The sequence below is a fragment of the Desulfopila aestuarii DSM 18488 genome (genome assembly GCF_900143695.1).
Taxonomy (GTDB): Bacteria; Desulfobacterota; Desulfobulbia; order Desulfobulbales; family Desulfocapsaceae; genus Desulfopila; species Desulfopila aestuarii.
Genome location: NZ_FRFE01000017.1, coordinates 1 through 57671 on the forward strand (window position 1 = coordinate 1; position 57671 = coordinate 57671).

The following is a 57671-nucleotide window of genomic DNA, read 5'->3' on the forward strand; positions in this document are numbered from 1 at the left end:
TCCCCGGGTATTACGCACCCACCTTCACGCTTATGCCTGTCGGATCTACGCTGCACTGTTCCGTGCAAATTTTGGGCTTTGCAGATAGTTGCCTGCTCACCCCAATGCAACGCCTCGTATCCGCTTCCTGTTCGTCAGGCCAGCGTTTTGCCTTCGGCTTCCTTCAGATTTCCAGTCACCCGGAACACCCTTGCCGTTTGGCTAACCCTTCCCCTTGCCGGGCGAGTAGAGGACTTGCACCTCCTAGTAGGTGCGCCCTGCCGGGCGCACAACCGAAAAAGGCCCCTTGCCGTTAAGCAAGGAGCCTTTTCTCGTTTAAAGTATTACATATTCAGTTATATTATTGCATTATATTCACTCGAACCAATGAGACAGGATGCCATCGACTTGTCTCTTCACACTGGGATTGCAGAATACGACAACCTGTTGCATTGCTGCCGTCAGCTCAACAAGATCGTCGGTCAACCCCATAGGTAGGAAGTCGGGTATAAGGTCGATCGGGCAGATGAAGTAACCGAGAGAACCGATGATGATGGCTTTTGCCCAAGTTGGGACGTTATCACCCTGAAGGATGACGAAGAGTGTTACAGCTTGCCTGATGAGTTCTAGTCCGGCAGCTTTTGACGTATTTTTGACCTTCTCTATGAATTTGACAGGTGAGTAAAATCTGCCGAAGGTCTCGCTTTCCATAATCTTCCTCCTTTCTTCAGTTGATGATGAGCCAACAAAAGCCTCTCAGGCTCTAAAGTCTGAGAGGCTTGCTGGGGTTAGCAATCAATTACCGAAGAAATAATATTAAATTGAAAAGCGGCTAGTTACGGGTTCATGTTTCATAGCTTTTTTGATGAGAATTCTGGTGGATTTGGTGGGCATGGTAGCCCCGAACTTTTATAGGGTGATTAAATCTGCTGCCCATCAGCAACAGCCCACCAGTTCAACCTAACCCACTCTAAATTTGATTCAAGGTACATGCATTACCGTTAACGTGAGATGTTCACAACGGCATGAATAAATGTGTATTTTTCACAAGATAAAGAATAGCCTTCGCAACACTGAAAGTATTGACCTTTAAGCAAAGAATTTGCTAGGTGTGACAGATCAAAATATAATCGGATAGCCAGATATCAAAATGCAAATCGAAGATAAATATATATTAGCATTTTCAAGAAGTGATTTGAGTCAATGGTTAGTGCATTTCTGTAAAGAAGTTATTGTAAACAATAAAAAACTTGACCACTTTGGTTCTCTTTTAAATATACTTGAAGCAGATGAAATATACGCATCTTGTTCAGAGCCGATAAGGAGGTACAATACATTCGGAGCATGTTGTTTTTACGACATACCTCTATCAAATTACCATGAGGTTATTAAAACAAATCCAAGTGATCGAAGAGGATATGGGATAATAGTAGACAAAATCATATTATGGCATTTGGGTGGAAGGCCGGTCATTTACACAGATAATACAACTTCAATCAATTGGCCAGAGAGTGAGCGATATCGCTTAGTCTATACAGATCTTAAAAAGGTACCACCTGTTGATTGGACACATGAAAGAGAATGGCGAATACAAGGAAATTTAAAACTCATGTATTTTGAATGTAATCGTTCGTGGTGGTGGCCGTGTGTAGAAAATGAGATTGACTCAAAGACAATTTTCAAAAAATTCCCTAATATTGATGAAGTATACGTTATAGAATTGGGAAAAATTGTCACAAAAAATTGATCCGATATTTTTTCTTTAGAGGATGCAATGGAAAAAACTGTAATTCAACGAATAAACGATAACATAGATGCGCATAGCAAAGGGGACCCTGAAGCAGTTTCTCTTTTTTTAGAAGACTGTGGGTTAGTTACTGTCCCAGAAGAACTCACCGAATTGGTTTGGATAGAATATCTTAGCTTGAACAACAACAATATCAGTGATATTCACAAGCTCGAAAAACTATCAAATCTTAATTTTCTAGAATTGAATAATAATCACATAAGTGATTTGCGCGGATTTGACATTCTTGAAAGAGTAGAATATCTACATTTAATGAATAATCAGATTAAAAATCTGAACGAGCTTGGCAATTTACCTAATCTCCAATTTTTAGCATTATCTAATAATCAAATAGTTGATATTCCCGAACTCAATAATATCCCCAAGATTGACTGGATTTTTTTAAACAATAACCATATAAAGAGTATCGGCGGAGTGGCGAATCTTACTAGCCTTTCCTGGCTCGATTTTAGCGACAATCAAATTAGCGATATTCGTCAATTCGAAAAACTACAAAACCTTAAAGAACTTTCTCTTAACAACAATCAAATATATGACCTGTCAGGTATAGAAAAACTTACTAATCTTGAACGTCTTGAATTAAGAAAAAACAACCTGAGAGACATACGAAAAATTAATAGATTAACCAAGCTTGAGTTGCTAGACATTAGCCACAATGAAATCAGTGATATTAACGGAATTGAAAAACTAAAGCAGCTCGAATCACTTGGTCTCAATAATAATAATATTCGCAATATTCATGGCATTGAAAAACTATCTCGACTTCGAGCAATAGACTTGAGTGATAATAAAATATCAAACTCTAACACACTCGCACTTCTAATCGAATTACAATATGTCAACTTGAACAACAATTTAATTTCCGATATACCTAGAATTGCATATCGACCAAATATTCAAAATTTACATTTAAGCAACAATTTGATTGATGAACCTCTCAGAATTAACAGTCTGTATAAATTAGATAATGAGAACAACCTCCAAGAATTGGATCTAAGTAACAACAAAATTTGCAATATCTCCTTTTTGCAAGATTTTAAAAATCTTCAATCTCTCAATTTGAGCGGGAATATAATTAGAGACCTACGTGGAATTGAAAATCTAATTAACCTAAAAAAACTAAACTTAAGCAATAATAGAATCAATTATATAGGCCAAATTAAAGACATGCTCAATTTGACAGATCTCAATTTGAGTAATAACCAGATACGTTATTTGCGCGGGATCGAAAATCTTTTCAATCTAAGGAATCTTAATTTAAGCAACAATCACATCAATCAACTATACCGGCTTGAAAATTTGAAAAATATCATCAAACTTGATTTATTTAACAATCCGATTGCCAATAATAGTCACTGAAAAAAGTCACTTTCATTCATAATCAAAGTTTTGAGTTGCACTCAAATCACGACTAACCTGAAATGGAGTGAAAAAAAGCGAAAGAATAACTTTAAAATAGAATTGGTTTAATTTAAATGTCTGGATTTATTTATATGTATCCTACTGAGATTGCCACCTCAAAGTTCATCAATATTGCAATCGATCATTAACTTATATTGGATATAAATATAGTTAACGATATAGCGTCACGTGGTACTGCTGAGACATTTGTTGAACTTTTTGTGTTTTTAATATTTTAAAATATTCAAGAATTTCGTACTTTCAAGTTTCCCCAAGTAGTGATAATACTTTCGCCGATTACTGAGAGGAGAGAATAAATGGAATGCCCCAAATGTGGTGAAATCCAAAGCAATGAGGTTGAGTGTGAAAGTTGTGGTATATACTTTGATAAGTACAAGAAATATTTAGTGACAACCTATCCTTCCCAAAAGTTGAAAAAATCAAAACAGCTCTACAGTGCAAGTAAAACAGATGAGGCTAAGAAGGTGTTGAAAGATGTGTTAGAACAGTCGGGTATTGATGAGAATGTCAAACTAGAGGCTGTAGAGTTTTCCTTACTGATAAAATATGACAATGCAATTGATTTGCTAAACAAGGGCCTTGATGAGGAGTCTAATGATGAATTCAATGAGTTGTTAAGAATCGCAAGAGAGGAAAATGTCAGATGCAATCAGATTGAAATTGAAAAATACATAGAATATATCAAATTCAAATCGAATGGAAAATTCAAAGAGGCTGTTAGCTATTACACTGAAGGCGATTTGGTAAAATCCAAATCACTATTCGAGGAAATACTTAAGGACAATCAATGTATAGATGAAAAATCAAAAGATAAGATAGGCGAATATTTAACATTAATAAGCAATAGGAATAGTAGCAAAAATAATGATTCTGGGAAATTGGCAACAGCTATTAACAATATACAACTAGAAAGAACTGCAAGAATTGGAAGGTACTGCAGTATAGAATTGCCGATAAATAATGAAATTAGACAAGATGAGACAAGCCATGAAGGCGGAATTGCATCACCTGTAGAAAAGATTGTATCATCAGAAGAGTTGAAAAATGGTGAAGAATTTCCTGACAACCCATCCGTTGTCACTTTGTTAAGATTTCTATCAATTTTATCTATTATTTCAGGTGTTGTAATTTCCATTTTTATTGATTATGCCTTTTTCTATGGTTTTTATGTGGGTTCAGGCTTAATTTCTTCTGTTATGTTTTGGGCAATAAGCTCGATAGTTGAAAATACTTACCAGACTAAAGTTTGCATGATCAAAATGCTCCGAAATCAAAGAGAGATTTTGCAAGAGAAGGATTATTAATTACTTTGCCAGCTTGTTGAGATGCATTTGTAAGCAGCCACCAAGAATTTTAATAATGGTTGCCAAATGAACCATTAGAACAGAGGCATCCATGGGAACCTCCCGATGGACCAATGAATCCGCATGCGACTTAATTGAAAAACAACACCTAAATTGTTCATGCAGAAGGATATGAAGAAAATTCACCTACAACTCCTCAAATACCAGTTTTGACGAGATGTTTTTCAGGTCAGATTCAGTTCATTTTTTTGCTGCAGATTTACGGTAGGACTATGAGAGGTACTTGCTCATATGGCTGCAAGCGCTCTCGCTTATTCTGCCATACTCTCAAGCTGGTTTCGTCCTATTCATTTATGGGTGGTTCGGGCATGTCTAAAATCGCAAATTTTGCAAAAAACGAAATATTTACCTGATTATCTGCATCAGATAAATGGAAATTGAATTTATACAATATAGCTCATTAAGCTTATTCGACTGAAGTGTATCTTGAAAAATTACTAAGTTGATTGACGCCGATTATTCTAAATATCGAAAATATATAAAAGCGTTATTTCTGCACGAACAATATGTGGCAATGAAATATATACGCAAACCGATGATCAAGCGATTTCGTTTATTCTACGCTGTTCTCTGTCATATTTTATTAGTATAGAAATCACATGTACCTGGGATTGCTTTTTTTGCAAAAATCAGCAAAATAATTTGCAAAAAATGGCATGATTTTATTCCATGCAAGATAAACAGTGATGATAACCAAGACGAAATAGTACTACTTATTTTGGACCGAAAAAAAAATAGCAAAAAAACAATCTCTATAGGTCAGTACTGTAATTAATTATATACACTTTAACTGTTATATAATATACACACACTACAAAACTCAACATGTATATAAACATACATATCCATCTCTATTATATAAAGATAACACTTCCTTCCTCCATTATTACCCAAACTTTTTCCTCTATACCCTACAGGCAAAGTAGAGAATTTTTGGAGAATTCGTTTTTCACTTCTTATCGATTTTGCATGTGTATTTCCGTTTATCTGGTGAGTACTTTTCTGTGATACAACCATAATGGTACTGCATTACCTGCCTCAACTCCTCTTCATCTGATTCGCGGACGACAAAGCTGTCGTGAACAGGAAGGCAGGGCTTACCTTGGTCCGCAAAATGTTCAACCACTCCATAAGCAATCTGGCTGTCCATCCGCATAAGCCGTAATCCTTGCTTTGAAAGAAAGTATTTTGATATAGGAGCATGAACTTTAATAAATTCATCCAATAGTTTTGCGATGGTATAGCCGGTTGCTGCAAAATTTTCTTTCAGCTTTTTTCCCCCAGCCAGACAGTCAACCGCAGCACTTGTTACACCACTTCTATTTTTGGCGTTGAACAAGGAAAGGAGCATTTTTTTCATTACTTTTCGGGTAACTTCTCCTGAAACAACAGCCTCATATGGGTCGTCATCATATTGAATTCCTTCAAGACTGTATAGCAATCTGGGATGTAAAGCTGAATAATCAAGCTCTACTGTTTTTTCGCCACTGATAGTCAGCATTTTCCTAGTCTCTCTGGGAATGTTCAGATAGCCGAACCTTCTTGTATACATCCTACCGTTATATTTGAATAATTCTTCATTGAAAACAACGTGAACATCCGTTGTGATAGGTGTTTCTTTTCCATTATCGTTGACGACAACTCGATACATACTGTTCACGCAATTGAACTTTCGAAGTTTCTCTTTCAGGAGCTTTGTCTCCTTATTATCACGGTATTTTATGGTTTTTCTAATCTTCTTTGTCCCTTTGGCCCATGGCTGCTTTCCGGTATTCTTATTTGTGCTCGATACAAATCTTTTCCCTTTTAATACAATAAGGCCACCATCCGATTTTTTATCCGGATCGGCCCTAACAATTATCTTTGATAGCAGTTCTGCCTGAAACATCTCTGTTGGACATATACAGGTCAGCCATCCACTGCCTTTTCCGCAAAAGTTCTTACCTGCCAGCAACTCAATCCTCCCAGCGTCGTGCAAACATTTCACAACATCGACAATGAAATAAGACCATGTTTTGTGGCCAATAAAAGATTCCTTGTTCAGCGACAGCTTCAGAGGTCTGTGCGTTGAAGCAAGTGTAAGATGTGCAGCCAGGATCTGAAATTGCTTCTTCTTGTTGTCAATTTTAGAAGGTTTTTTAAGAAGGCTGTATTCTGGCAGGAAATATCGCTCAAAAAAGTCATCTATGATAGGTACTGTCTCATCGGATGGGCGAATATACTCCGTAAACATGAAGCTGCTGTACCGACAGTTGTAGACGGGTATTTTGGTGTAGCGTTTTGCAGCGTTGCTCAGTACCCGCTGTATGAATTCTTTTCTCTTCTCTGGTTTCATTGTTGCTGATATATTAAAGGGACAGCCATGGCCGCCAGATGATGACACCCAGCGGCCATGGCAGGTTAAAGTAAATTACACTTGAGGACAGACAAACCTCAGCCCACCATGCTCATCTTTGATCAGCTTCAGTTTGACGTCATTTCCTTCACCTGGCTCCAAATCTCTGCCTTTTTCAAAAACAGCCTTCAGGTGGACATCGTCGACTGCTGCGCCTTTCACACGTTTTAACGAAATAATATTATTCACGTTGTCTCGTATGCTAGAATGGCCTCGGTCTGTTCCGCTCTTATTTGCGTGATGTACCAGGATTATAGCCACTCCTATATTTCGCAGTTGCAACAGCCATCTATTTATTGGTGCCCATGCTGTCTTAGTATTTTCATTCATTCCGTCAGTCAGGCTGGTCAGGTTGTCAAGGACAAGTACTCGGTACTCAGGGTGTCGGAGAAAATGGTTGGTTATCTCCTCCCTATACCTGACCTTTGTCAGATTGATCGGTTCGCCTGTTTTTTCCTGCACCTCGACACTGCTGAGAATTAGTAACCTGTTCTGGCAGTGCTCTCCTCCAAGTCCCTTGGAAATCATTGACAACCTCTTTTTCAGGTCCGACATTGGAAGCTCGCCGTCCACGAGAAGGACGCCGCAGCCGTTGATAATCTCCCATGGGCCTATAGTGAGCCCTTCCGGCTTCTCCCTAGTCAAGGCTGAACAAAATCCATGTACCACCATGCTTTTCCCAACACCGGGGGGCGAATAAATCATCGAAATGGACTGAGCATAGAGGAATGGAGGTACAAAGTACTTTGAGGTGACAAACTCCATCCCAGCAAGTTCGCTGGAGGTGACTGCATAACTTCCCACCAAGGTACTGTCATAAGTCTTTTTGCATGGTGTTTTGATTTCAACGCGTTCGTCATCACCTTTGGCAATCAATCCTTTATCGCTCAATTTCTGACGAATATCCCTGTTTTTACAGCCAGCCTCACATGTCGCACGCAAGTCACCTTGCGCTGTCAGTTTAAGCCGTAGTGACAATTTCGTGTCGTTATGACATGGACATCTAGTCAAATATCCATTGGGTTGTTTGACCGCCTTGCCCATAGCCAGGTTCTGGGCAATCTCTTCAATAGTGATCCGCTTATCCATGTATTTCCTCCACTTGTGTTTTCTGGATGAAATCTTCAGGACAAAGGATATCCCTGAGATGGCTTTCGAGGTCTTCAAGGCAGAAATTTTCACCATTCGGACAAGGGAGGCTGTCATTTTGGACATATTCCGATATATCAAACCGTTCGGCATATTCTATTTCACCACCATCTTCCATCCACGAGTCGGGTTTGATATCTGAAAGACTTGTTTCCAGGTACCTGGTTGCCAGAACACTGTCGGGTAAACCTTCCTCTCCCGCAAGGATGTCTTCTGGAGCAAGCTCAAGATCACGAATTACCTTAATGCTATTTCTCAGAGGTAGACGAGGCATTACAATGTCTACTGTAGTCGTATCATCTACCCGCAAAGGTTTGGTGGCGGCTGGCACCGCATTGCTTTTCTGGTCAGAACCTAGAGTATGCATTGCTTTTTCTGGCCCTCTCCTTACTTTTCGGATAGTATCGTTCAGAACAGTGATCATGAATTTCCCATGTCGCGTGAAATCGTTTTCCGATGTAGGGCCTGCAATCTCGACCTGCCTGGCGATAAAGTCTTCGTACTCTTTGCGTTTCCGTTCAAGGGATTTTACCATCCGCTCGTCCTCAGCTTTCAGAATCGTTGCTATGTCTGCAACTCGTATCCTCTTGAAAAAGTCGTCAAGTATTACGCTGTCTGGAGCAACCTCACCATTTTCAATAGCCAATTTCAAAGCCAGTACGTCCTTGTGTTTGATGTCAAAACAGCCGACGCCACTTTCTGCCAATTGTTTCAGGAAGGTCTTGGTGAACGCTTTAGTGCCGAGAAGGTAAATCACGCTTTTCTGCAGCGTCATCAACTCAGGATGGTCTAATGTCACCCTGTAGTACACCATCATATTGTTCGCTGTTCGGTGAGAAAATGGCAGATTATCTGTGACCCATCTTGAGAATTCACCGTGTTTCAACTGGTCTCTTGCAGACTGCAGGAGTTCTCCGGTTTTTCGCATGTTATCGCATGATGCCTGATCCAGTAATCTGATCTCATACATGAGGTGTTCGAGGTAGGCAGGCAACTGCTCCAGCGATATGGTATCCTTCCCCCACATAACCTTCCTCACGAACTCAAGCTCTTGCCTTTTCGACTCTGTATTTTGCAAACCACTATTAATCTTTGAGTATGTCATCTAACTACCTCCTGTGCTTTCATTTTGTTTACTTCGCCAGAACAATCCAATGGGTCAATCCCTACGATGACTCGAGCAATTCTCGATTCGAATAGCCTGCGGGGGCAGTGCTGTTGAAAAACCTCTTCGACAGAATCTTTATCGCGAACACTGACAATCATCTTCCGCGTTTTCCCTATCGGGGTAATTCGCCTGTAATGCCGTAGCAAATCCGACTTGGTAGGCGTCCCCTTAGGTTTGGGTCTGAATCTGCTACCAGCGCCATCTTTCCTTCTGTACTCTATGTAGCTAATATGATACATTTTCTTCATTATAGTCTATTGTCCCTCCGCTGTGTAAATACTACTAACTTTCGATAATTCCATTATCTTCATCTCTATTGTGTACTCATCTTTTTTCGATTGATTCAGGTGCATTAGGATCATGCTCTCTACTTGGTACCGATCTTGGCAGGTGACCAGTATCGTCTCATGCACCCACCTGTACCTAGCCTTCCACCTCTCGTTTGCAGATCTCCTCTGTCTTCTGTATTTATACGCCACTCTGTAAATCGTTTTTTTTAATCGATACATATACATATCCTCTATTGTTGGTTTTCCGGTCATAAAATGGATTACCTCCTCGTTCTGTTATTTTGGCCATGGCAGTGCAACTACTCATAGCAATGTCAAAGAGCAAAACTTCCCCATGTGACCGACGGTGGTCACTATCAATGTGTGAAGTAGCACCCAAAGTGGATGCTTTTGGGAAATACCGCAGAGGACTCTCCCCGAGAGGAGAATGAGTTAGAGGAATTTCTTATTTGCTACTCGTATTATAAAATGTTTAGGGGTGGATCTAAAAAAATAGTGAAAAAAAAATTCCCACTATTGCAAAATCAGGATTTGATTTACTCGGCGATATTTTTTTTTGGGGGGGCAGGTGATGCGAGGGCTTTCTGGGGTAGTGCCTCCTATTGGAGGCACATGGGAGTGATCGAAATAAGCTGGATGCCTGTCAATTGCTCCACAAACAGCGGATTTCCTGCTGGACGTCCTCCGGCAATATCGCGGCGTAGATTTCGGTTGTCCGTGAGCTTTCATGCCCAAGTTGCCGCTGTACCACCCTTATATCCTTACATTGACGGTACAGCTGCGTCCCATACGAGTGTCTCAAACTGTGGATGCTCTTTCTCTTCTCGTACAAACCCAATAGTTTCAGATATTTTTTCACCATCAGCTGGAAGGCTTGGCTCTTCATCGGTCCGCGCTGCCCCTGAAATAGGTGGCTATCATGCTGAACGGACTCCCCTCTGCTTGCTTTCCATTTCAAGAAGCGCTTGATGTGTTGTTTTGTAGTAAGGGGAATTTCGACATTACGGCTTTTTCTACCCTTGCCGCATCGGATGAAGATACTGCTCTGTCCATTCTTGACTTGCAGGTCACCACACCTCAGGTCTGCAATCTCGGCAACTCTGATCCCGCTTGTCGATAAAATGTCGACCGCCATCCACTCCCTCACACCGGTCACGTTGCCTCTCAACAGGGCAACTTCACCTTGTTCACGTACAATGCGTCTTAATGCCTGTATTTCTTCCCTGCGAAAATATTTGACCGGTTCGCCATATTGGACAATTTTCGTGTTTGCATCTTTATTCAGATTTTCAACATTGGTGGCTGAATTGAACGGGATAATTTTGGCTGTGTTTTGCATTACTGATCTCCTATCGTTATTTTCTTTGGAGTTTGATGGCTTGTTTTGCCGTTACTGAAAGCCTGTTTCTAATGGTTGTAGATTAATGACGAAAACCGAACTCCAAAGAAAAGAAGTTAATATGTTTGGAGTTTGGTTTTCTCAAAAAAAATGTACCAGCCATATCATCAATCAGCATCTCCAGCAAATCGGCTTTTGAAGTTGCCGAAAAGCCGAAACACGTAATGTTGATTTCGAAAGGGAGTAGAATTGGTGTCATTTGAATTTTCAGATCACGTTTCTGATCGATGGCGAATGGTGAAGACTTTTTGATAATCTTCTCCCTTTGGAAATGTTCAGGTACCATCATCCAATGTTGGAGCATTGATATTTTCTTGCTGCGACTGAAATGATTGTCTGGGAATGACGATTAAGTTGAGATGAAATATGCGGAATGAACCATCTCTTATTCTCAACTACTTTATTTTATAAGGATTCTAGAGGACTATCAACCAATCATCTTTGGTTGATAAAAAATGGTGATGCTTATACAAAAGCGGCTAAGAGGTGTTGGGAGAAGGGAAATAACAAAAGCTCAAAACCTGTATTTTGAGGGTTTGCCATAGCACTGAGTTATTCCAGCAAAAAATACTCCCAACCGGATCTACAAGCTTCAAAATGCAATGAAACCCAGCAACTCAAACATTGATAAGAGCACAGCCTTCTCCCTGTTGTATCCTTGCTCAATATATTCAGTAATGGTTGCAAGAGAACTTTTCATATCAATCTTTCCAATAAGACCCTGAAGCCATTATTTAACGTCAAAACATTGCATGTTCCACTTTACTTCCATTTTATCCCATAAAAGGTTTCCCATACTCATAACCAGTCTTTATTCATTGTAAGTTCAATTAGCCGGCCTTCTCCCAACTGGAATATTTTGCGTAAACGAAAAATCTACGATTTTGACGGATACGACTCAGCACGCTTACACAACTACTGAAATCGTGGAACTATCCATAAAACATTAAACAACGAGGTAGTATGTAGACATATTAAACGGAAAACTCAGGAGCTATTACATCATGAATAAGTTGAGCAAAACTCAGAAAAAAGAACTGAAACGATTATGGAAGGACGCCGACGAAAATAACGATGTTGAAGCACAGTTCTTTTTAGGGTGGAAATATCAGATAGGCGATACAGTCATCAAATCTCCAGAAAGAGCTTTCTACTGGTGCAGGAGGGCCGCTAACCAAAATCACGACAAATCATTGTGCCAGCTAGGATGGAAGTATTACAAAGGAGATCACGTAAAACAAAATACCACGAAAGCTATAACCTTTTGGAGCAGAGCCGCTTTGCTCGGCGATGATAAGGCGCTTTTTAACCTTGGTTTACTTTATTTGCACGGAGATGGTGTTCCTCAAGACTATCAGAAGGCCATAAAGTTTTACCGCCGTTCGGCTGCTCGAGGAAACCTAGGCGCAATGGGCGATTTGGGCGTAATGCTGATAAATGGCGAAGCATGTGAAGCGGATAAGAAAGAAGGCTTATCGTTGATTACTGAGGCCGCTGTTAAAGGTCACGCCGCCAGCCAGTTTAATCTAGCCGTGATTTGTTACTTCGGCGAAAGTCTTGTTGAACAGGATTATGATGCTGCAAGGTACTGGCTCACGCAGGCGGTTGAAAATGGAGACGAAGAGGCACAAGAGTACCTAGATTCGTGGTTTTCTGAGTAAATGTGTTTTTTATAATTTCTTTTACGTGCTTAAAATTTTGAGCATTTGTACTTTTGAAATTGGTACGCAGTACTTCAGATATTGCTAGTACATTGAAAACCAATAATTACAGTAAGACTATTGGCAAACTTAAGAAATCAATGTCAGCAAAATTATAGGCGTCATCTGTTGCGTTGAGATTTTCTATAGCAGAAATCGCGGCCGCTAAAAAATTTCGAATACCAGCTTACTAATAAGAAAACCGGGGGTAGTGAAAAAAGACCTGACAACGTTCCATTTCAGGATATAAACTTTTTTTGGTTGTAGAATACACACTTGTTGTGTGTGCATGAAAAAGGGAGATAATAATAATCAGAAAAAGGAATTCAGCTTCACAAGTACAAGTTATTACATAATTTTTACAACCTTAAAAAAAGGTCAATGAACTATTATTGAAAACAACAAGAGAAAATTCCCCGCCAATTCTTGTCATTTTATTGGATTTGGATCCCATTTATGACCGCATTTTAAACAAACATTGCGATGATGCCCTGCTTGCAAACCACCTACTAACAGCCCAAGCGGTCCCAATGCAACTGCACCAATAGTTCCTGCTACAGCATTATATCCTTCCTTTCCTGCTGAAATTTGTGTTGATCCGCATTTCGGGCATTTAATAAGAATTTTTCCTAGTTCATTTGAAGTCGGTACATTGGGTGAAGAGTTTCTACGATTGGGTTCTAAATCCTTATGGCAGTATCTACAATAAATAGCTTTGGCTTTTATTGTTTCTGCGCAATAAGGGCATTCTTTGGTGTCACTGTTATTCGAATATTCTAGTGGCGCTCCCTGTGTTTTAGGTGCTGACTGTAAGATAAAATCAGGTTTAGAGTTTTTACTAGCAATAATCATCATGGAATTAATAATTTTTTGAACCTTTTTCTCTGCTTCATTACCCCAATTTGTCGTTATCAATTGACCTTTTTTGTTTTGTTCTGCTTCGCCATAAACAACAAATTCCTTTTCGCTTATTTCTTCAATGTAAATAGCACCAGACACCCCGCTCCAGGAATTCATTGTTATTCCAGTTTGGAAAAAGACGCATCCAATATTAATGTTGTTAATTTCCCTGACGCCACCAACTTCTGCCGACCATTTGTGCTCATGATTAATTACATTTTGGGCAAATTCAAGTAAATCATAAATTGAAGAGCAATAAAATGAATTGTTAAAGGTATTGCAGTATACTAATGATCGATTCGTAGTCACTTTAACATCCAAGCCATTCAATTTTTCATTTACTGATTCAGTATTAATTAAACAAACCGCCCCATTCTCTTTTGAAGCGTTATTAAAAATATTATCATTCTGGTTACTTTTGTTAATTATTGTAGCGGATTCCACCTTTTCAATATAATTATTTATCTCGTTCTTATCTGCTGGAAAATATTCTAAAAACATTTTTATATCATGATATGCTTTGTCGTAATTTGTGTTATTTATGGCTTCATTAATAATATTAATAATATCTTTTTTAATTAAATTTAAATATCGTTGAACATCATTCAAATATTGGGTGTCAGTTAGTGCGCAAAGCAGTTCAAAGGATCTTTCATAATCTTTATTTTCGTAATGATTGATTGCTTCTATCAAGACTTTATAATTGTTATCATTCTCTATTCTTTGTTCGTAACTATTGGAATCTACATTTATTATATTATCTGAACTTGTAAGACTGTCATGGTGGTTAGATAATGATTTATCTTTATTATTATTGTTGAATTTTATATTTAGTAATTTAATTTCAATCTCATCAATATTTTTTGCAAATTTAGTTACATAGTAACTTAAATAACTAGAATCTACAAGTTGCAATGATTTTTTTGCAGTCTCGTAGTCTTCTTTGATAAATGAACTAATACCTTCAACGAAGGATTCCAAATTATTTCGTGAAATCTTATATAATTCCTTTCGATCAATGATTTTTTTACTAAATAATCCTGATCTACAATATTTTTCAATATGCAAATAGTTATTTATTAACTTTGAAACACTCTCAATATCACTTTCTATATTTAAGATTTTGTCTTCTATGCCACTAGGTACTGATTTTATCTCTTCAAGACGTTTTCTGGCTTCATCCAAATCATAGTTTTTTATTTTTGAGTAAATCGCGGTTATCTTATTTTCTCTTATCTCTAAAAATTTAGAAATAATAATTCCGCATTTTTTGCAAGAATCAGAGTTATTGTCATTTGTGCCACACTTAGGGCATTTGGTATTTTTCATCTCAAAATTACCTTGTTAGATAATGTTATGGATTTTTAAATATTTCAAATGGTTTTATTTACTTAGTTTGGACTTGTATGAAAATTAAAAAATGAAATTATTGTAAAAAAACAGTACCCCCTGCACTAAGTATCTTAGAATACAACTCAACAGTATTAAAACACTAAAACCAAATCCCAACACTCTGTTTTTTTAGCTTTTATTAATATTTGTTGTTTTTCAGGCTCTCCAGCTAATCACGTTTACGCAGTTGAAATCGTACTAGTCCTCATGGCAAGAGCACGGCAGTCTTAAACCCACTTTGTGAGAGCGTCATTGTGCGCCTTCTATCGTTCTTTATCTGTATGATGAACTACTACCTTGTCAACCAAGGTACGAACGTACTTCCACATCCACAATTTGGGTGCGATTCAACCTTATCCCACTCAAAAATTCCTCTAACAACGCAATGTCCACAATCCACTGCCCTTTGTGTCCCGGTAATTTATGTCCAAGATTGTGTTGCGCAACCCAGCGTGCAGCAGTCGAGTGGGAAACTGTACGTCCAGTTTGAAACAAAATTTGTTTCAGAGCTTCAGCTACTGTAATGAAATCTTCAGGGGTACGTTGATTTTGGGTATCAACAAGATGGGTAACCCCTTCTTCAAAAATGTGATTTATTCTTTTATTCTGGCTAGTTATTGTACCAAAAAAGCTAAAAGCAATGTGTTTAACTAGATTTGTTTGGCATTACAGCCGGAGGACACTGCTTAAATCCCGTTTGTTTTTTCATTATATTCAACAAGTTAAGTCGTATTTTTCGTCCATTTATTGGTCACAAATTCAACGCAAAGCAAATCTTGTTTATCAGGTCTGGTGCTGTCGCCCGAAACAAGGGCGAGAATAGCGGAGAGTGAGCGAGAACGCTTTCAACCTGAAAAGCGTATACCTTTCATGGCTTTGAAAGAGGATAGCAGCAAATTTTGTTCTCGCTGTTTTACTAACTGGCTGGCTGTGGTTTGGATACACCAAAATAGCCTAGGTTTTAAGCCAAGCAAAAACAATATCCACTTGGTATATTGACTTACGAAGACTGCAGATAGTACTTTTCGATACAATCTTGGTAAGCATTTTACTCGTCTTAGGCATGAATAAAAGCAAGGTGATGAGGAAATCGTTATGTACAATATCCTTCAGAGCTTCATATATATTTTCGCGCTCTGCGGTATTTTAGCTTTACCAACGGCAAACACCGCAATAGCAAATGACCTGACTGCAAATGAGATCCTGTCCCGTATGAAAAAGGTATATGCGAATGCGCAGACATACCAGGATAAAGGATTGGTCAAAATTGTTATTCGTTTTCCAGAAAGAGTTCACACCGTCAAAAAACCCTTTGCAACAGCATTTAATCGGCCAAGCCGTTTTCGATTTGAGTTTAAAAATATAGAACCATTTGTAAAGACATCTACATTCATTGCTTATCAAAACGGTCAGGACATTAGAGCGCATTGGGATCTGGATGAAGGGGTTAGTCAAATCAAAACCATCGGTGATGCCCTCGCTACGGCGGCGGGCATCTCAGGGGGATCTGCTCGCACAGTTCCTACATTGTTACTGCAAGAAGAATCACGTTTCCGAAACGCAATTCTCCTCTATTCGCCAAGGCGAACTGCTGATGAAGTGATTGACGGAATCGACTGCTATCAGATTGAGGATCCCAATGATTACCGTGATTTGACGTTGTGGATTGACAAAAAAGAATTTCTGCTCAGAAAAATATACCAATATCAAGATCTTCAAAATTCAAAAAACGAGGCCACAACAACATATAATCCAATTTTGAATGGTGTGGTCACAGAGAAGATGCTTGAATTCGACCCGTTTAGATAGGATTAATGCAAACTCAACCATTGGTCATAAAATTTCATCTTATTATAAATTCCTTATCAAGGATTGGGACTGAAACCAATACAATATTTTGATTATAAATGAAAAAGAAACGTACAATAATTATCACAGTAAGTTCATTGTTTATTCTTGCACTTATTCTTTTATTAACAGGTGGTATCGAGCTTTACATCGGGCCTAGATATAAATATGACCGTCAATTTAAAACTGTTGAAAAGGGCAAAGGTTTTATTCCCAGTAATTTCTACCTTGTAAACAATTCTTCAAATACTCCCTTAATACCAATATTATTGCATATCGTTCATTCAAAACTTCCAAAGAGTTTGAATATCAGCAAATACGACATAACCTATTTGAAAAGTCATAAAGGATTTTCGAAGTTCAAAATCAATGAATTGTCGATACATTATGACAATGGTAGGGTTGTCAAATTGATTAGGAAGGAGCAGCCAGAATCACAAAGAGTATTCCAAATATCCGAAAATTGGCAAGATGCTATAATTATCCCAAATGCTGTAAATGAAAAATCAAGCTTTAAGTACCACATAGAGGGCGTGTCCTTTTCAGAAGAAGGTTCTCTATATCCATTTATTTATGAAATGAAATTCAAATATTCATACGGTTTTCGGATTAGTACAAGATTTATGAGATGGGCGAGTGTCTAAAATTACTATATCCTGTTACACTCTAAGTTGTATATTCCTGCAAGAAATCCTCAAACAACACCCCATCCACAATCCACTGTCCTTTAGTGCCAGGCAATTTATATCCCAGATTGTTTTCAGCAACCCAGCGTGCAGCAGTCGAATGAGAAACAGTACGTCCAGTTTGTAACAAAATTTGTTTACAGGCTTGGTCTACAGTTATGAAATCTTCAGGGCAGCGTTGATTTTGAGTATCAATCAGATTTGTAACCCCTTCTTTGAAAAGGTAATTTATTCTTTTATTTTGGTTATTTATTGTTCCTGTGAAGCTAAAGGCAATATGTTTAACTAGATTTGTTTGGCATTGCAGAGAAGCAGTCCTTCACGGATGCCGCTTTCAGCCAAACACTTCTCAACTTCCGGTGTAATATTGATAAAACCTCTTCTTTTGGGGACATGGAATGTTAGCTCTTTACAATACGATTTCACGGCAATTCTCCAAGATATAGGAAATAAGATAATGCTATGCTGTTTTTGTTGATTCAATATTTGTCGACAACCACCTAAAGCTCATAGTCCGAAGCAAGGATGGAAGGTGAGCGCATTGATACCTTCAAGTATTATCATACGAATTTACCAACCTACTCCTCCAGTTGATATGAATAACTTCAAACTTCTCATTGCCTAACACTTTGTGAACAATTTTTCGACCAAGAACATGTTTTTTTCGACCAGAAGTACAGCTCCATGTCATGGATATGAACGTCACAGGATTTCATTTTTTGGAGACTGATAAACTCTTCAATTTCAATTATTCCGGAGTATTCGATGTGATGTAACAGCTTCTTCAACCGACATTTGGGTTGATCTGTCTGGCAGTTAGTGTATAGTATCCTAAAATATTGTCACCCTACACAATGGAGTGTCTTTTCTGCAATTGCCTTTCATTCCACACGTAACCTTCAAGCTCGTTTTACCGGCACCAGCAGGCGGAAAAAGGCACTTTTCAAATTGAGAATCTGTCTTAATTTTAAGACTGTTTTTGCCCGAAGGCATGAGCACCGATATACAACGTGTTCAGGCATGTGCGTTTTGTTCATGACTTTCGGCACGTTAAGCTTTTAGCGAATCTGTAAAATTGAGGTTAATGCATGTCACTTATTGAAGGATTACTCTGGCTCACATTGAATGTTTACCATGAAGGCCGCTCTGAACCACAGGTCGGACAAGTGGCTATCGTCAATGTCACCTTGAATCGAGCCAAAGAGCAGAATCTGCCGATTAAGGATGTAGTAACCCAGCCGTATCAGTTCAGCTGGACAAAGAATAAAAACTCGTACGTTCCTCAAGACACCAGGGCGTTTCTCCAATGTCTCCAGTCTGTTTATATTGCCCTTCAGAATACCGACATTACCCAAGGTGCTACCCATTACCATCTGGACACGGTAAATCCCGATTGGGCCTCCCATTTCACCTATATCGACCAGTTCGGATCGCACAAGTTCTATAAATGAGTAAGGCTTTATTCCTACCGGCTACGAATGCAAACAAAATGGCCGGCTCGAGATGAACTCGGGTCGGCCATTTTGTTTGCAGCTTATGGTAGAAATCGATACTTCGTTTTCTAAACGGCGGCGGCCTTTTTCAGAGCTTCGCACATGAGCTGAAGCCGATCATTTGCCATCTTCACCGGCACGGGAAAGACCAGAGTGCGAGCAATCAGATCGGCTGATTGAGGCAGCGCCTCGGGATCGTAAACTATTCTTCGCTTTCCACCCGGCTCAGCAAACGGCCAGCCTGATTTTACAGGAGTGGAACCGTTCAAAAGGTGTTCCCATCGGGGATAGAAATGCCAGGTGTTCTCTGCAAAATTAATCGCCCCGCAACCGGCCTCGCGCAATACTTCATTCACTTTTGCAGCTTGATCTCTGTCGCTGAGGATGAAACAGCAAAAAGTGGCGGTATCCCCTTCGGGATCAATAACCTTTCTTGCACGCGTTCCGGGAATCGTCAACGCAGCTTCCAGAAGCGCATCCCTGGTCTTCTTCTGAGCATCGATCATTGAATCGAGTTTAGCCAACTGGGCAAGACCGATAGCGCCTTGCAACTCCATCATTCTGAAGTTAAAGCCGATAAATCGTCGGCCCTCGCCCCCCCTGGCTCCGGGGTTCACCTTGTGATCGTGGCCATGATCCTGATACTCCGACATGGTTCGCCAAAGCTCTTGATCATTGGTGATGATCATGCCGCCTTCACCTGTGGTCATGGTTTTGACCGCATCAAACGAGAAGGTGCCGCAGGTTCCAAAAGAACCTAATCTTTTGCCACGAATATGTCCACCAGCTGCCTGGGCGGTATCTTCTAGAACTGGGATATTCCGTTCAGCGGCAATTGCAACAATGGCCACGATATCGGCTTGCGAACCAAGCATATGGACCGGGATGATGCATGCTGTTTTTGCCGTGATTTTTTTCAGCAGATCTGCCGGATCCATGTTCAGGGTTTCATCCACCTCGGTAAAAACCGGAATAGCCCCAACCTCAAGAATTGCCTCCCAGGTGGCGACAAAGGTAAATCCTTGAGTGATAACCTCATCGCCCGGGCCGACGCCTAAAGCGGTGAGTGCCACCTTTAAGGCTGCAGTACCGGAAGTTACCGCCTGGGCAAAACCTGTACCGCAATATTTTGCGTACTGTTCTTCGAACTCCCGTACCTTGTATACACCTTTCCGCTGCTCGGCAAACTCATAGCGAAACAGTACACCAGTATCGAGAACATCCTGTATTTCCTTTTTTTCTTCTGCGCCAAACACCTCAAAACCAGGCATCACTCACTCCTTATGATATGTATCCTGCAGGTTTTCTGATGAAGCTGAATTCATCAGATGCTTTCCTGCAATGGAGAGTTATCTATCAAACGTACTTTATTACTTACCTTCACGGCAAGGATCAGCATACTGTTTTCATTACAATTCTCAACATGCTGAAGCGTTGTCTTGTGTACCACGCTTGCATAATCAACCCGACATTCGGGGTGTTGCTCGATATGGGACTTCACCATATTTTCGACTTCAGCCGATGTGAGCAGGTCACCCATTTTTCCAAACATCTGCTTGGCTTTACATATGGACTCGTAAAGACAAACGGCAATCTTGCGTTCCTGCTCATTGAGATATTTATTTCTTGAGCTCATAGCCAGGCCATCAGACTCACGAACGATAGGATGACCGATAATCTCAACGTCGAAATTGAGATCCTCAACCATCTGTCTGATGATTGCCAGTTGCTGGAAATCTTTTTGGCCGAACACTGCGACATGGGGTTTAGCTGCAAGAAAGAGCTTGGTGACGACTGTGGCAACCCCATCAAAGTGACCGGGTCGACTTGCCGCGCATAACCCTTTAGAAAGTTTTTCGACCATTACTCTGGTCTGAAAATTTTCACCGTACATTTGGGTAGTATCCGGGCAAAAGAGAACATCGACGCTTTCCTGCTCAGCAAGGGATCGATCCCGTTCGAAATTCCGCGGATACGCGTCAAGGTCCTCATTGGGACCAAACTGCATGGGATTGACAAAGAGTGAGGTTATCACCTTGTCGCAACATGAAGCGGCTTTGCGCATTAGAGCGAGATGCCCTTCATGGAAAAAACCCATGGTCGGCACCAGACCTATTTTCAAACCTTGCCTACGCCAGTCATCTACCTGGCGCTGCAGCACTTTTTGGTCTTCAACTATCTTCACTGTCGAGCCTTTAAACGGGCAATTTTCGCATCAACAAGCGCTTTCTGCCCGGCATTTTCCGGAGCAACTCCCAATACAGCAACATATTGACCGTATATCCCAAGCGCCTTATCCAACTCGCCTTTGGCCTCAAGAATTCTTGCCATGCCGGTGTATCCGGTCAATTCATATCCAGGCACATCTTTAAGTTCATCAAAATACGCGTATGCAGCATCACCGTTACCCTGTGCTTCTTCGGCCTGAGCCATTCCATAGAGGGTCAAGGGGAAAAGGGGATTGCTCTTTTTCAATTCTTTGTGAATCGCTCCATATGCAATGCTCGCGTCAGCAAATTTTCGCTCAGCCATGGCCATATGGGCCAGTTCAACTTTTGCCCACCTCCCTGACGGGGTAGAAATATATTTCTCGGCCACATTGTTCAATGCATCGGCCTGAGCACTGCCCGTTTCTTGCAAAGCCAGCGCTAAAGCTGAGGCGCCATCCTCAATTTGTCGTTCTCTATACGACTTGTAAAGTGACCCAGCTACAACAACCAGAGTGACAACAACCAGACCAACCTGGATAGGCCGCTTATAGTTACGCAAAAAAGCGATAACCTTTGGGGGGAGATTGAACAGTTCTAAAATCCCTTCAATTTTACTCTGATCCTTCGGATCGACATAACGTTTTTCAAAAGCACTCTCACCAGACATATAGAGCTCCGATTTGGTTAACTGCAGAAGATATTTTCAGCAAAAAACAATGAAACAACCGACCATAAATCAGTTGTCATAACGTTGTCTCGCACGTTGGTTCCGGCCCACCTCTTGAGTCTGCCGGGTAAACAAAAAACAATTTTAAAAGCGGGAGTATACTCCATCCACAACCCACTGTCCATGCGTAAACCTGCCAGAAAGGTAAGTTCCAGTCGATGGCATTTCTGTGAGAATAGAGTAGACTGAATACATAATATTCCGTTGTCTGTTAATCATGAAATTCAGATTCGCGTCGTCTACCATTTAAAAATACTCATTACTCGAAATACGTTATGCCCTTTGACCAGTTGAGTTCCATTAAAACCGTTTCCCAGCTTACCCAAGAGATTAAACAACTGCTCGAGGGGAACTGTCGTTTTGTTACAGTAAGCGGCGAAATATCCAACCTGAAAGTTCCGTTTTCCGGTCATCATTACTTCACGTTAAAAGACAGCACCGCCCAATTACGTGCCGTACTCTTCAAGGGGCAGCAACGATATCTCTCTGAAAGTCTGCGAGATGGTCAACAGGTTATCTGCCGGGGGCGGATTTCCGTCTATGAACCTCGTGGCGAGTATCAACTCATCGTCGATACGGTAGAGCAATATGGCGTTGGTGTGCTGCAGATGAAATTTGCAGCTCTCAAAAAAAAGCTGGCAGATGAAGGCTTGTTTGATCCCGAACGGAAGAAGCCGCTACCCGCTTTTCCAAAAAACATCGTGGTTATTTCCTCCGCAGCCGGAGCTGCAATACGAGACTTTTTGAAAATATGCTCCAGACGGGAAACCAACGCTCACATTATGATTTTCCCGGTTCCTGTCCAGGGTGATCAGGCTCCGAGCGCCATTAGCAAGGCACTTACCACTGTCAACGATCGCATCCCCTGCGACCTGATCGTCCTCTGCCGTGGTGGCGGCTCAATTGAAGATCTTTGGGCTTTTAATGAGGAAACTGTCGCCCGTGCTATTGCAAGATCACATATACCCGTCGTGACAGGGATTGGCCATGAAACCGATACTACGATCGCCGATCTTTGTGCTGATATGCGCTGCCCCACGCCAACTGGAGCTGCAGAGATGATTATTCCTGACACAGCCCGTCTCAGACAACAGGTTCAGACTGCTGCCAGCCGGTTGCAACGAACTATTCTGCAGCATCTCTTTGCCAATACCACGATTCTGAGCCAGCAATGGCGTCATCTTCTTCGATTTCGCGGCCGGGTTGAGAATCTCAGCTTCCGACTCGACCCTGTTATTGAGAGGTTTTACAGGAATGCCCGCCACTATTTCCAGAGCCACCAGGAACACCTCGACCGTGTTGTCGTTCGTCTTGAGCACCAGGCTCCACTGATACAAATCGACTACAAAAACCAGACAGTTCAGCATCTGCAGAAGGAACTGACACGTCAGATACATGAAATCCTCCGCAGGAATGAAGAACGGCTTGCCCGGACAGCAGCCTTGTTGCAAGGTGTGAGTCCTCTGTCGACCCTTTCCAGAGGGTATGCCATTGTCCAGGCACAGGACCAATCTGGCGAACAGTTTACGGTCAGCGACAGTAAACAGGTGGAAGAAGGAGATTCGTTGCGCGTGTTACTTCACAAAGGGCAGCTTTACTGTGAAGTAACGGAAAAAAAATGACGTGAAGAGAAGATACAACGAGGCAACCGATGGTCATCATGGTTGCCTCGTTACTCTTTTTGAGGGGGCTTAAAGCAGCTCAAGTCCAGAAAAGAAATAACCGATCTCAAATGCGGCAGTTTCTGGAGCATCTGAACCGTGTGTGGCATTTTCACCCACGAAGGTGCCAAATTCACGACGCAGTGTACCTTCAGCTGCTTCGGTCGGGTTGGTGGCTCCCATCAGGTCCCGCCATTTTTTGATTGCTCCTTCAGCCTCAAGCACCATCACAACACACGGACCGCTGCTCATGAAGGTGGTCAGCTCGTCAAAGAACGGCTTGCCGGCGTGGACGGCATAGAACCCTTCCGCCTCAACTTTGCTGAGATACAGCTTTTTGAGGCCAACCACCCTGAAATCCTCAGCGTAAATCCGAGCAAGAATCTTTCCGGCATTGCCAGCCTTAAATGCGTCTGGCTTGATGATCGCAAACGTTCGTTCCATAAACAATTCCCCTTTGTTCTGTTGATGTTATCCAAATAGTTCAGACAAGGTAATTTGCCTGAAAAGTCTCAAACACACCTATTGGTCCGCCAGCCGCAGCAACGCGTTGATAATTGCTGCGGCAATGGGACTCCCTCCCCTTCTGCCAGTAATGGTAATGGCAGGTATTTTGTACTGTTTCAGCATTTCTTTTGATTCTGCGGCATTGACAAACCCAACCGGTACTCCGACAATCAAACCGGGTTGCATCTTCTGCTCATCAATCAAACGTAAGGCAGCGATAAGTGCAGTGGGAGCGTTGCCGACCGCTATTGCAGCCAAATTATCCGTACATGATAGACGCATTGCAGCATCGGAGCGGGTTATTCCTTGTTTCCTCGCCAAATCAGCGGTTTCTTCATCGCTCACCCGACAGCTGACTGTACCACCAAATTTACTGAGTATATTACGACTGATACCACTCGCCACCATATTGACATCGGTGACGATATCGCCCCCCCGACGAAATGCATCAACAGCTGCATCGACAGGATCATGCTGAAACACAATACTTTCGGCTATGGAAAAATCTCCGGTGGCGTGAATCACCCTTTGCAATACACGAAATTCACCCTCACGATAATCGGATATTTTCTTGCCGGTCTGCTCGGTAAATTCTGATTCGATGATGCGAAAACTTTCCGCCTCAATCTCAGCGGGGGCTATATCCTGCAACTGGACCATGGATCACACCTGTCAGTTTGAATTGATTATTTCATGAAGGCGAAGAAGGCAATGGCGTGATCTGGCTAAATGCAGATGAATATAGCTGCCAAGAGCGTTATCGCTTACACACCCTTCCTTACCACCATCTTCGGTGGAATAGAGATACTCCAGTCCCGGGTCTCTTGCAATAATATCCGAATAGTGGAACTCGTGACCATATACCGTTTCACCAGCTCGACCGAGAAGACAATCATTTTGAATGCGTGCAGTTCGATATCCAAGCCTGCTGAGCCGCGGTTTCATTCGCACGGACACTGGGAATATTGCTGCCATGGGAAAGACCTCACCATCACCATCAGTCAAATCGCGGGTCATATACATAAAGCCGCCGCATTCGCCATACACGAAGCCGCCATTTGTTGCAAAATTCGCAATTGCCCTTCGCATCTCCACATTAGCACTCAGCTTTTGGCCATACAGCTCAGGATAACCACCCCCCAGGTAGATGCCGTCAAGGTTGGCGGGCAGGGATGTGTCATGTAGTGGGCTGAATTCTACCAACTCAAAACCACAGCTTTCAAAGAGATCAAAGTTCTCTTGATAATAGAAGCAAAATGCTTCATCTCTGGCCACGGCCAGCCTACGTTTTTTCTGGGATACGGAAGGTTCTGTCGATAATACCGTCTCCGATACCGGTCTCGCGGCAAATTGCAGAAGCCGGTCAAGGTCGATATGCTCTTCAACCGCAGCGGCAAGTTTATCCAACCTGGCATCACTGCCGGTAAACTCATGGCCCATATGCAGGCCCAGATGGCGTGAAGGCATCTCAAAATCGATGTCACGCGGGAAAAAACCGAGCACCTCGCTTTCACAATGTTCTCGTACTGCATCTTCGATAAGTTTTCGATGCCGGGCTGAGCCAATCCTATTGCAGATCACTCCACAGATCTTCACCCTTGGATCAAAACTTTCAAATCCCTTAATCACTGCTGCCACACTTTCGGCAGCAGAACGTACATCAATCACCAATAGCACAGGTAAATCAAGTAATGCGGCAAGCGAGGCAGAACTCGCCTCTCCACCATCAAAAAGACCCATCACTCCTTCAACCACCATCGCCTCACTTTCACTGGCATAATGGTGGAAAGAAGTCCTGCAGCACTCTTTGCCCATCATGTACAAATCGAGATTAATTGATGGCCTGCCGGCAGCAAGTTGATGCAGAGTCGGATCGATGAAATCGGGACCACATTTAAATGGCTGGACATTCACTCCTCTTCGGGCAAGAGCGGCTAGCAATCCAAGGGTAAGAAGCGTCTTGCCTGAGCCACTACGCGTCGCTCCAATAAGAAATTGCGATCGTGTCTTCATCTACCCTCCGATAATCATGAGTCTGCTTGCAAGCAGCAGCAAACCAAACAGGGCACTTGCCGTAAACATCAGCTTGTTGACCAGAACAATATCTGCTGGCACGAGTGTTCTCAGGGCTTCCCCCATGGTCGGTTTTTTCACAATGGATCCGAAGTAGCTGGAGTTGCCTCCAAGTTGCACCCCGAGAATGCCTGCAACAGCCGCCTCAGGGTGTCCGCTGTTGGGGCTGGCATGATTGTGCCGATCACGAAGAAAAATCTTCAACCCGCGAGCTGCATCCATACGCAGCATCCAGGCAGCGGCTACCAAGGCAAGGCCGCTTAATCGCGCTGGCAGAAAATTGACCAGATCATCCACCAGGGCAGCCGTCCTGCCGAAGTGGAGATAACGATCATTCTTGTATCCGTACATGGAATCCATTGTATTGATAGCCTTGTAGAAATATGCGCCAAGTAGTGCAAGTGAGATCTGCGAAAGCAACTCTCCTCCGGGGATAAGGCTTGCAAGAAAAGCGAAAAACAGCGGTGCGGTAATGCCATCCACCAGGTTTTCGGCCACCGTCTCAACACAGGCCCGGCAAACTCCATGCTTATCAAGTTCAGCAGTATCACGACCGACAATTTTGGCGACTTCTCTCCGGGCCGCGTCTATCCCTTCACCACTGATTAAAACCTGATAAACTCTGATGCTATGATCATACAAACCGCGACAGGCAATTGAACTGGACAGGAGCACCACGGCAACCAGTGACTCAAGAACAGGAGAAATTTTGTGCAACAGCATCAATACAATTCCTAGCACCAGCAGGGTCGAGCCCAACACCAGCAAGGTTGAAACAACACCGGCTAATCCAGGCGACACAAACACCTTTCTTGCCCGATCCTCATAGGTGGCACACAGCCAGCCAATTCCCTGAACAGGATGGGGAATACTTTTGGGGTCGCCTATGAGCAGGTCGAGGCAGAGAGCCGCAAGAAACTGGAGAGTAATGATCATGATGAGAGTCAAAAAATTTTCTACAGCTTCAGCAGCTGATACACTTTTTCCATATCGAGATTTGACCGCACCGTATCAGCCAGTCGGTCAAATGCTGCCTCAAGGTTGTAGGGTGCAACAATTCTACCGAGCTTCGGGTAACCCTTCCGCTCTCTGACAGAATCGAGAAACCAGCGTCTGAAAGAATCACTGTCAAAGATGCCATGCAGGTATGTTCCCCATACAAGATGGTTATTTGAACCGGAACCGCAAAATCCGCCAGAAGCAAATTTTAGTACCGGAGCATGATCCGGCGACACGGAAATTCCGTGATGAATCTCATAGCCGAACACCTCAAGGCCTGAGGCGAGATGTGTACCTTGCTGGCGGACGAGACGTTTCTCAGCTTTCAGTTCAGTTGTAAGGTTTAATAACCCTAAGGCATCGATAGTCGCTTTACTTGATTCAATTCCGAGTGGATCAGCGATACTTCTGCCAAGAATCTGGTAGCCGCCGCAGATCCCAACAATTTCTTTCCCACTCTCGGCTAATTGCTTCAGCGGGCCGACAAAACCTTTATCCTGCACGAAGCGGAGATCGCCAATGACGTTTTTCGAACCTGGTAAAATAACCAGATCATATTGATCCAGTCCGACAGGAGAATCAACAACAGAGAGGGTCACATCAGGTTCATCAAGCAGCGGTTCTACATCAGTGAAGTTGGAAATGTGCGGGAAGTTGAGCAACGCAATTCTAATCGATTCCTGTTCTTTTGAAGCACGGTTAAAAGAGCCCGCCTTAAACGATACGGAATCTTCTTCCGGTAACCCGAGATCACTGAGGTATGGGACAACACCCAATGCCTCACGTCCGGTGTGTTCAATAAGATAGCGGTGCGCATCTTCCAGCAGGGAGGCCTGGCCGCGAAAACGGTTGACCACAAAGCCACCAATCAATTCACGCTCCCAGGGAGCAAGAACCTCCATTGTGCCGACAAAAGAGGCATAGACTCCACCGCGGTCGATATCCCCCACCAGCAACACCGGGGCTTCAGCGTAGGCAGCCATCTTCATATTGACAATATCTTCCTGTTTCAGGTTCACCTCACCAGGTGAACCTGCACCTTCAAGCACGATAGCCTGATATTCATCAGCAAGACTGTCGTAACACTCCCTGACTGCCTGCCAGGCTTGTGGTTTGTATTTGCCGTAATCTAGAACTGACATATTGCCAACCGGCTTGCCTTTCACAATTATCTGACTGCCGGTGTCGGAATTGGGCTTTAACAGGATAGGGTTCATCCGAACATCTGGATCAAGCTTTGCCGCCTGAGCCTGGACCACCTGCGCCCTCCCCATCTCCTCACCATTTAAGGTAACAAAGGAGTTGAGCGACATATTCTGTGCTTTAAACGGTGCAACTCGTACCCCGTCCTGCAGGAGAATCCGGCACATAGCCGCAGTAAGAACCGACTTGCCGGCATTGGATGAGGTGCCCTGGAACATGATGGCAGGTGTTCTCGGACGCTGTACTTTTCTCCGCGTCGCAACGATGTCCGGGGCCAAACAGGTGGTCAGAGCTTCAACCATCCGTTCGTTTTCAGCCGCTGTTCTTACGGCAATGCGAAAATACCGGTCATCGAGCCCCTCATAATTATCACAGCATCGGATTAATATGCCATGCTTCAAGAGTTGTTCGGCAAGTTGAGGAGACGTTGTTCCGTTCGTCAGTCGGATAAGCAGATAATTGGCCGCAGATGGATAGAGACGAAGCTGCTGGCAACCTTCAAGATCGGCTATCAGTTTTGCCCGAAACGTTTGCGCAGTTTCCCTGCTTTGCTGTTGATAGTCTGTATCTTTAAGGCAGGCGACGCCAAATGACTGAGCTATGCAGTTAATAGTCCATGGCGGCATACCATTCTGGAGCTTTGCTGCAATTTCGGTTGGAAACACACCAAAACCAAGACGCAGGCCGGGCACACCGAAAAATTTTGTCATGGAATTGAGGGTCAGGATATTATCACGTTTTCCGGCAACACTTTCGCCGTCAATGACAAAATCCAAAAACGCCTCGTCAATCAGAAAGGTAACCTTGGGGAAATCGCCAGCCAGAGCAAGGATGGTTTCGGCAGGAACAAGCACTCCGGTGGGATTATTGGGTGAACCAAAGATAACGAGATCGTTATCCAGCAATTGCCGACCAAGCTCTTCACTATCGATCGCAAAGCCGTTTTGTTCATGTAACGGGACAGTAACTACGTCCATTCCGGCCTGACGTACCGCTTTCACGTAATCAATATAGGAAGGAACAGGGATGACCGCTCTTTGGCACCCAAGAACGCGAGGCAAAAGATAGAGCAGTTCGGTAGAGCCGTTCGCCGGAATAACCATCTCCGATGAAACGCCGGTATACCGTGCGATAGAATCCACTAATTGCCGATAATCAGGATCGGGATAATGAAGAACCTGCTCAAGCTCCCGGCTGACCATGGCCCGCAGCCATTCTGGCGGCCCGATGGGATTGATGTTTGCACTGAAATCTATTATCTGGCCGTAATCCTGACCAGCCTCCCGCAACACAGCGTGGATATTACCGCCATGACCGGTCCTGTTTCTCCCGGGTATTTCCGTCATCTGATCACGCCTTCAGGTTTAAGGTGTCAAACTGGTGCTTCCACTTACATCTCGTACTCAAATAATCGCTGTCAAGCCTATGGCAACGCTCATCTCGGTCAATTCACAGACCGCTCCCAGAGTGTCGCCGGTAACCCCACCTAGCCGGGTTCGGCAAAAGTTCCCGAACCAGAACACGGTAAATGCCATTACCCCAATGACTGTAGCGGCAGTTCCGATTCCTCCTGCCAGCCATGTCACAAGTAAAAGCAAAATCAGACCACCCAACGCGGCGTATCGTGTTCTGGTGGAATAAAACAATCCGCCAAGACCGCCTTCCTCCCGTGCATAACGGTGCAGAGCCATGGTGAAGAGAATAGCCGTTCTACCAGCAAGAGGCATGCAGAACACGGCCAGCATAACCTTTTCAACAGGCATGGAGGTCAAGGCCGCATATTTACCAAGCAGTACAAGAATCAGCACCACTACGCCCATGGCTCCGGTCCGGCTGTCTTTCATTATCTCAAGACTGCGTTCTCGCGGACGGGCGCTCAGGAGACCGTCCGCACTGTCGGCAAGACCATCAAGATGGAGAAAACCCGAAATAGACGACATATACATCACACTGACAAAAACTGTGACATTTCCTGGAAAAATCATAGCAGTAAGCCAGCAGACCAACGCCCCAATACTGCTTAAAAGCAGACCAATCATCGGGAAGGCATAAATTGACTGCGGAAATAACTGCCCGTCCCTCTCAGCCGCCCATCTTACCGGTATAACTGTAAGGAAACGAAGAGCACAGAAAAAGGATGCTATTGGTGCAAACGGTTCCTGCTTGTTTTCTTTCTCTTCAGGCTCCATAGCTGGCTACTTATCTGCACCGGCAACAGCTGCTTCCTCGAATGTCAATACCTCGGTCAAAACCGCAATAGAAGCTTCGACGATATTCATGGCCAGCGCTGCACCTGTGCCTTCACCCAGTCGAAAGTTCAGGTCCAGTAGTGGCTTCTTGCAGCCTAGCAGTTCTTGCATATGTTTATGGCCCGGTTCAACCGACCGATGAGAGAAAATAAGATAATCGCGGATGAAGGGTTCGATTTTGTAGGCCACCAACGCTCCGGCAGTGGAGATAAAACCGTCTACCAACACTGGTTTTCTATTGGCCGCCGCCCCGATAATGAGACCGGCGATACCACCTATTTCAAAACCGCCAACCTTAGCCAGGATATCGAGCCCATTTTTGGGATCCGGCTTATTCACCTCAATACTCTTACGCACAATGTTCATCTTGTGCTGCAGTTGCTCGTCGTTTAGACCAGTACCTCGACCGGTAAGTTCGGCCACATCCTTCCCGGTACACACTGCAGCAATAGCTGTAGATGGTGTCGTGTTGCCTATGCCCATATCGCCTGTTCCAAACAGGTCATACTCCTTGGATAACGTGTTGGCAACGTCGATCCCGGCCTCAATCGCCTTTCTTGCCATGGCATCACTCATGGCCGGTCCAACAGCGATATTGTTTGTACCAAAACCAATCTTCTTATCGATAATTTTTCCAGCAGTGGCCAGCTCACTCAAATCGGAAGCGACCCCCATATCGACCACGAAAACATCCGCTTTCGCCTGTCGGCACAGAGCATTAATACCTGCGCCGCCACGCACGAAGTTGTAGACCATCTGGGGGGTGACTTCACTTGGAAACTTGCTTACCCCCTCAGCAACAACACCATGATCGCCAGCCATGGTAACGATGGCTTTCTTACGAATCTTGGGAGTAACGGTTTGGGTCATACCGGCAAGCTCAATGGCCATATCCATCAGGTCGCCGAGCGACCAGTGGGGCAGTGCCAGGTTGTCAAGACGTGCTTTGGCGTGATCGCGTGCTTCGGAGTCCTGGGGAAAAATCTTTTCTTTCGTTGTCTCAAGTAAGCCCATATTCTGTTTCCGTACCAAATATTATGATTATCGTTCTTTTCGTTAACTCTTCGAGAGGGTAATGATCCCTTAGAAGGAGATTGTTTCTTTCAATGTCAGCGGGATACCGCAGGAGACCAGTATAACTTCGTCGGCCCTTTTGGCAAGAATGGTGTTACACCTGCCAACAAGATCCCGATATTTTCGAGCCAGGCTGTTATCAGGGACAATACCAAGACCAACCTCGTTAGTCACCAGACAGACCGTACCTGGAAATGCTTCGATTGCTTCACTGAGGCGTGCAGCCTCCTCGCGCATTTCTGTCTCGCCAAAGATTCTGTTTTCCCGTTCAGCGGAAAACATCAGGTTATTTACCCACAGGGTTAAGCAGTCGATCAAAACCGTATCATATGTTTTTAGTCGTGCCAGCAATCCACAAAGGTCAGTCTCTTCTTCAGCTGAATCCCAGGCCCGCCCTTCCCGCTCTCGCTTATGGGCATCGATACGCTCGTCCATCTCAGGGTCGATGACCGGGCAAGTGGCGACAAAACACTTCGTTCCAGCTAAAGCCTCGCATCGCTCAAGTGCGTAACTGCTTTTCCCGGATCTGGCCCCGCCTGTTATAAGAATGATTTTTTTCATCACGTTGTTTCAAGAATTCAGAGAGGTCAGCACCCCACCCTGGCTATGGAGTGAAAGCGTCGAATAACGGCCCGGCCTGATATCAAAAAGGAGATAATTCGCTGGTGACAGGTTGAGGTAAAGACAAAGCAGATGGCGTATTACGCCTCCGTGCGTCACGAGCAATATCTTCTCCGCTTCGCATTGCAGGATACATTCTTGTACCTTCTGCAGCCGACAAAGGAAATTACCGATATTTTCCCCGCCAGGGAAGGTGAACTGCTCCGACCAGTTGGACCAGGCAGCTACCTCACTTGGCCACAATTCAGCTATCTCGGAAAAGCTTTTATTCTCCCAGTCGCCAAAATCCATCTCCCGTAGATCATCTACTATCACGGGATCCAGGCTAAGCTGGAGGAACTCGGCACTCTGCCTGCATCGCAGCATGGGACTGCAAAACACGGCTGAAATATCTCTTCTACGAAGCCGTTCACCCGTCTGCGCTAACTGAACATAGCCATGCTCTGCGACCGCCATATCGGTTGAGCCTACCAACCGCCCATTGGCAGCCGTTTCACCATGTCGCAACAGATAAAGAGTTTTAGCCATGAGCTATTTGGCCAGCTGGTATTTACCGGCATACCCTCGTGGAGTAACCATTTTGTTGCGCCATGTATAGGTTGACTCATTGCCGATGAGCACACACGACTGCATGTTGATTTCCTGATCGAGCATATCTGCAAGGGTAGTCACAACAATTTGCTCATTGTCTCTGGTAGCAGCTGTAACGATACCAACCGGGGTCGTGAGCGGGCGGTATTGAGCTACAATATCTCTTGCTTTTTCTATATGAGATTCCCGCCGTTTGGACTTGGGGTTATAAATGGCTATGACAAAATCTGCTGAAGCTGCCGCATGCAGACGTTTTTCAATCACTTCCCATGGGGTGAGCAGATCTGACAGACTTATAGCCACAAAATCATGCATAAGCGGTGCGCCAAGGCGTGCAGCGCAACTGTTAAGAGCGGCAAGACCAGGTATCACATTGATTTCCACGTCGCTATCACGCTCGACTGCTATTTCATAGATAAGTCCGGCCATGGCATAAATGCCAGGATCGCCACCGGAGACAACGGCAACGGACGCACCGGCTTCGGCTTCCTCAAAGGCCAGGGTGCAGCGCTGCACCTCCTGCATCATCTGGGAGGAGATGACTTTTTTATCGGCCAGATACTCCGTAATCAAATCAAGATAGGTTGCATAGCCGATAACGACATCAGCATCCTGGATACATTGCAGGGCTTCAGGTGTTATATTGGCAACACTCCCCGGTCCGGTTCCGACAACATTGATCATGCCCATCTGTTCTTTATCCTTTTTGCAACCGCAAGGGTCACATCTTTCCATTTCATTTTACGAATTATTAACTGCGCTTCATGCCCATTCGCTCCGGCCGCAAGCAGCGATGCCGGTTCGGCAACGCCCTTGGCACCAACGGCCTTCATAACTGCAGCTGAATAACTTACGTCACCAACACCATTTAATTCGTCCCGCGTAAAAAATGTTGGATCTACGTTTCTTTTTTTAGCAAAATCGAGAATCCCGGTCTCATCATTTTTCACATCTATCGTCGCAATCCCGGCAATAGCACGTGTGTCAAGCTGGTGTTTATCACACAACTCAATAAACGATTGTTCTATATCTGTAACCGAGGTTCCTCGGTTACAGCCTACACCGAGATAAAGGTTCTCTGGTATACAACAGAGACCAGATGATGTCATGTTTTTATTGCAGCTTATAACAATATCGGCATCTTCCGGATTATCACAGGGCTTGAGGTCAAGAGGCAAACCAAGTAACGGAAGTTCGCTGAAAACGGTGAGAATAGCACCATCAACAAGCTTTGCGGATTTTTCGGTGAGGCGCATTCGATCGGTAACAATTAAACCATTTCGCCTAGCCCAGAGATCAAGTGCAGTGGCGCCTATCACATCACTTGCGGTTGTAATCACCGATTGCCCACCTGTGATAGTCGCGACCTTATCGGCTAACACATTACCGCCGCCAAGATGGCCAGAAAGCATGCTGATGGCAAAATGACCTCTCTGATCGACCACCACGATGCAGGGATCAGAAGTTTTATCTTGCAAGAGTGGCGCAATGGACCGGACAACAATACCTGTCGCCATGATGCAGATGATTCCCTGATATTCGTACCACACGTCCCGCATGGTATCGGCTATCTTTTTTTGGGCGACAAGGACATCACAGTTTGGCAATTCGGCGGCAATACGTTCTGCCAGTTGCCTGCCTTCTGCTGTAATGGAGAGTATGCATAACTTCATGCTGCGCCTTAACGAAAGAAAAATATACTACGTTCTCAGCCACCAAGAAAAAGATCAAATACAGCGAGAATAGATAGCATACCTGTGGTGAAGTGCAAGCCTATAGAGCAACAGACAGATAGGATAGCGGGTTCTAGTCTATTGCATACAGGTCCGTCCAGAGGGCTTGGGTTCGGACCTGTATGCAATGCAATGAACTGCTACCCTTTTTTCTCGGCGAGAAGAGTGCCCAGTTCGTTTCGGGCGAACTCAAGGGATGGGTCCAGGGTCAGGGATATGGTGAAATAGTGAATAGCTTCGTCTTTTTTACCCAGGCGGCTGTAGTTAACCCCCAGGTTTGCGTAATCGATACCCGAAGCAGGATTGAGATCAACAGCTCGTTTGAAATGGAAAATTGCTTTCTCGAAATCCTGCTGTTTGAAATAACAGACGCCGAGCATATTATGCATATCCGGGCGTTCGTCGTCCTCAGCAATTCCTTGGCTCAATACAGTGATAGCCTCTTCAAAGAGACCCATCTCTTTTAAACAATGTCCTTTGTAAGAATATATATAGGGCAAATCTTCAGGTTCCGGCTGAAGCGTCAGCGACCTGTCAAAATGGGCAATAGCTGATTCAGGAAAACCCATATTGACAAAATTCTTCCCACGATAAAACTCAAGGTAATAAGCTGAAGGCAGCAAATCTTCCATTTGCTGAAGCTTCTTTTCGAGCAGACTATTGTCATCAACAAGCTCCACCAACAGCTTAGCCGAGAAAAGGCCGACGTCCTGCACCATTGACCGTTCGCGAAAATGGGCACCTGGAATGATGGTGTACAGGGCTGGGATATCAAGTTGCTCGTGGGTCACATCGATCATAAAGGCCTGCATGTCTCTTGCTTGTAAAGCATTGATACAGTTTTCGATCTCTACCCGGATATTGTTATCTGAAAGATCGGCCATCTTATGAATAGCGGTGCATTTCGAGGTATCGGTGATATAGGAGACTTCTTCCATCGACAACGGTTTAGGCAGCCCGGATGCGACATAATTGGATCCACTGTTAAAGTCACCGGCCAGCTGGGCAACTTCGGTCACAGCCCGGATGAGCGCTTTCTCAGGATGCGGAGTGGTGCCGGCAGTATAGACAATTTCACTTTTGCCGGGAAAGGTCGAGCGGTCAATGGCAAGCGCAGCTACGGTACATATTCCGGTGTCGAGACTGAAATCGCTCAAATACATCTCGATGTTGTTTCTGGCGAATTTTTCCAGCAGCTCAACTGCGACCGGATCCTTTACAGAACCAGGATCAATCAGGGGTGTCTCGATTTTCTGATGACTGACGAGTGAGCAGACATGGCGCTCAACGATCTCACAGAGACCTTGAAGCGCGGCCTCTTCATAGGTATTACCAGCAGATGGCCCATTAAATTCATTGATGGCATAGAACCACGAAAACGGCACAAGCGTCTCTTCACCGGTCGTGACGTTGGTGGCCCATGCCCATTGCATTGGCAGATCTTCCAGCAGTTTTTCAAGAGTCGCCACCGGGGTCTTTGTATCATGGACAGAAGCCAGCAACAGCTCCATATCCATCACCGGATAACCAGCCTTACGCATATGTTGATAGTCACCGGTAAGAAAGTTGCCAGGATTGCTTTTATAAGCAAAAAAAGAGAATCGTTCCGCCAACTCCATGCAGGCAGAAGCCTTGGCTTGGCTCGGCGATGCACCCTTACCCATCTGTTTCTTGGTTCCGGTCAGTTCACTGGCTCCTTCTGCGCAAACACTGAAATAGACGGGAATGTCAAGTCGTCCATTATCAATTCTGTTTACCTCGCTCAAGATATTGATATCGAGCTTTTCAATCTGCGCATAAAAACGCTCAAGCGTATCCTCCGGACTGACGGCTTTATCCTGATCCCTGGTAAATGTCTTAAAACAATCGGAAAATGTGATCAATCTTCTTTTCATTATGAAAAACCTTATTTAAATTGCGGTGACAAATTATTTCACTCTTCTACTCATGCACTCATTCACACGACTCCACATCTACCACATTGTGGCATCTTTTTCAGCTGAATAGAGATGAGATCAAGGACTATCGATTACCACCCTGAAGGTAACTATCAGTACCTCATGATAAATTTACTTCTCCAGGATCTCATATTGCAGGCCACTTTCCGACAGTATCTCCTGGATTCTCGCATGCCATTTTTCGTCAGAAAATGAACAGGTAACTCGGCGACTGTCATTTGGGCCCATTTCGATAAAAAGGCCCAGCCTATCCGTCGGCAGAATATCTTCTGCCCGTTTCGACCACTCGATAACCGTCAGGCCCAATAGATAGAAGTACTCTTCGAATCCGAGATCTATGACTTCGGTCGAATCACTTAATCTATAGAAGTCCATATGGTACATGGGGATGCGTCCAGGATACTCGTGAAGTATGGCAAAGGACGGACTGGTCACATAACAGTCAGCAGGAACCTGAAGTCCACGGGCGATGGCCTGGGAAAGCGTGGTCTTGCCAGCTCCGAGGTCGCCGTCAAGACAGAAGACATCGCCAGGAGAAGCGTTCACGCCGAGAGCGTTCCCAAATTTTTCCGTTTCCTGAGGAGAGGATAGAGTAAAAACGTAGCTTGCCATATGTGTACAGTTTTGATACTTCGACATCAATGAACGATTTTTCCATTATAGAAAAACACACGGCCTGAGAACATACAAGGTATAGCCGCTGATGGCGATGAAAAATTGCCTTACAAACTTCGTCATGTCCGGCTTTCTCCATTCTTGTAATGCTCCGCTTGGCGGCACAAAAAAGCCCTGTCCGTTCAGCAGCGGACAGGGCTTAGACAATTTGCATATAGAGTGTAGTGTTTTGTCAGTTTATCTTGGCAACATTCTCCGCTTGCAGTCCTTTGTCAGTTTTAGCCACAGAAAACTCAACAGGTTCTCCTTCTTCAAGGCTGCGGAACCCGTCTCCGTTAATTGCACTGTAATGAACAAAGACATCACCCTGCCCATCAGGTCTTTCCAGAAATCCATACCCTTTACTGGCATTAAACCATTTAACTTTTCCTTTGACACGATCTGACATCCTGCAATCCTCCAATAATTGACATGACGACCCTCGTTCGCCGCCGGTAACGGGCTGCACCCGCCCAATCCAGTTCCTAACAAACAAAGGAACATATATTTAGATAGCAGATTATTTATTAGGGAGTCAAGTATCATTTATGTTTTTTGTGATTCAAACAACAGGTTAAGTAGATGACACGTTCTCATTTTGCAATCATCCAGTTGTCAGAAAAACGGTAGGGCCTCGTTCTGTAATGGTTATTTTAACCACCAGGTCATGATCAATTGCAGGGGGGCATAATAATCCGGCAAAACCTCCGGCATTGAAAATTTATTGTGATAGGCAATCCGGTGGCCACTCATATACCAGTTAGGGACAAGGTAATAGCCGTACCAGAGCACTCGATCCAGCGCTCTGCTTGCTGCAACGAGCTCCTCCTGATTACCTGCATAAATAATTTTATCGATGAGATAGTCGACGGCTTTGGATTTGATGCCGGCATAATTGTTAGACCCCGGTTGATCTGCAGCCTCAGAATGCCAGAAGTTACGCTGCTCATTCCCAGGCGACTGCGACTGACCATAGGCCGCGACTATCATATCAAAATCAAAACTCTTCAACCGCTCCGTATAGAGCGTTGAGTCTATCGTCCTGTAGCTGACCTTCATACCGAGCTTTTCGAGATTTCCTACATAGGCGGCCATAACTCTCTCAAAAGAAGGGTTGACGAGGATGATCTCAAAAGCAAACGGCTCGCCATTCTTATTGACAAGAACGCCATCTTTAATTGAGTATCCGGCATCTTTCAGTAATGCCATCGCTTCACGCAGATTTTTCCTTAATCCAGCCGTTCCGTCCGTCACCGGTGCCTTGAGCGGCGTAGTGAACACCTCCGGGGGCAACTCATTTTTATATGTCGAGAGATATTCGAGTTCAAGTCCTTCTGGCAAACCTGTTGCCGCCAGATACGAGTTGCTGAAAAAAGATTCGGAACGTGTATACTGGCCATAAAACAGGGCGTTATTGGTCCACTCAAAGTCGAGGGCGAGGCCAATGGCCTTTCGCACCTTTTTGTCCTGGAACATTGGCTTTCTGGTATTCATAAGAAAGCCCTGCATCCCTGCGTTATTGTGGTGCGGGAACAGTTTCTTCACTAATTCTTTCGATTCAAAGCGCGGTCCCTCCAGATCACGAGCCCATTGTTTTGCAATGTTGACCGAAAGCACATCAAACTCACCGGCCTTGAACGCCTCAACCGCAACAACCTGATCTTTGTAATATTTCACCGTAATCGTGTCGTAATTAAACATCCCCTTACGTGTTGGATGATTTCTCGCCCAGTATTCAGGGTTCCGTTTATAGGTGATTGCCCTCCCCTGCTCAACCTTATCGACAACATAAGGACCCGAACCAATGGGCGGGGTCAGAAACTCCGCCTCGCCAGCATCTCCGGGAAAACTGTTTTTCGAGAATATTGGAATCTGGCATGCGATCATCGGCAACTCTCGATTGGCCTTGCTGAATAGAAATCTGATTCTGGTGGCATCGACAATTTCCGAACCTGAAATATCACGATAGTAATACGGGTAGAATGGATGCACTGTCGGACCCTTCAGAGTAGCCAGCGAATACGCAACATCCTCAACGGTCACCGGTGTGCCGTCGGAAAATCTCGCATCGGGATGAAGAGTGAAGGTCATCGACATTTTATCCTCGGCAACCGCGATATCTTTTGCGATGAGACCATACTCAGAAAATGGTTCGTCGAGACTGGCAACAGCAAGGGGATCGAAAACAAATGTTTCAAGTCCATACGGTTCCTGCCCTTTCAGGGTAAAAGGATTCATCTTGTCAAAACCGCCGATATCATGCAGGACAAGCTTTCCACCAACTTTCGCCAAGGGAGAACTATAGGAGAACTGTTGAAAGTCCGCGGGATATTTCAATGCACCATTCATCGACAAGCCATGTGCACCCCAAGACGGAGAAGGAACACCCATGGCTATACAAATAAGAACACTAGATATCGCAACCAGATAACGCATAACATTCTCCTGAAAACAAAGAGCTGTGGTGATAATTTGAGATAAAACTCCGAAAAATCATCAAGAATAATCTTCTCGTCAGAATACCACTTTTGCGGTATTATGTCGAATTCACATGTTTATTTGTTACCGTTTCAACCGAAGGTACTGCAACACACAACATATCACGTAGAAGATACCCTGCCGCACATCAATGTATCGGTTTTTTCGACGCAGAGGAAACCGAAGGTTGAGCTGAGTACTCTGCACAATGACTGTGCGTTGCGCACGCTACAGTGCTTATTTACGAGTTCATTATTTTTGGAGTTTACCCATGGGAAAAACCATAGCTGAAAAAATTTTTGCGGCCCATCTCAAGGACCAGCCGTCTCCGGAAAATATGGTGCTGAATCTCGATGTGGTTATGTGTCATGAGATCACCACCCCGATCGCTATCATGGATCTTGTCGAAAAAGGCATGGACCAGGTATTCGACCCAACAAAAATCAAGGCCGTTATCGACCACGTCACCCCCGCCAAGGATTCCAAGACCGCCATGCAGGGAAAAATCATGCGCGATTGGGCCAAACGCCACAATATCAAAGATTTTTTTGATATTGGTGAAAACGGTGTCTGTCATGCGCTTTTCCCGGAGAAAGGATTTGTCCGCCCGGGCTACACAGTCATTATGGGCGACTCCCACACCTGCACCCACGGAGCATTTGGCGCCTTTGCCGCCGGCGTTGGCACTACTGATCTCGAGGTCGGTATCTACAAAGGTGTTTGTTCTTTCCGTGCTCCGAAAACCATGAAGATCGTCCTGGAAGGTAGCCTCGCCCAAGGCGTAACAGCCAAGGATGTCATTCTCGCCATTATCAAAAAAATCACAGTGAACGGCGCCACCGATAAAATTATCGAGTTTGTCGGTCCGGTAGTCGACAAGATGACCATGGCTGCCAGAATGACTCTGTGCAACATGGCCGTCGAGGCCGGCGGCACCTGCGGGATCTGCCTGCCCGATCGGGTAACAGCAGAGTACCTCTGGCCATTTATTCAAGGCGAATTCGCTACTATCGACGACGCTGTAAGTGAATACACCAAATGGCATTCCGACCCTGACGCTGCCTATGAGCAGGTTATTACCATCGATGTCTCCAGCCTCACCCCGCAGGTCACTCATGGCTTCAAGCCGGATCAGGTCAAAGACGTCACCGAACTCGCAGGATCGCCCATTGATCAGGTCTATATCGGCTCCTGTACCAACGGTCGCATTGAGGATCTGCGTGATGCCGCGAGTATCCTGAAAGGCAAAAAACTTGCCCCAGGCGTACGCGGTATCGTCACCCCTGCCACCCCGTTGATTTACAGCCAGGCCCTTGAAGAAGGCATTATCAAGATCTTTATGGATGCTGGATTTTGTGTTCTCAACCCGACCTGTGGCGCCTGCCTTGGCATGAGTTCCGGTGTTCTGGCTGAAGGAGAGGTGTGTGCCTCAACGACCAACAGAAACTTCAATGGCAGAATGGGCAAAGGCGGCATGGTCCACCTCATGAGCCCCTTCTCCGCTGCTGCCGCTGCTGTGGCAGGCACCATTGTCGATCCGCGACCATATCTCAACAAGTAAGAGGCGTACCTATGAAACAGTTTGGTGGACCCACAATTTTTTTCGATAGAAGTGATATCAATACAGACGAGATCATTCCGGCAAAATATCTGACGGAGATCACAAAAACCGCTCTCAAACCACACCTGCTTGAAGATCTCCTGCTTGACGGTAAGGCATTTGATCCGGCATCTGGCGAACTGCAGCAGGCAAATGTCGTTGTGGCGCGAGCTAACTTTGGTTGCGGCTCTTCACGTGAACATGCTGTCTGGGCATTTGAAGTCAATGATATCAACGTTATTATCGCCGAAAGCTTTGCCAGAATATTCAGGCAAAATATGTTTAACTGCGGAATTCTGGCAATTGAGCTTCCCAAAGAAGATATTGATAAACTTTTCGCTCTCTCAGGCAGTGTAAATATTGCAGTTGATCTTACTGACTGCAAAATGACCGCTACCTCGTCATCTGGTGAAAAAGCGATCTGCAGCTTTACCCTCAACGCCTTCGACAAGGATTTGGTGGGCGCAGGCGGCTGGCTGGCCTATGCTGACCAAAGATATTGATAGCGATTCTGTAACAGAAAATCTGTCAAGCAAATAAATAAAAGGGCGTAAGCGGCAATTCAGCCACTTACGCTCTTTTTTTGTTTATATCTGGGCTTTTGTGAAATGACGATTTTCGATTAAAATCAAAAATCAAGGCATGCAAAAAGATTTACCACAGGCATATGCATAGTATTCCGAGGATTAGATTTTGAGCATAAAGCCGGGCTTGAACGAAAAGGCCATTTTGCCATTGGTTCATCTGCAACAATTTTCACCCACAGTTACATACAGTCTCAACCCTGACAGGTGAACGCAAGGTTTGCAGGACAACGCAATACCTTTCAGTAAGTTCCAATAATTTTGAAATTTTCTCAGGAGGTGCAGGCGAATCGAGTTCAATGAATAACCGAATTTCCCTAAACCCAACGGGTACCTCCTTTGAGATACCGAGCGTACCGCGAAAATCAAGATCACCTTCCGCACGAATCGAACCACTTTGGAAAGGAATTTCAAGAGCAGTTGCCACAGCAGAAAGAGTGACACCGGCACAAGCGACTAGGGCTTGAAGCAGCATATCTCCAGAGCACGCTTGCAAACCCGATCCCCCTGTAGCTGTATGAAGGCCAGCTTCTATCAGTGCCTTGCCAGTACTGATACTACAAGATACATCTTCACCAATCCTTCCTTCAGCATGAAGAGTGTACAATGCAGAATCAGGCGATTGACTATACTGCTCCTTTAAGGGAGCCTGTTTTGATCTAAGCTCTTCACTGTTCATAACATATCCTCTTTTAGGCTGACGTGCGCAATATGTTACAAGACTGCATCATGACGTATTAATCAGATAGCAGAAAGACTCTCTCCCAGTCTCAGGACTCCCTCCCATAAGGACCTTATACTTGGAGTATCCCTACGCCTCGATCATATCAAAATCCATCTGACGCATTAAATTGCCTATGTTCTCTTTTTCGCAACAACAGGGCAGAGGCAAGGCAAAGGAGTGTTGCTCCAAAAATTATCCAAAAAACGATCGACAGTGCGTTCGATACGGCCAGCGAGAGCAGTAGCGCACTCTGCTCATTGAGCATTTGCCTGAATTCATCACGAAAGAGATTCTCCACGCTTTTGCGCAGAAGATCCATAACTGCAGGTGGAATCATGGTAGCCGAATCTTGCAGATTACGAAGAAGCCCGGTTGTCACTACGCCTCCGCAGATGCCCACGCCGATCGTCCCGCCAAGAGTTCTGGAAAACTGATGAAAAGACGTTGCCACACCAAGATTGACGTTGGAAAGATCTGATTGTACCAGCAACAAAGTGGACAAGGTGACAAAGCCCATGCCTAGACCGGCAAGCAAAAATACAAGAAAACAGACACTCAGAGAGGTTTGTGGATTAAAAAACAGCATTGCCGCGCTGCTGATAACAAGAAACAATCCACCCAGTATAGCAGCTTGCCTACTGCCTGCACCATCAACGAATCGACCAAGCACAAGTGACCCTGCAGACCAGCCAAGGCTCAAGGATAACATTGTCACACCAACTTCCATGGGCGTTTTGGCCAATGCGCCTTCTATGAAAAGTGGGACATATGCAAACAGCGAAAAAATGGCAAAACTGGCAAAAAATGCCGCAACGTTTCCAAGGGCAAAAACTGGTCTTACAAAAAAACGTAGATCGAGCACTGGGTCAGCTGCCCGCTTCTCAATAGCAATAAATAGTACACCAAAAATTACTGACAACACCCCGAGTCCCAGTATCTGCGGCGAAAACCATGCGTAATTCCGCCCGCCTATAATGAAAATTGTTAAAAAAGAAAGAATGAAACCGGATAGACAGGTAATACCACCGATATCCAGTTTCACCTTTTTCGGAGTTCGTGTCTGACTTGGCAGGAAACGACCAATTGTTGCCAACGATAAGAGCGCAAGAGGCACATTGATAAAAAAGATCCACCTCCAGGAAACATATGTAACGATAACACCGCCTAATGTCGGGCCGATAATCGAAGAAATACCCCAGACGGAACTGGCAAACGACAAAGTCTTACCTCTCTCGCCCGGGAGCGAAATTTCCGAAAGAACAATATATACCAAGGCAAATATGCCTCCGGCCCCGAGCCCCTGAAAGACTCTTGCACTGATGAGAATTGACATTGATGATGCGGCGCCTGCTAAAAAAGAGGCCAGCATAAAGACGGTTATAGAAAAAAGGAAGAGGCCCTTTGTGGAGTATCGATCTGCCAGTTTACCGAATACGGGCAACGACACTGCTCGAGCAAGGAAATAGGCAGAATATACCCAACTATAAAGGGTCAGGCCACCGAGGTCAGTGACGATAGAAGGCATTGCCGCACTCACGATCAGGGCATCCATGGCCCCGAGAAAAAGGGCGAGAAGTGCGGCTAAGAGGATGAATTTTTTGTTTTGCACAATAGGTTCCTGCATAGAGATGCCTTGAAATATTTACTATGTCTTCCATAAAATAGGACAGTTTGGCAACTCGTATGCCCAATTTAAAAAGGTGAAAATGAAAAGAACCTTTCCATTCATTGCATCGCCCGCAATGTTGATAATCTCGGAAAGGCGGCAAATTCTCAGTTCAAGAGCGAAAATTTCCACTTAGAAGCCACGCCGTATACATTTCAATAGAGACTACACATGAAACATCAATAATTTGGAGATCTTATCCAGAATATTGGTTTCAATACACGACTGGAAATGGAAATTCTGAATACACGATGGGAGTAAATCAAGCCGGTTGACCCGGACCTCATTTTATCGGAAATGAGCGACAAACAATTATTTTCTGAAATCTGCAAACTGCCACTGCAAACTCCTTGTGTTGATAATTAGTTGGTTACCGAATCAACGATCAGGTCAGGGACATCCACGCCCGGAATCCTTCTGGTTTGGTCGTTCCAGCCAGCAGGAATCGATACTTCAAGAAAGATTCAGCCGTCAGAGAAACATCAGAGACTCAAAAGATGTCTCTCTGACAAGCTCTTTCAGAAAAAATTATTCCACCGTAACACTCTTTGCAAGGTTTCGGGGTTGATCCACATCGCACCCCCTGCGGGTCGCTATCTCATAGGAAAGCAACTGGGCAGGAATGGTGTACATGATCGGGTTCATATCTTCGTGGACGTTCGGCATATAGATGATATCGTCGGTGATGTTCTGGAGATGCGTATCACCCTCGGTGCCAATAAGAATGAGTCGTCCCAGGCGGGCTTTTATCTCTTCGACATTGGAGATCGATTTTTGATAGACATCGTCCTGCGGAACCAGGGCGAGGATAGGCATATCCTTGTCAATGAGGGCTATAGGTCCGTGTTTGAGTTCACCCGACGCGTAACCTTCAGCGTGAATATAGGAAATCTCTTTTAATTTCAAAGCGCCTTCCAGGGCGATTGGGAAACTGAGTCCCCTGCCGACAAATAAAAAGTCGCGGGCATCATAGAACGACTCAATCAACCTCGAGATCTGATCCTGAATTCGGGGCAACTCTTTTTCTATAACAGAAGATATACCGATAAGAGCCCGGCCCAACTCTACGCCCTTCTCCTTGGAAATGGTCTTTTTCTGCTGAGCAACATATATGGTAAAGAGGAAAAGGGCTGCCAGTTGAGCGGTAAAAGCCTTAGTTGAGGCAACACCTATTTCCGGACCTGCATGGGTATAAACCGTGCCATCAGATTCCCGGGTCATTGTCGAACCCACCACATTACAGATAGTAACTACTTTAGAGCCCATTTTTTTGGCAATGCGAATCCCGGCAAGGGTATCTGCTGTCTCGCCGGATTGGGAGATGGCAATGGTCATCACCCGTTCATTGATAAGTAAATGCCGATACCTAAACTCAGAAGCGATATCAACATCGACGGGGATATTGGCGTATTTCTCAATCCAGTATTTTGCGACCAGCGCTGCATGCCATGAGGTGCCACAGGCCACAAGGAAGATACGGTCAATTTTATCAAAATCCGCACCCTGAAGATTTAGCTCTGGAATAGAAACTTCACCGGTTTCAGCATTGATCCGACCACTGAGAGTATTAGTAATAGCTTGTGGTTGCTCATAAATCTCTTTCAGCATGAAATGTTTATAGCCGGCCTTTTCTGCCATGGCTGCATTCCATTCAATAAACTGCACAACTTTATCCACCTCTTCTCCTGTCAGAAGTGACTGGACAGAGTAGGAATTTTCGCGAATCACGGCGAGTTCCATATCATCGAGGAACACCACCTGATCGGTGTAGGGCAAAAGCGCAGGAATGTCTGAAGCCATGAAGCTCCCTTGATCGTCGCTGACCCCAAGCACCAACGGGCTCTGGTTACGGGCTGCAACCAGCATGTCAGGAGCTTTAGCCCAAAGAACACCAAGGGCAAATGAACCTTCAACCTCTTTAAGCGCTGCTTTAACTGCTGCCACCAGATCGTCGGAGAGATGCTCTTCTATCAGATGGGCAAGCACCTCGGTATCTGTTTCTGAATTGAAGATATGGCCTTTTGCTTTGAGATCTTCTCGTAATGAGTGATAATTTTCAATGATACCATTATGTACCACGACCAGATCACCAGTGCAGTCACTGTGGGGATGGGCATTTTTCTCGGTTGGGGCACCATGGGTCGCCCATCTGGTATGACCAAGGCCGAGATGCGAAGGCGCGACGATAGCGTCACCGATACGGTTTTCCAGGTTGATGAGCTTGCCTTCAGCCCGATATTTCACCAAGGCTCCATCCTGCAGATAGACGACACCCGCAGAGTCGTACCCTCGGTATTCCAATCGTCGTAAACCTTCCAGTACGACCGGTACTACCTTCCGCGGTCCGACATACCCTACGATTCCACACATAATCTTCTCCTCAAAATATATGTCTGTATAAAAACCGACAGAACAGACGTTTCAGTTCAATAACGAATCCAATGGGTCTATGTCGAGCAATCTCAAATGATTTTTCTAGAGGTGCATAAACCATGGCAGAAAATACTAAATTAACACAATTTTTCATGTCATTTCCAGGTTATTCTTTTCTTTAACCCGAAAAACCGTTAGACTGTAACATTCAGTAAAGTATCACACTGAAACGAGAGCCATGACTCTTGTCAAATCCCCTGCAAAAGGATGTACTCATGATAACAGAAAAACAGCGTTTGAAAGAAATTCTTCTCGATAAATCGTACCGCAAGGGCACATTTACCCTTACTTCCGGAAAAACATCTGATTTTTATATAGACGGAAAACAGACCACCTTATCCGCCGAAGGAGCGTATCTTTGTGGCAAACTGCTCCTTGAACTGATTAACACCAAAGGTGACAATATCGAAGCCGTTGGCGGCATGACCCTCGGTGCAGATCCACTGGTCACCGCAGTTTCCCTTGTCAGTTTTCTCGAAGACAAACCAATCCCTGCCTTTATTGTGCGAAAAGAGGCAAAAGGCCATGGGACCGGCAACTATATTGAAGGCATGAAAAACATGCCCGCCGGCTGCACCGTGGCATTGGTTGAAGATGTCGTCACCACCGGTGGAACACTACTGAAGGTTATCGAGCGCGTTGAATCTCAGGGCTTTAAAGTTGGCCTGGTTGCCACCGTCGTCGAACGACAGGAAGGTGGTGTTGAAGTGCTCGCCAAAGCAGGTTATCGCCTCGAGTCCGTTTTTACCAGAGAGGAGCTGCTCAGCTGACAGACTATGAAATGCCGCGAATGTTCAGGCAAGCTTGAAGTGCATCGCATGTGCCGGCGCGTACGGATGCGGTGCACGAAATGCCAGAAAGAATATCATATCCATGAGGTAGCCGGTGACCTTGACGAGGAAACCGAAGAGATCCTGGCACGATATACCTGCATAGTGTACGACTGAGAGAGATCTCATATTTCTGGGCCAAAACTACACCCACCACGGCCCATCATGTTTCTCACAATATTTCGGCATCCGGTTCTTACCGGTGCCGGAAATGTGTCAGGATTGACAGTAATTCATACGCTAGCGCACTAATTTGAAAAAATATTTGATTTCTTATAACTAAAGAATACTATACAAGTAGGTGAGAGGAATCACCTGCTGCCTGTTCAGCAAAGTGCATGCTTGTGAAAAATTTTTCAGATGTTCTAAGTAGAGTTATTTCCAATAACGAGTAGTTATAAAAAGGTAAATCTAGTGACAGTGGAAGAACGACGGCCCACAGCGCATGATGATGCAACTCCAACGAAAGCCTTTGTCAATGAGGAGGGACAAACCACTTTGGTTTGTCCATATTGCAGCTCGGTAAAAACGGCGTCCGTTGGGCAGTTTCGAGAACGACAACATAAGCTGAAAGTACGTTGCTCATGCGCAAACGTGTTCTCGGTCAATCTGGACTTCCGTAAATGCTTTCGTAAACCCACTAAAATAGAAGGGCTCTACGATATGATCCCACCTGCCGTTGGTGGCGGCAAGGTGATGGTCGTAAACCTGTCACTTGACGGTGCCTGCTTCGAAGTAGCAGGCCTGCATAAGCTCAGCATAGGCCAAAAGGGCCATATCGACTTCACCCTTGACGATCGCAAGGCGACTCGCTTAAAACGTGAATTTATTATTAGAATGGTGTCTGGTAGCGCCATCGGCTGCGAGTTCAAAAAAACACATGCATTTGAAAAGGAGCTGGGCTTTTACCTTCGCTTCGGACCCTGATCATGAATCACCTTGCCAATCAGACGCTCTGCCTGGATAAGAAATGGCTTGAGCGTTGAAGCATCAAGTGCACTTATCACAACGCCTTCCCGTTCTGCCTCGATACGAATCTCTTCGGGATTTTCCACCCGATCCATTTTGTTGAACACCTTCAAAACCGGTATATCTCCAAGATCCAACTCTCGCAACAACCGCTCGACCACCTGTATGTGATCATGATGATTGGGGTTAGAGATATCGATCACATGGACCAGTAGATCCGCCTCCTGAAGCTCCTCAAGAGTAGCCATAAACGCTTGCAGCAGATCGGCGGGAAGATTGCGAATAAATCCAACTGTATCGGTAATGATCACTTCCATCTCTGTCGGAAACCTGAGCCGTCTACTGGTCGGATCAAGTGTTGCAAAGAGTTTGTCTTCGGCAATTATATCGCTGTTCGTCAGAGTGTTCAGCAAGGTCGACTTTCCAGCATTGGTATAACCGACCAGCGAAATGACCGGCAGATCTTTTTTCCGTCTTTGGGTGCGCCTGCGATAGCGTTCTTTGCTTACAGTCTTCAGATCCTGTGACAACCGCGCCAAGCGGTCGTTGATCCTACGGCGATCAATTTCGAGTTTGGTCTCACCGGGCCCTCTTGCACCAATCCCACCAGTGAGTCGTGAGAGCGCATCATCACGAGATGAAAGACGGGGCAACATATATTTCAACTGGGCCATTTCAACCTGCAGCTTCCCTTCACGACTCATGGCACGATGAGCAAAAATATCGAGAATGAGCTGGGTGCGGTCAATGACACGCAAATCGGTAAAGTCTGTGATAGACCGAATCTGTGATGGGTTTAACTCCTGATTAAAAATGAGGAGGTTGGCGTCGAGCTGTAAAGCCCGAATCATAATTTCCGCAAGCTTCCCTCTGCCCAGGATAAGTCGAGGATTGATTTTTTGCCGCCGCTGCAAAACAATTTCAAGCACTTCGACTTCATCTGTCTTTGCGAGCTCAATAAGCTCATTCATCTCCTCCTCTGCTCTGTGGCGAGGTTCGGTGCTGACGCTGATGAGGATAGCACGGTCCCTTCCCTGATCAACATCCCTCACACTGTGGGCTTTCGTGAACTCGGCTTCAAGGGCCGACACCAGCACTTCGAATGAGTCTGTCTGGGATGCAGGATGAACAGGTTCGAGGAAATTCCAATTTTGTCCGGCAACCGGCGTCGGCAAGAGATGCACCGAGTACATTTTATCCGGCAGCCCATCGTTAGTGATTTTTATAACCGATAAGAGATCAAGTCGAAGAAACAATAGGTCCATCAAGTCTTCATCACTGATATCCTCGCCGGCAAGATGGGTGTGAACCAGGCGAACGCCCCGCAATCTCCCCCCGGATGCCCGGATTGAGGAGAGCTGAGGAATCATGATGCCGCTGAAACTGCCGACAATGACCATCTCGACCTTGCCTGAACGATGGATCAAAAGACCAATCTGTCGGTTCAATTCAGTCGAGAGCTGACAGATTGTCCGTGCCATCTCCGGAGCAATAATCATCTCACGCGGCACCCGTTTGCTACCCAGCCGTTCAAGCGCCTTGAGATGATTTTTTTTTAGACCCTCAATATTCCCAGTTACACTTCCGATAACGCCCACCTGTTACTTTTTGCTAGTTTCATTTTTCCGCCCTTTTGCCTGCGTTGTAACCGGACAGGCCATATCAGCGGTATAGTTGGTCCATAGTGGATCCTGGTAACTGTCATGACAACCAGCACAGAGCCCCACCTGTAGGATCTTTTGCAGTTCTTTTTTATTAAACGGGCGAACATTGGGCCTCGAACCGTGCTGCAACTGTTCCCCTTCAATATCAACCCAGGCATCAAGTGGAACGGTTCTGCCGCTTGATGTTTCGATCCCTCTACTCATAGATCGAAACGCGAGTTTGCCGTCCTGTTGGTAAATTGTGCCTTCACCAAGGCCAACAGTTTTCGGAGATGCGTGGCAATCGACACATTCACGCCCTTTCTTCTGGGTCGTATGCGGATTGATGGCCGCCATGGTGAAGCGATTAAATCCGCCGGAATCTTTACCGTCTTTGCCCACCACGGTTACCATATCCTGACATCCGGGGGTTACGATGACGACTTCGTTCTCCCATATACCAAGCATCGGCTTCTCATAACGGATATACGATCGCCCCTCTTCCCAAAGCCCTGCAGTTTCTTTGAGCGACAGTTTGTCGAGATGCTTACCTCTCTGGTCCTGCTTGACATGACAGCCATAACATTGCGGCACCCAGGTCGAATGACAGGCCTCACAGCTAACCCGCTTATGTGGACTGAAATCACAAACACCGGGGCGCGGGGGGCGCAGTGGCCGCATGACACCGTCTATTTTCCCTTTTAATAGTGGAGTTTCATTTGTACCGGCGAGATTATTCAGTACATTATTTTTACGGGTTGTTCCCGGGTTTGTCGAGTGACATACCTCACAGGAAATCTCGAGCTGCTCTTCATAGTGAGCGTAACTGGTGCCGTCCCCCATAATTTCATTGCGGGTGTGGCAATCAATGCACTGCATGCCCTTGTTATGATGGATGTCATCTGCGATTTCGAGATAAAATCGGGCACCCGGCAACTGGTTTCGGGTCATACCACCTTTCTCATACGGTGTTCCGTACCCTTCCGACTCAAAAATGCCAATATAGGATAGACCAATCCTGCCGGAACGATTATGGCAGCGAATACAATTATTCTGATCAACCTTGGCGGTGATATGAGGATGGATCTTTTTTGCCTTCTCCTCCTCGGATGCGGTATCCGCTACCAGGCTCTCTGCCGCCTTTATCTCCGTTTCAGGAATAAGGAAATGGCAGGCGGAGCAACCACCTCCTTTCTCGTTAAAAAAGTCAGGAGCATCTGGAATATCGTTCTTCTGTTTCCATAGGTGACAGGTACCACAGAGTTTTCGATAATAGTCGAGAGCGAATGAATTGTGTCCACTGGCAATAAGTTCTTCCACGGTCAAGTCGGTATTTTGGGAATCACTTTCGCCCCAGTAGAAAAGCAGCGTACCGAGAATCCCTCGATTGGTGGCCATCAGCGAATTCTTCACCTTATGAACATCCGCAGGATGACATCCCTCTACCGAACAGGTTTTATCAACAATGCGAAGATCACCAGGATTTACGACCATTTCCTGATGGGCCTCTTCTTTCGTTATCGCCAAGGGATTCCCGAGATGGCATGGGGAGCAACCGATCATTTCAACATCGTGTGCGCGATCAAGCTTCTCCTCCGTATGGCAGGACAGACACATGTCGACAGCCCCGGAGGATGTCACATAGAGCTGTTGTGGTCGTTTAACTAGCATCTCCTTCACTGCCATTACGGCAATGATCAATGCCAGCAAAACAGTAGACAACAGGGCTAACCTGTTGCGTGATCTGCCTGACATTCCCATTACAATAGTTCTTCCCCGGCTTTATCAGCCACGATAATTTTGGGTATTAGGGTATCTTCGGCCACAACCAAATGCTTTGCTGGTAACCTTTAACCCCATTGGTGCCTGCTTGCGCTTATACTCGTTTATCCGGATCCTGCGAACGACATCCTCTACAACCGTGACAGCAAACCCCTTCTGGGTGATCTCTTCAATGCCCATCCCTTTTTCAAGATACATTTCAAGTATCATGTCCAAAACCTCGTATGGTGGCAAGTCATCCTGATCGAGTTGGCCTGGTTTCAGTTCTGCTGAGGGTGGTTTTTCTATAATTCGCTCTGGGATTATCACCTGCTCTCGGTTGACATAGTAGGAAAGTTCATACACAAGCTGTTTGGGGACGTCTGAGATTACAGCCAATCCACCGCTCATGTCACCGTACAATGTACAGTAGCCAACAGCCATTTCGCTCTTATTGCCTGTTGTCAAAAGTAGATGGCCAAATTTGTTGGATAAGGCCATCAGAAGATTACCGCGAATTCGGGCCTGCAGATTTTGCTCAGCGAGGTCTTCTGGTAAATCTCCAAATAGAGGGGCAAGACTTGTTCGGAAAAGGCCAAACAACTCGCCAATTGGAAGTATTTCAAATCTGCAGCGCAGATTGTTCGCTAATTGCTCTGCATCTTCGACCGATTTTTTCGAACTATATGGGGAAGGCATGGCAACCCCCAGTACATTTTTCGCCCCTAATGCATCAACAGCTACGGCAGCGGTAAGGGCCGAATCGATTCCGCCTGAAAGCCCAAGCACCACGGAAGAAAAGCCACATTTGTGCACATAGTCGCGAACACCTGTTATGAGTCCCCGGTAAATAGTTTCGATCACAGGTGGATCAATGGGGGCATGAAGGTCCCCACACCAGTCACCCGTATCAACGGTTATCATATCTTCTTCAAAACCAATAGCTTGAGCTACCACTTTCCCGTCTGCATTCATCACCAGACTACGTCCGTCAAAGATCAGGGAATCCTGGCCACCTACCTGATTGCAATAAAGAAATGGGGTTACATGCTGCCTGCAGTATCGGGTGAAAATCGATCGACGAACATCTTCCTTGTATCGCTGGAAGGGAGATGCGGATATGTTGATCAGTCCCGTAAGCTTTTTACCCTCTTTTACAGCAAGCTGGTGCACCTCTTCTGCCGGTGCGATATCATATTCAGGGACCTCATCATGCCACACGTCTTCGCAGACCGTAACGCCAAAATAATGACCCTCTACTTCATAGATCTGCGATGGAGGACCTGGCTCAAAATATCGGGTTTCATCAAAGACGTCGTATGAAGGAAGTAACTGTTTTCTTGCCTTGAAAATAATTTTGCCATTTCTGGCAACCACTGCCGAATTATATAATGGCTTACCCGGACGGGTGTCGCAATGTTCGACACTGCCAAACATCACATCAATGGGCGGAAGCTCTTTAATCAACCTGGCCATAGCGCTATCATTGGCGCGCAGAAAGGATGGCCGTTCAAGAAGATCCTGAGGAGGATATCCGGAAACAGCCAGCTCTGGAAAAATTACCAGCCGGCTGCCTTCCTTCCATGCTTTTTCAGCGTACGCCCTGATTTTCTCACAATTGCCGGCAAAATCGCCAATCACAGGATTTATCTGAACCAGAGAAATTTTCACCTATTGCCCCATATCGTCGGATTCATCTTTTTTCAACATTGGAATCTACCAGTTGTCGAACTCTATCGCGCAGACAATGGCACGCTACTCTTATTGTTACTTACTGTCTTTCTCTCTATTTTTCCGCTGATATTTGTTAACCGCATTTATATGTTCACGTAAATTTTTGGAAAAATAGTGAGTTCCGTCATTTTTCGAGACAAAATAGAGATACTCAACCTCGGCGGGATGCAGAACAGCCTCAATTGCCGCCCTGCCGGGACTGGCAATAGGGCCTGCAGGTAATGCGGGAATGACATATGTGTTATAAGGGTTGGAGCTTTTGAGATCGCTCTTGGTGATAGGGCCATTAAAGTTGCCGCTGCCGTAAACTACTGTGGGATCAGACTGCAGCTTCATGCCTTTCTCCAACCGGTTAAGGAAAACCGAGGCAATAAGCGGCCTCTCAGTAGCATCACCAGTTTCCTTTTCAACAATTGAGGCAAGAATTACCGTCTCACGCTGGTCCGGTATCGAGTCCTTCATGTCGCTCACCACCTCTCCCCATACCTCCTTGAAGCGGTTGACCAGCATTACTATAATCGATTTTGCTCCTCGCTTTTCCCGGGTCAGAAAATAAGTGTCGGGATACAGATACCCTTCAAGCGAAGAAACGCCGGCAAACCCGAGTTCAGCAATCAACTCGGGGTCCTCAATCAGCTCAAGAAAGACATATTGATCACACCAGCCTTCAGCTGAGAAAATCGCACCGATATCTTCGCCACGAAGACCTTCAGGGATAGTAATTGAGTAATGATAGGGTTTGGCGGTAACCAGCAGCTCGAGAATTTCCGAGGGATTTTTACCTATGGGGAGTTGAAACTCCCCTGCTCGCAATTTGGTAGCCACCCCTCTCAATCTGGCCAGCAGCATGAAACGCATATCGTCTCGAATAACTCCGGCCTCACCAAGTATTTTACCAATTCCCTGGACAGATGTACCTTTGGGGATCTCAACAACAACCTGATCTTCCGAGCCTGCTGGCCCGTTATTGTTGGCGTAGAGCATCAGCCAGTAGTAGCAGGCTAATGGCATGAGGCATAGAAAAAGGGCCGTCCACAGGACGACCCTTTTCCAGATCCTACCGGAAGAGATGGTGGATGAATGTGTATTTTCCGACACTGAAAAGTTTTGTGCTTGTTACGTGATTAAAGGCTTTCTGGATATTTCATCACAAATGTACACAACAACATCCAGCAACACAACAATTTCATACCACCTATGCAGGTACGGTAAAGGTTCACCGCTCTGCTGTTTTAAGCTATTTTTTCTTCTCAGTCACAGCCTTCGGCTTCGATCCCTTGCCGAAAGCGATTTTCACTACCTCATCCATGTTTTTGACCGGGAAAAACTCCATCTTATCTCGGATATCCTTGGGTATTTCAGCTAGATCCTTTTTGTTGTGATACGGGATGATCACCTTTGTGATATCCGCCCGCAACGCCGCAAGTGCCTTCTCTTTCAAGCCGCCTATCGGCAGCACCCGGCCCCGCAAAGTAACCTCACCGGTCATGGCAAGCTTCACCACGACTTCCTGCTTAACTATCGCCGAATAGAGCGCGGTAGCAATGGTTATACCGGCTGATGGCCCATCCTTGGGAATCGCTCCGGCGGGAACGTGGACGTGAATATCGATCTTCTCGAAATATTCTTCATCGACCTTGAGTTCTTCCGAGCGACTACGGCAATAAGTGAGAGCCGCCTGAGCTGACTCTTTCATAACATCGCCCAACTGGCCGGTAAGAATAAGTTTACCTTTACCCGGCATTATGTTGACCTCGATCTGTAGGATCTCACCGCCGATTTCAGTCCAGGCAAGTCCGGTAACAAGGCCCGGTTGCTGAAGTTTTTCGACCTCAGACTCGGGTATTGTCTTAGGCGGACCGAGGTAGGTATCAATATTGTTTTTGCTGACGCTGTAGGGTCCCTTACCGCCTTCAGCAACCTTGCGGGCAATCTTGCGGCAGACCTTTCCTATTTCACGCTCAAGATTTCTTAGTCCCGCTTCATAGGTGTAATGGGTAATGATATGCTGAAGGGTGTCATCATTCATCCGGATGTGCGAAGCTTTCAAACCATTTTCTTTCTGCTGCCGTGGCAAGAGATATTTTCTCGCAATAACTGTCTTTTCCTCAAGCGTGTAGCCGGAAAGTCTAATCACCTCCATTCTGTCGAGAAGCGGACCAGGAATGGTATCCGTCATGTTCGCGGTAGTGATGAACATGACCTTGGAAAGGTCAAGCGGTAGATTGAGGTAGTGATCGGAAAACTCAAAGTTCTGTTCGGGATCAAGCACCTCAAGCAAGGCAGAAGAAGGATCGCCACGATAATCCGAGCCGATCTTGTCGATCTCATCCATCATGAAGATCGGATTGTTGGAAGCAACAGTCTTCAGTCCCTGAACAATCCGCCCAGGCATTGCACCGATATAGGTGCGCCGATGGCCGCGGATCTCAGCTTCATCACGCATGCCACCAAGCGAGATACGATGAAATTTTCGCCCCATCGCCCTTGCGATTGACTGACCAAGCGAAGTTTTACCCACACCAGGAGGGCCGACAAAGCAAAGGATTGGCCCCTTGGTCGATTCGTTCAGCTTTCGCACAGCGAGATATTCGAGAATGCGTTCTTTGACCTTTTCAAGACCATAATGGTCTTCGTCGAGCACCGCCTTTGCTTCCACCAGATCAAGCCTGTCCTTGGTTGATTTCATCCACGGCACGTCAAGAATCCAGTCGATATATGTACGGATAATGGTTGCCTCTGAGGAGTCGGGATGCATCATATCCATCCGGCTCAACTGTTTTTTCGCTTCCTTACGGACCTCTTTCGGCATCTTGGTTTTTTTCAGCTTGACCTCGAGTTCTTCAATTTCCTGAGTTCGCTCATCGGTATCGCCGAGTTCTTTCTGCAGTGCGTGCAACTGTTCGCGAAGGAAATATTCACGCTGGGACTTACTCATCTCCTCCTTGGCATCGTTCTGGATCTTCGCCTGGACTGTGGAAACTTCAAGTTCTTTTGAGAGCAGTTTATTCACCAGCATCAGCCGCTTCGTTGGATCAATCTCCTCCAGTATCGACTGCGATTCGACAATTTTCAATCTCAGGTTTGAACCAACAAGGTCTGCTAAACGACCAGGATCATCGATGTTGTTGATGATCATCATGAGGTCGGCGGAAAGAATACCGCGCAGAGACATGATCTTTTCGGTCTGTTCACGCACCGTTCGCATCATAGCCTCGACCTCGACACTGATCTCCTCAACCTCAGTCTCCTCGATAACTTCGATCGACACCTCGTAGGAAGGCTCCGTCTTGAGGTATTCGGTTATTCGAGCCTTGGACATCGCCTGGACGAGCACCTTCAGCCTGCCGTCAGGCATTTTCAAGGTCCGCATAACCATGCACACCATGCCGATATCATATAGATCGGCCTCCTGAGGATTGTCCTTGGTGGCATCCTTCTGGGTGACAAGCATGATAAGCTTATTGGAGTTCAAGGCCTCGTTTACAGCCTCGACTGAGCCTGGACGACCAACAAAAAGAGGAATAATCATGTAGTTGAAAACCACGACATCACGTACTGCCATCATGGGCAGCACTTCGGGGATTTCCATCTCCTCGTTGTTGGAAAAATCATCCATACTAATGCTCAAAGAATCGTTGAATTCCACTCTTACCTCCTGGGAGAACTGCCAAACCGGTTCATAGATAACCGGCGAGTCAACTGTTTATAAAATAACGGGTATCCCCGTCTGTTTGTCATTTTCGATTAGTATATTTTATGCGAAATAAATAGTCTATCTGAAAACCGACCACAAACTAAACACAGAGACGAATCAAGTCAAGCAAGGTTTCCGAAATCATTTACCGGGCTTGCGAAAAATCTAAGTGTCAACGGTTGAATCTGGCAATCAGTTACCGTCACATACATGCCATTAGATTTTTCTTATTTCTGTAAAAGAGAGCAGCAATAATCAAATTCGCCTTTTTTATTGAATTCAAAAAAAAAGTTGGCGATA

Annotated in this window: 47 protein-coding genes and 1 pseudogene; 13 read left to right on the forward strand and 35 right to left on the reverse strand. The window is 45.1% G+C overall.

Features of this window, described 5'->3' with window-relative positions:
- Positions 1-354 precede the first annotated feature (354 nt).
- Positions 355-690, reverse strand: coding sequence for a YkvA family protein (locus BUF15_RS15975; protein ID WP_073614714.1), 336 nt, complete (start codon positions 688-690; stop codon positions 355-357).
- A gap of 439 nt (positions 691-1129) precedes the next feature.
- On the opposite strand from BUF15_RS15975, the gene BUF15_RS15980 reads away from it, so the two are divergent.
- The 3 genes from BUF15_RS15980 (at position 1130) to BUF15_RS15990 (ending at position 4512) form a co-directional block, all read left to right on the forward strand.
- Positions 1130-1726 (forward strand): hypothetical protein, encoded by a 597-nt coding sequence (locus BUF15_RS15980; RefSeq protein ID WP_073614715.1) that lies wholly within the window; start codon positions 1130-1132, stop codon positions 1724-1726.
- A gap of 27 nt (positions 1727-1753) precedes the next feature.
- Complete coding sequence (locus tag BUF15_RS15985; RefSeq protein ID WP_073614716.1) at positions 1754-3145, forward strand: leucine-rich repeat domain-containing protein; 1392 nt, start codon at positions 1754-1756, stop codon at positions 3143-3145.
- 359 nt (positions 3146-3504) lie between these two features.
- Positions 3505-4512, forward strand: coding sequence for a hypothetical protein (locus BUF15_RS15990; RefSeq protein WP_073614717.1), 1008 nt, complete (start codon positions 3505-3507; stop codon positions 4510-4512).
- A gap of 1009 nt (positions 4513-5521) precedes the next feature.
- On the opposite strand, the gene BUF15_RS15995 is transcribed toward BUF15_RS15990, so the two are convergent.
- The 6 genes from BUF15_RS15995 to BUF15_RS16025 all read right to left on the reverse strand — a co-directional run bounded on the left by BUF15_RS15995 (position 5522) and on the right by BUF15_RS16025 (position 11262).
- On the reverse strand, positions 5522-6907 hold the full coding sequence (locus BUF15_RS15995; protein WP_073614718.1) for a hypothetical protein: 1386 nt from the start codon (positions 6905-6907) through the stop codon (positions 5522-5524).
- A 75-nt stretch (positions 6908-6982) separates the two neighbouring features.
- Positions 6983-7858 (reverse strand): AAA family ATPase, encoded by an 876-nt coding sequence (locus tag BUF15_RS16000; RefSeq protein ID WP_159441315.1) that lies wholly within the window; start codon positions 7856-7858, stop codon positions 6983-6985.
- A gap of 190 nt (positions 7859-8048) precedes the next feature.
- Complete coding sequence (locus BUF15_RS16005) at positions 8049-9221, reverse strand: DUF3102 domain-containing protein (RefSeq protein WP_073614720.1); 1173 nt, start codon at positions 9219-9221, stop codon at positions 8049-8051.
- 317 nt (positions 9222-9538) lie between these two features.
- Complete coding sequence (locus tag BUF15_RS16015; RefSeq protein WP_073614722.1) at positions 9539-9826, reverse strand: hypothetical protein; 288 nt, start codon at positions 9824-9826, stop codon at positions 9539-9541.
- Positions 9827-10217: 391 nt separating this feature from the next.
- Entirely contained in the window at positions 10218-10913 is a 696-nt protein-coding gene (locus BUF15_RS16020; protein WP_084554079.1) for a tyrosine-type recombinase/integrase, read from the reverse strand.
- A gap of 82 nt (positions 10914-10995) precedes the next feature.
- Positions 10996-11262, reverse strand: coding sequence for a hypothetical protein (locus BUF15_RS16025; RefSeq protein WP_143170741.1), 267 nt, complete (start codon positions 11260-11262; stop codon positions 10996-10998).
- Between the two features lie 715 nt (positions 11263-11977).
- Here BUF15_RS16025 and BUF15_RS16030 point away from each other — a divergent pair.
- Positions 11978-12634, forward strand: a complete 657-nt coding sequence (locus tag BUF15_RS16030) for a tetratricopeptide repeat protein (RefSeq protein ID WP_073614724.1) — start codon at positions 11978-11980, stop codon at positions 12632-12634.
- A 468-nt stretch (positions 12635-13102) separates the two neighbouring features.
- Here the strand turns inward: BUF15_RS16030 and BUF15_RS16035 are convergent, their stop codons facing one another.
- Positions 13103-14902 carry a hypothetical protein gene (locus tag BUF15_RS16035; RefSeq protein WP_073614725.1) on the reverse strand — a complete coding sequence of 600 codons (1800 nt, stop codon included), beginning with the start codon at positions 14900-14902 and terminating at the stop codon, positions 13103-13105.
- 1158 nt (positions 14903-16060) lie between these two features.
- Between BUF15_RS16035 and BUF15_RS16040 the strand changes: the two genes are divergently transcribed.
- Together BUF15_RS16040 and BUF15_RS16045 are read left to right on the forward strand one after the other, a co-directional pair.
- Entirely contained in the window at positions 16061-16774 is a 714-nt protein-coding gene (locus BUF15_RS16040) for a hypothetical protein (RefSeq protein ID WP_073614726.1), read from the forward strand.
- A 98-nt stretch (positions 16775-16872) separates the two neighbouring features.
- On the forward strand, positions 16873-17457 hold the full coding sequence (locus tag BUF15_RS16045) for a hypothetical protein (RefSeq protein ID WP_073614727.1): 585 nt from the start codon (positions 16873-16875) through the stop codon (positions 17455-17457).
- A gap of 330 nt (positions 17458-17787) precedes the next feature.
- Here BUF15_RS16045 and BUF15_RS28375 read toward each other — a convergent pair.
- A pseudogene (locus BUF15_RS28375) lies at positions 17788-17925 on the reverse strand (secondary thiamine-phosphate synthase enzyme YjbQ); the annotation flags it as partial.
- 662 nt (positions 17926-18587) lie between these two features.
- On the opposite strand from BUF15_RS28375, the gene BUF15_RS16055 reads away from it, so the two are divergent.
- Complete coding sequence (locus tag BUF15_RS16055; RefSeq protein ID WP_073614728.1) at positions 18588-18950, forward strand: cell wall hydrolase; 363 nt, start codon at positions 18588-18590, stop codon at positions 18948-18950.
- 110 nt (positions 18951-19060) lie between these two features.
- Here BUF15_RS16055 and BUF15_RS16060 read toward each other — a convergent pair whose 3' ends face one another.
- Genes BUF15_RS16060 through BUF15_RS16070 form a run of 3 tightly spaced genes read right to left on the reverse strand, consistent with a single transcriptional unit; the run spans position 19061 to position 21869 of the window.
- A complete protein-coding gene (locus tag BUF15_RS16060; RefSeq protein WP_073614729.1) occupies positions 19061-20263 on the reverse strand; it encodes a DegT/DnrJ/EryC1/StrS family aminotransferase in 1203 nt (400 codons plus the stop codon).
- 53 nt (positions 20264-20316) lie between these two features.
- Entirely contained in the window at positions 20317-21177 is an 861-nt protein-coding gene (panC, locus tag BUF15_RS16065; RefSeq protein WP_073614730.1) for a pantoate--beta-alanine ligase, read from the reverse strand.
- The gene (locus BUF15_RS16070) at positions 21174-21869 is read right to left on the reverse strand and encodes a tetratricopeptide repeat protein (RefSeq protein ID WP_073614731.1); all 696 of its coding nucleotides are present in this window, start codon (positions 21867-21869) and stop codon (positions 21174-21176) included. The genes panC and BUF15_RS16070 overlap by 4 nt, the downstream gene beginning before the upstream one ends.
- A 335-nt stretch (positions 21870-22204) precedes the next feature.
- Here BUF15_RS16070 and xseA point away from each other — a divergent pair, with 335 nt between their 5' ends.
- Positions 22205-23551 carry an exodeoxyribonuclease VII large subunit gene (gene xseA, locus BUF15_RS16075; RefSeq protein WP_073614732.1) on the forward strand — a complete coding sequence of 449 codons (1347 nt, stop codon included), beginning with the start codon at positions 22205-22207 and terminating at the stop codon, positions 23549-23551.
- A 69-nt stretch (positions 23552-23620) separates the two neighbouring features.
- Here the strand turns inward: xseA and ndk are convergent, their stop codons facing one another.
- The 15 genes from ndk to BUF15_RS16150 all read right to left on the reverse strand — a co-directional run bounded on the left by ndk (position 23621) and on the right by BUF15_RS16150 (position 39688).
- Positions 23621-24034, reverse strand: a complete 414-nt coding sequence (gene ndk, locus BUF15_RS16080; protein ID WP_073614733.1) for a nucleoside-diphosphate kinase — start codon at positions 24032-24034, stop codon at positions 23621-23623.
- Between the two features lie 78 nt (positions 24035-24112).
- Entirely contained in the window at positions 24113-24757 is a 645-nt protein-coding gene (locus tag BUF15_RS16085; RefSeq protein WP_073614734.1) for a precorrin-8X methylmutase, read from the reverse strand.
- Between the two features lie 12 nt (positions 24758-24769).
- Complete coding sequence (locus tag BUF15_RS16090; protein WP_073614735.1) at positions 24770-26110, reverse strand: cobyrinic acid a,c-diamide synthase CobB; 1341 nt, start codon at positions 26108-26110, stop codon at positions 24770-24772.
- Entirely contained in the window at positions 26111-27106 is a 996-nt protein-coding gene (gene cbiB, locus BUF15_RS16095) for an adenosylcobinamide-phosphate synthase CbiB (protein ID WP_073614736.1), read from the reverse strand.
- A 20-nt stretch (positions 27107-27126) separates the two neighbouring features.
- The gene (locus tag BUF15_RS16100) at positions 27127-29718 is read right to left on the reverse strand and encodes a cobyric acid synthase (RefSeq protein WP_073614737.1); all 2592 of its coding nucleotides are present in this window, start codon (positions 29716-29718) and stop codon (positions 27127-27129) included.
- Between the two features lie 57 nt (positions 29719-29775).
- The gene (gene cobS / locus BUF15_RS16105) at positions 29776-30561 is read right to left on the reverse strand and encodes an adenosylcobinamide-GDP ribazoletransferase (protein WP_073614738.1); all 786 of its coding nucleotides are present in this window, start codon (positions 30559-30561) and stop codon (positions 29776-29778) included.
- Between the two features lie 6 nt (positions 30562-30567).
- Entirely contained in the window at positions 30568-31635 is a 1068-nt protein-coding gene (gene cobT, locus BUF15_RS16110) for a nicotinate-nucleotide--dimethylbenzimidazole phosphoribosyltransferase (RefSeq protein ID WP_073614739.1), read from the reverse strand.
- Between the two features lie 69 nt (positions 31636-31704).
- A complete protein-coding gene (gene cobU, locus BUF15_RS16115) occupies positions 31705-32256 on the reverse strand; it encodes a bifunctional adenosylcobinamide kinase/adenosylcobinamide-phosphate guanylyltransferase (RefSeq protein WP_073614740.1) in 552 nt (183 codons plus the stop codon).
- A 9-nt stretch (positions 32257-32265) separates the two neighbouring features.
- Positions 32266-32844 carry a histidine phosphatase family protein gene (locus BUF15_RS16120; RefSeq protein ID WP_073614741.1) on the reverse strand — a complete coding sequence of 193 codons (579 nt, stop codon included), beginning with the start codon at positions 32842-32844 and terminating at the stop codon, positions 32266-32268.
- Between the two features lie 3 nt (positions 32845-32847).
- Positions 32848-33597 carry a precorrin-3B C(17)-methyltransferase gene (cobJ, locus tag BUF15_RS16125; RefSeq protein ID WP_143170742.1) on the reverse strand — a complete coding sequence of 250 codons (750 nt, stop codon included), beginning with the start codon at positions 33595-33597 and terminating at the stop codon, positions 32848-32850.
- Positions 33588-34580 (reverse strand): cobalt-precorrin 5A hydrolase, encoded by a 993-nt coding sequence (locus BUF15_RS16130; RefSeq protein ID WP_073614743.1) that lies wholly within the window; start codon positions 34578-34580, stop codon positions 33588-33590. Before BUF15_RS16130 ends, cobJ begins: the two co-directional genes overlap by 10 nt.
- A gap of 200 nt (positions 34581-34780) precedes the next feature.
- Positions 34781-36535: a YcaO-like family protein gene (locus BUF15_RS16135; RefSeq protein ID WP_073614744.1), complete on the reverse strand. Its 1755-nt coding sequence runs from the start codon at positions 36533-36535 to the stop codon at positions 34781-34783.
- A 174-nt stretch (positions 36536-36709) separates the two neighbouring features.
- Entirely contained in the window at positions 36710-37210 is a 501-nt protein-coding gene (tsaE, locus tag BUF15_RS16140) for a tRNA (adenosine(37)-N6)-threonylcarbamoyltransferase complex ATPase subunit type 1 TsaE (RefSeq protein ID WP_073614813.1), read from the reverse strand.
- 235 nt (positions 37211-37445) lie between these two features.
- Complete coding sequence (locus BUF15_RS16145) at positions 37446-37661, reverse strand: cold-shock protein (RefSeq protein ID WP_073614745.1); 216 nt, start codon at positions 37659-37661, stop codon at positions 37446-37448.
- Positions 37662-37900: 239 nt separating this feature from the next.
- The gene (locus BUF15_RS16150; RefSeq protein ID WP_073614746.1) at positions 37901-39688 is read right to left on the reverse strand and encodes an extracellular solute-binding protein; all 1788 of its coding nucleotides are present in this window, start codon (positions 39686-39688) and stop codon (positions 37901-37903) included.
- Positions 39689-40001: 313 nt separating this feature from the next.
- Here BUF15_RS16150 and BUF15_RS16155 point away from each other — a divergent pair, with 313 nt between their 5' ends.
- A complete protein-coding gene (locus BUF15_RS16155) occupies positions 40002-41291 on the forward strand; it encodes a 3-isopropylmalate dehydratase large subunit (protein WP_073614747.1) in 1290 nt (429 codons plus the stop codon).
- 11 nt (positions 41292-41302) lie between these two features.
- Positions 41303-41833, forward strand: coding sequence for a 3-isopropylmalate dehydratase small subunit (locus BUF15_RS16160; RefSeq protein ID WP_073614748.1), 531 nt, complete (start codon positions 41303-41305; stop codon positions 41831-41833).
- Positions 41834-42086: 253 nt separating this feature from the next.
- Here the strand turns inward: BUF15_RS16160 and BUF15_RS16165 are convergent, their stop codons facing one another.
- The 3 genes from BUF15_RS16165 to glmS form a co-directional block, all read right to left on the reverse strand.
- Positions 42087-42593 carry an OsmC family protein gene (locus BUF15_RS16165; protein ID WP_073614749.1) on the reverse strand — a complete coding sequence of 169 codons (507 nt, stop codon included), beginning with the start codon at positions 42591-42593 and terminating at the stop codon, positions 42087-42089.
- Between the two features lie 148 nt (positions 42594-42741).
- On the reverse strand, positions 42742-44247 hold the full coding sequence (locus BUF15_RS16170; protein ID WP_234981196.1) for an MFS transporter: 1506 nt from the start codon (positions 44245-44247) through the stop codon (positions 42742-42744).
- 585 nt (positions 44248-44832) lie between these two features.
- Entirely contained in the window at positions 44833-46674 is a 1842-nt protein-coding gene (glmS, locus tag BUF15_RS16175) for a glutamine--fructose-6-phosphate transaminase (isomerizing) (protein WP_073614751.1), read from the reverse strand.
- 281 nt (positions 46675-46955) lie between these two features.
- On the opposite strand from glmS, the gene pyrE reads away from it, so the two are divergent.
- The 3 genes from pyrE (at position 46956) to BUF15_RS26830 (ending at position 48494) form a co-directional block, all read left to right on the forward strand.
- Complete coding sequence (gene pyrE / locus BUF15_RS16180; protein ID WP_073614814.1) at positions 46956-47507, forward strand: orotate phosphoribosyltransferase; 552 nt, start codon at positions 46956-46958, stop codon at positions 47505-47507.
- A 6-nt stretch (positions 47508-47513) separates the two neighbouring features.
- Positions 47514-47684, forward strand: a complete 171-nt coding sequence (locus BUF15_RS27425; protein ID WP_200802401.1) for a dual CXXC motif small (seleno)protein — start codon at positions 47514-47516, stop codon at positions 47682-47684.
- Between the two features lie 297 nt (positions 47685-47981).
- Positions 47982-48494: a hypothetical protein gene (locus BUF15_RS26830; protein ID WP_143170743.1), complete on the forward strand. Its 513-nt coding sequence runs from the start codon at positions 47982-47984 to the stop codon at positions 48492-48494.
- On the opposite strand, the gene hflX is transcribed toward BUF15_RS26830, so the two are convergent.
- The 5 genes from hflX to lon form a co-directional block, all read right to left on the reverse strand.
- Positions 48473-50134, reverse strand: a complete 1662-nt coding sequence (gene hflX / locus BUF15_RS16190; RefSeq protein WP_327021869.1) for a GTPase HflX — start codon at positions 50132-50134, stop codon at positions 48473-48475. The two genes, BUF15_RS26830 and hflX, sit on opposite strands and share 22 nt — an antisense overlap.
- A 3-nt stretch (positions 50135-50137) precedes the next feature.
- On the reverse strand, positions 50138-51850 hold the full coding sequence (locus BUF15_RS16195; protein ID WP_234981198.1) for a multiheme c-type cytochrome: 1713 nt from the start codon (positions 51848-51850) through the stop codon (positions 50138-50140).
- A gap of 114 nt (positions 51851-51964) precedes the next feature.
- Positions 51965-53611 (reverse strand): NAD+ synthase, encoded by a 1647-nt coding sequence (locus tag BUF15_RS16200; protein WP_073614753.1) that lies wholly within the window; start codon positions 53609-53611, stop codon positions 51965-51967.
- Between the two features lie 96 nt (positions 53612-53707).
- Positions 53708-54772, reverse strand: coding sequence for an endolytic transglycosylase MltG (gene mltG, locus BUF15_RS16205; RefSeq protein WP_234981199.1), 1065 nt, complete (start codon positions 54770-54772; stop codon positions 53708-53710).
- A 139-nt stretch (positions 54773-54911) separates the two neighbouring features.
- A complete protein-coding gene (gene lon, locus BUF15_RS16210; RefSeq protein ID WP_073614754.1) occupies positions 54912-57323 on the reverse strand; it encodes an endopeptidase La in 2412 nt (803 codons plus the stop codon).
- Positions 57324-57671 lie beyond the last annotated feature (348 nt).

What these genes read in the sequence shown, in the direction of transcription:
- BUF15_RS15975 (WP_073614714.1), bottom strand. Translation starts at nt 690, where the DNA reads ATGGAAAGCGAGACCTTCGGCAGATTTTACTCACCTGTCAAATTCATA.
- BUF15_RS15980 (WP_073614715.1), top strand. Translation starts at nt 1,130, where the DNA reads ATGCAAATCGAAGATAAATATATATTAGCATTTTCAAGAAGTGATTTG.
- BUF15_RS15985 (WP_073614716.1), top strand. Translation starts at nt 1,754, where the DNA reads ATGGAAAAAACTGTAATTCAACGAATAAACGATAACATAGATGCGCAT.
- BUF15_RS15990 (WP_073614717.1), top strand. Translation starts at nt 3,505, where the DNA reads ATGGAATGCCCCAAATGTGGTGAAATCCAAAGCAATGAGGTTGAGTGT.
- BUF15_RS15995 (WP_073614718.1), bottom strand. Translation starts at nt 6,907, where the DNA reads ATGAAACCAGAGAAGAGAAAAGAATTCATACAGCGGGTACTGAGCAAC.
- BUF15_RS16005 (WP_073614720.1), bottom strand. Translation starts at nt 9,221, where the DNA reads ATGACATACTCAAAGATTAATAGTGGTTTGCAAAATACAGAGTCGAAA.
- BUF15_RS16015 (WP_073614722.1), bottom strand. Translation starts at nt 9,826, where the DNA reads ATGACCGGAAAACCAACAATAGAGGATATGTATATGTATCGATTAAAA.
- BUF15_RS16020 (WP_084554079.1), bottom strand. Translation starts at nt 10,913, where the DNA reads ATGCAAAACACAGCCAAAATTATCCCGTTCAATTCAGCCACCAATGTT.
- BUF15_RS16025 (WP_143170741.1), bottom strand. Translation starts at nt 11,262, where the DNA reads ATGATGGTACCTGAACATTTCCAAAGGGAGAAGATTATCAAAAAGTCT.
- BUF15_RS16030 (WP_073614724.1), top strand. Translation starts at nt 11,978, where the DNA reads ATGAATAAGTTGAGCAAAACTCAGAAAAAAGAACTGAAACGATTATGG.
- BUF15_RS16035 (WP_073614725.1), bottom strand. Translation starts at nt 14,902, where the DNA reads ATGAAAAATACCAAATGCCCTAAGTGTGGCACAAATGACAATAACTCT.
- BUF15_RS16040 (WP_073614726.1), top strand. Translation starts at nt 16,061, where the DNA reads ATGTACAATATCCTTCAGAGCTTCATATATATTTTCGCGCTCTGCGGT.
- BUF15_RS16045 (WP_073614727.1), top strand. Translation starts at nt 16,873, where the DNA reads ATGAAAAAGAAACGTACAATAATTATCACAGTAAGTTCATTGTTTATT.
- BUF15_RS16055 (WP_073614728.1), top strand. Translation starts at nt 18,588, where the DNA reads ATGTCACTTATTGAAGGATTACTCTGGCTCACATTGAATGTTTACCAT.
- BUF15_RS16060 (WP_073614729.1), bottom strand. Translation starts at nt 20,263, where the DNA reads ATGCCTGGTTTTGAGGTGTTTGGCGCAGAAGAAAAAAAGGAAATACAG.
- BUF15_RS16070 (WP_073614731.1), bottom strand. Translation starts at nt 21,869, where the DNA reads ATGTCTGGTGAGAGTGCTTTTGAAAAACGTTATGTCGATCCGAAGGAT.
- xseA (WP_073614732.1), top strand. Translation starts at nt 22,205, where the DNA reads ATGCCCTTTGACCAGTTGAGTTCCATTAAAACCGTTTCCCAGCTTACC.
- ndk (WP_073614733.1), bottom strand. Translation starts at nt 24,034, where the DNA reads ATGGAACGAACGTTTGCGATCATCAAGCCAGACGCATTTAAGGCTGGC.
- BUF15_RS16085 (WP_073614734.1), bottom strand. Translation starts at nt 24,757, where the DNA reads ATGGTCCAGTTGCAGGATATAGCCCCCGCTGAGATTGAGGCGGAAAGT.
- BUF15_RS16090 (WP_073614735.1), bottom strand. Translation starts at nt 26,110, where the DNA reads ATGAAGACACGATCGCAATTTCTTATTGGAGCGACGCGTAGTGGCTCA.
- cbiB (WP_073614736.1), bottom strand. Translation starts at nt 27,106, where the DNA reads ATGATCATTACTCTCCAGTTTCTTGCGGCTCTCTGCCTCGACCTGCTC.
- BUF15_RS16100 (WP_073614737.1), bottom strand. Translation starts at nt 29,718, where the DNA reads ATGACGGAAATACCCGGGAGAAACAGGACCGGTCATGGCGGTAATATC.
- cobS (WP_073614738.1), bottom strand. Translation starts at nt 30,561, where the DNA reads ATGGAGCCTGAAGAGAAAGAAAACAAGCAGGAACCGTTTGCACCAATA.
- cobT (WP_073614739.1), bottom strand. Translation starts at nt 31,635, where the DNA reads ATGGGCTTACTTGAGACAACGAAAGAAAAGATTTTTCCCCAGGACTCC.
- cobU (WP_073614740.1), bottom strand. Translation starts at nt 32,256, where the DNA reads ATGAAAAAAATCATTCTTATAACAGGCGGGGCCAGATCCGGGAAAAGC.
- BUF15_RS16120 (WP_073614741.1), bottom strand. Translation starts at nt 32,844, where the DNA reads ATGGCTAAAACTCTTTATCTGTTGCGACATGGTGAAACGGCTGCCAAT.
- cobJ (WP_143170742.1), bottom strand. Translation starts at nt 33,597, where the DNA reads ATGGGCATGATCAATGTTGTCGGAACCGGACCGGGGAGTGTTGCCAAT.
- BUF15_RS16130 (WP_073614743.1), bottom strand. Translation starts at nt 34,580, where the DNA reads ATGAAGTTATGCATACTCTCCATTACAGCAGAAGGCAGGCAACTGGCA.
- BUF15_RS16135 (WP_073614744.1), bottom strand. Translation starts at nt 36,535, where the DNA reads ATGAAAAGAAGATTGATCACATTTTCCGATTGTTTTAAGACATTTACC.
- tsaE (WP_073614813.1), bottom strand. Translation starts at nt 37,210, where the DNA reads ATGGCAAGCTACGTTTTTACTCTATCCTCTCCTCAGGAAACGGAAAAA.
- BUF15_RS16145 (WP_073614745.1), bottom strand. Translation starts at nt 37,661, where the DNA reads ATGTCAGATCGTGTCAAAGGAAAAGTTAAATGGTTTAATGCCAGTAAA.
- BUF15_RS16150 (WP_073614746.1), bottom strand. Translation starts at nt 39,688, where the DNA reads ATGCGTTATCTGGTTGCGATATCTAGTGTTCTTATTTGTATAGCCATG.
- BUF15_RS16155 (WP_073614747.1), top strand. Translation starts at nt 40,002, where the DNA reads ATGGGAAAAACCATAGCTGAAAAAATTTTTGCGGCCCATCTCAAGGAC.
- BUF15_RS16160 (WP_073614748.1), top strand. Translation starts at nt 41,303, where the DNA reads ATGAAACAGTTTGGTGGACCCACAATTTTTTTCGATAGAAGTGATATC.
- BUF15_RS16165 (WP_073614749.1), bottom strand. Translation starts at nt 42,593, where the DNA reads ATGAACAGTGAAGAGCTTAGATCAAAACAGGCTCCCTTAAAGGAGCAG.
- glmS (WP_073614751.1), bottom strand. Translation starts at nt 46,674, where the DNA reads ATGTGTGGAATCGTAGGGTATGTCGGACCGCGGAAGGTAGTACCGGTC.
- BUF15_RS27425 (WP_200802401.1), top strand. Translation starts at nt 47,514, where the DNA reads ATGAAATGCCGCGAATGTTCAGGCAAGCTTGAAGTGCATCGCATGTGC.
- BUF15_RS16195 (WP_234981198.1), bottom strand. Translation starts at nt 51,850, where the DNA reads ATGCTAGTTAAACGACCACAACAGCTCTATGTGACATCCTCCGGGGCT.